53 protein-coding genes (2 of these 53 only partly in view) are annotated in these 57,671 nt (G+C 58.7%); 29 read left to right on the forward strand and 24 right to left on the reverse strand.

The window, feature by feature from the left end; all coding sequences use genetic code 11:
- From groES to DKW72_RS05030, 4 genes are all read left to right on the forward strand, one after another.
- Positions 1-96, forward strand: partial view of a co-chaperone GroES gene (gene groES / locus DKW72_RS05015; protein ID WP_111641226.1) — the final stretch only. It extends 195 nt beyond the left edge of the window; only the last 96 of its 291 coding nucleotides appear in the window; its start codon lies off the left edge, out of view; it ends in the stop codon at positions 94-96.
- 62 nt (positions 97-158) lie between these two features.
- Positions 159-1,808: a chaperonin GroEL gene (gene groL, locus DKW72_RS05020; RefSeq protein ID WP_111641227.1), complete on the forward strand. Its 1,650-nt coding sequence runs from the start codon at positions 159-161 to the stop codon at positions 1,806-1,808.
- A gap of 180 nt (positions 1,809-1,988) precedes the next feature.
- Positions 1,989-2,576: a superoxide dismutase [Fe] gene (sodB, locus tag DKW72_RS05025; protein ID WP_111641228.1), complete on the forward strand. Its 588-nt coding sequence runs from the start codon at positions 1,989-1,991 to the stop codon at positions 2,574-2,576.
- A 92-nt stretch (positions 2,577-2,668) separates the two neighbouring features.
- Positions 2,669-3,496: a hypothetical protein gene (locus DKW72_RS05030; protein WP_111641229.1), complete on the forward strand. Its 828-nt coding sequence runs from the start codon at positions 2,669-2,671 to the stop codon at positions 3,494-3,496.
- Positions 3,497-3,511: 15 nt separating this feature from the next.
- On the opposite strand, the gene DKW72_RS05035 is transcribed toward DKW72_RS05030, so the two are convergent.
- Positions 3,512-3,742 carry a Lar family restriction alleviation protein gene (locus tag DKW72_RS05035; protein ID WP_111641230.1) on the reverse strand — a complete coding sequence of 77 codons (231 nt, stop codon included), beginning with the start codon at positions 3,740-3,742 and terminating at the stop codon, positions 3,512-3,514.
- 319 nt (positions 3,743-4,061) lie between these two features.
- Between DKW72_RS05035 and DKW72_RS05040 the strand changes: the two genes are divergently transcribed.
- From DKW72_RS05040 to DKW72_RS05055, 4 genes are all read left to right on the forward strand, one after another.
- Positions 4,062-5,582: a fumarate hydratase gene (locus DKW72_RS05040; RefSeq protein ID WP_111641231.1), complete on the forward strand. Its 1,521-nt coding sequence runs from the start codon at positions 4,062-4,064 to the stop codon at positions 5,580-5,582.
- Positions 5,583-5,697: 115 nt separating this feature from the next.
- Positions 5,698-6,036 carry a 4a-hydroxytetrahydrobiopterin dehydratase gene (locus DKW72_RS05045; protein ID WP_111641232.1) on the forward strand — a complete coding sequence of 113 codons (339 nt, stop codon included), beginning with the start codon at positions 5,698-5,700 and terminating at the stop codon, positions 6,034-6,036.
- Positions 6,037-7,413 carry an alanine/glycine:cation symporter family protein gene (locus tag DKW72_RS05050; RefSeq protein ID WP_111641233.1) on the forward strand — a complete coding sequence of 459 codons (1,377 nt, stop codon included), beginning with the start codon at positions 6,037-6,039 and terminating at the stop codon, positions 7,411-7,413.
- 84 nt (positions 7,414-7,497) lie between these two features.
- Positions 7,498-10,197, forward strand: a complete 2,700-nt coding sequence (locus DKW72_RS05055) for a bifunctional diguanylate cyclase/phosphodiesterase (RefSeq protein ID WP_111641234.1) — start codon at positions 7,498-7,500, stop codon at positions 10,195-10,197.
- Here DKW72_RS05055 and can read toward each other — a convergent pair.
- The gene (gene can / locus DKW72_RS05060) at positions 10,154-10,783 is read right to left on the reverse strand and encodes a carbonate dehydratase (protein ID WP_111641235.1); all 630 of its coding nucleotides are present in this window, start codon (positions 10,781-10,783) and stop codon (positions 10,154-10,156) included. The two genes, DKW72_RS05055 and can, sit on opposite strands and share 44 nt — an antisense overlap.
- 96 nt (positions 10,784-10,879) lie before the next feature.
- On the opposite strand from can, the gene sbcB reads away from it, so the two are divergent.
- From sbcB to DKW72_RS05130, 14 genes are all read left to right on the forward strand, one after another.
- Positions 10,880-12,361, forward strand: a complete 1,482-nt coding sequence (sbcB, locus tag DKW72_RS05065; RefSeq protein ID WP_111641236.1) for an exodeoxyribonuclease I — start codon at positions 10,880-10,882, stop codon at positions 12,359-12,361.
- 134 nt (positions 12,362-12,495) lie between these two features.
- Positions 12,496-13,716 (forward strand): argininosuccinate synthase, encoded by a 1,221-nt coding sequence (locus DKW72_RS05070; RefSeq protein WP_111641237.1) that lies wholly within the window; start codon positions 12,496-12,498, stop codon positions 13,714-13,716.
- Positions 13,717-13,940: 224 nt separating this feature from the next.
- Entirely contained in the window at positions 13,941-15,389 is a 1,449-nt protein-coding gene (gene ccoN, locus DKW72_RS05075) for a cytochrome-c oxidase, cbb3-type subunit I (RefSeq protein WP_111641238.1), read from the forward strand.
- A 14-nt stretch (positions 15,390-15,403) separates the two neighbouring features.
- Positions 15,404-16,015, forward strand: coding sequence for a cytochrome-c oxidase, cbb3-type subunit II (gene ccoO / locus DKW72_RS05080; RefSeq protein WP_111641239.1), 612 nt, complete (start codon positions 15,404-15,406; stop codon positions 16,013-16,015).
- Position 16,016: 1 nt separating this feature from the next.
- A complete protein-coding gene (locus DKW72_RS05085) occupies positions 16,017-16,241 on the forward strand; it encodes a cbb3-type cytochrome oxidase subunit 3 (protein ID WP_111641240.1) in 225 nt (74 codons plus the stop codon).
- 2 nt (positions 16,242-16,243) lie between these two features.
- On the forward strand, positions 16,244-17,149 hold the full coding sequence (gene ccoP / locus DKW72_RS05090) for a cytochrome-c oxidase, cbb3-type subunit III (protein WP_198411222.1): 906 nt from the start codon (positions 16,244-16,246) through the stop codon (positions 17,147-17,149).
- 77 nt (positions 17,150-17,226) lie between these two features.
- Positions 17,227-18,642 carry a cytochrome c oxidase accessory protein CcoG gene (gene ccoG, locus DKW72_RS05095; protein ID WP_111641241.1) on the forward strand — a complete coding sequence of 472 codons (1,416 nt, stop codon included), beginning with the start codon at positions 17,227-17,229 and terminating at the stop codon, positions 18,640-18,642.
- A 36-nt stretch (positions 18,643-18,678) separates the two neighbouring features.
- A complete protein-coding gene (locus DKW72_RS05100) occupies positions 18,679-19,224 on the forward strand; it encodes a FixH family protein (RefSeq protein WP_111641242.1) in 546 nt (181 codons plus the stop codon).
- A 4-nt stretch (positions 19,225-19,228) separates the two neighbouring features.
- Positions 19,229-21,709, forward strand: a complete 2,481-nt coding sequence (locus tag DKW72_RS05105) for a heavy metal translocating P-type ATPase (protein WP_111641243.1) — start codon at positions 19,229-19,231, stop codon at positions 21,707-21,709.
- 1 nt (position 21,710) lies between these two features.
- Positions 21,711-21,962: a cbb3-type cytochrome oxidase assembly protein CcoS gene (ccoS, locus tag DKW72_RS05110; RefSeq protein ID WP_111641244.1), complete on the forward strand. Its 252-nt coding sequence runs from the start codon at positions 21,711-21,713 to the stop codon at positions 21,960-21,962.
- Entirely contained in the window at positions 21,959-22,705 is a 747-nt protein-coding gene (locus tag DKW72_RS05115) for a sulfite exporter TauE/SafE family protein (RefSeq protein WP_111641245.1), read from the forward strand. The genes ccoS and DKW72_RS05115 overlap by 4 nt, the downstream gene beginning before the upstream one ends.
- 90 nt (positions 22,706-22,795) lie before the next feature.
- Entirely contained in the window at positions 22,796-24,526 is a 1,731-nt protein-coding gene (locus DKW72_RS05120) for a BamA/TamA family outer membrane protein (protein ID WP_111641246.1), read from the forward strand.
- Between the two features lie 59 nt (positions 24,527-24,585).
- Complete coding sequence (locus DKW72_RS05125; protein ID WP_111641247.1) at positions 24,586-25,896, forward strand: DUF945 family protein; 1,311 nt, start codon at positions 24,586-24,588, stop codon at positions 25,894-25,896.
- A gap of 240 nt (positions 25,897-26,136) precedes the next feature.
- Positions 26,137-29,667 carry a ThuA domain-containing protein gene (locus tag DKW72_RS05130; protein WP_111641248.1) on the forward strand — a complete coding sequence of 1,177 codons (3,531 nt, stop codon included), beginning with the start codon at positions 26,137-26,139 and terminating at the stop codon, positions 29,665-29,667.
- An 84-nt stretch (positions 29,668-29,751) separates the two neighbouring features.
- On the opposite strand, the gene DKW72_RS05135 is transcribed toward DKW72_RS05130, so the two are convergent.
- The 8 genes from DKW72_RS05135 to metG form a co-directional block, all read right to left on the reverse strand.
- Entirely contained in the window at positions 29,752-30,570 is an 819-nt protein-coding gene (locus tag DKW72_RS05135) for a mechanosensitive ion channel family protein (protein WP_111641249.1), read from the reverse strand.
- A gap of 83 nt (positions 30,571-30,653) precedes the next feature.
- Entirely contained in the window at positions 30,654-31,370 is a 717-nt protein-coding gene (locus DKW72_RS05140; RefSeq protein WP_111641250.1) for an electron transport complex subunit E, read from the reverse strand.
- Positions 31,367-32,020, reverse strand: a complete 654-nt coding sequence (gene rsxG / locus DKW72_RS05145) for an electron transport complex subunit RsxG (protein ID WP_111641251.1) — start codon at positions 32,018-32,020, stop codon at positions 31,367-31,369. The genes DKW72_RS05140 and rsxG overlap by 4 nt, the downstream gene beginning before the upstream one ends.
- Positions 32,020-33,075, reverse strand: coding sequence for an electron transport complex subunit RsxD (gene rsxD, locus DKW72_RS05150; protein WP_111641252.1), 1,056 nt, complete (start codon positions 33,073-33,075; stop codon positions 32,020-32,022). The genes rsxG and rsxD overlap by 1 nt, the downstream gene beginning before the upstream one ends.
- Before the next feature lie 18 nt (positions 33,076-33,093).
- The gene (rsxC, locus tag DKW72_RS05155) at positions 33,094-35,406 is read right to left on the reverse strand and encodes an electron transport complex subunit RsxC (protein ID WP_111641253.1); all 2,313 of its coding nucleotides are present in this window, start codon (positions 35,404-35,406) and stop codon (positions 33,094-33,096) included.
- The gene (rsxB, locus tag DKW72_RS05160) at positions 35,406-36,035 is read right to left on the reverse strand and encodes an electron transport complex subunit RsxB (protein ID WP_111641254.1); all 630 of its coding nucleotides are present in this window, start codon (positions 36,033-36,035) and stop codon (positions 35,406-35,408) included. The genes rsxC and rsxB overlap by 1 nt, the downstream gene beginning before the upstream one ends.
- Positions 36,036-36,048: 13 nt before the next feature.
- A complete protein-coding gene (gene rsxA / locus DKW72_RS05165) occupies positions 36,049-36,624 on the reverse strand; it encodes an electron transport complex subunit RsxA (RefSeq protein ID WP_111641255.1) in 576 nt (191 codons plus the stop codon).
- A 564-nt stretch (positions 36,625-37,188) separates the two neighbouring features.
- Positions 37,189-39,198 (reverse strand): methionine--tRNA ligase, encoded by a 2,010-nt coding sequence (metG, locus tag DKW72_RS05170; RefSeq protein ID WP_111641256.1) that lies wholly within the window; start codon positions 39,196-39,198, stop codon positions 37,189-37,191.
- 355 nt (positions 39,199-39,553) lie between these two features.
- Between metG and apbC the strand changes: the two genes are divergently transcribed.
- The 3 genes from apbC (at position 39,554) to DKW72_RS05185 (ending at position 42,281) form a co-directional block, all read left to right on the forward strand.
- A complete protein-coding gene (gene apbC / locus DKW72_RS05175) occupies positions 39,554-40,651 on the forward strand; it encodes an iron-sulfur cluster carrier protein ApbC (protein WP_111641257.1) in 1,098 nt (365 codons plus the stop codon).
- 75 nt (positions 40,652-40,726) lie between these two features.
- On the forward strand, positions 40,727-41,296 hold the full coding sequence (gene dcd / locus DKW72_RS05180; RefSeq protein WP_111641258.1) for a dCTP deaminase: 570 nt from the start codon (positions 40,727-40,729) through the stop codon (positions 41,294-41,296).
- 7 nt (positions 41,297-41,303) lie between these two features.
- Positions 41,304-42,281 (forward strand): L,D-transpeptidase family protein, encoded by a 978-nt coding sequence (locus DKW72_RS05185; protein ID WP_198411223.1) that lies wholly within the window; start codon positions 41,304-41,306, stop codon positions 42,279-42,281.
- Positions 42,282-42,312: 31 nt separating this feature from the next.
- Here the strand turns inward: DKW72_RS05185 and DKW72_RS05190 are convergent, their stop codons facing one another.
- On the reverse strand, positions 42,313-42,585 hold the full coding sequence (locus DKW72_RS05190; protein ID WP_111641260.1) for an alanine-zipper protein: 273 nt from the start codon (positions 42,583-42,585) through the stop codon (positions 42,313-42,315).
- Between the two features lie 357 nt (positions 42,586-42,942).
- Here DKW72_RS05190 and DKW72_RS05195 point away from each other — a divergent pair, with 357 nt between their 5' ends.
- On the forward strand, positions 42,943-43,962 hold the full coding sequence (locus DKW72_RS05195) for a M15 family metallopeptidase (RefSeq protein WP_111641261.1): 1,020 nt from the start codon (positions 42,943-42,945) through the stop codon (positions 43,960-43,962).
- Between the two features lie 46 nt (positions 43,963-44,008).
- Here the strand turns inward: DKW72_RS05195 and DKW72_RS05200 are convergent, their stop codons facing one another.
- The 4 genes from DKW72_RS05200 to purM form a co-directional block, all read right to left on the reverse strand.
- The gene (locus DKW72_RS05200; protein WP_111641262.1) at positions 44,009-44,491 is read right to left on the reverse strand and encodes an FKBP-type peptidyl-prolyl cis-trans isomerase; all 483 of its coding nucleotides are present in this window, start codon (positions 44,489-44,491) and stop codon (positions 44,009-44,011) included.
- An 84-nt stretch (positions 44,492-44,575) separates the two neighbouring features.
- A complete protein-coding gene (locus tag DKW72_RS05205; protein WP_111641263.1) occupies positions 44,576-45,295 on the reverse strand; it encodes a DUF3108 domain-containing protein in 720 nt (239 codons plus the stop codon).
- A 10-nt stretch (positions 45,296-45,305) separates the two neighbouring features.
- On the reverse strand, positions 45,306-45,974 hold the full coding sequence (gene purN, locus DKW72_RS05210; RefSeq protein WP_111641264.1) for a phosphoribosylglycinamide formyltransferase: 669 nt from the start codon (positions 45,972-45,974) through the stop codon (positions 45,306-45,308).
- Positions 45,971-47,026, reverse strand: coding sequence for a phosphoribosylformylglycinamidine cyclo-ligase (gene purM / locus DKW72_RS05215; protein WP_111641265.1), 1,056 nt, complete (start codon positions 47,024-47,026; stop codon positions 45,971-45,973). The genes purN and purM overlap by 4 nt, the downstream gene beginning before the upstream one ends.
- 189 nt (positions 47,027-47,215) lie before the next feature.
- Here purM and DKW72_RS05220 point away from each other — a divergent pair, with 189 nt between their 5' ends.
- Both DKW72_RS05220 and hda read left to right on the forward strand, forming a co-directional pair.
- Positions 47,216-48,304, forward strand: a complete 1,089-nt coding sequence (locus DKW72_RS05220; RefSeq protein WP_157960397.1) for a DUF2066 domain-containing protein — start codon at positions 47,216-47,218, stop codon at positions 48,302-48,304.
- Positions 48,305-48,308: 4 nt separating this feature from the next.
- The gene (gene hda / locus DKW72_RS05225) at positions 48,309-49,037 is read left to right on the forward strand and encodes a DnaA regulatory inactivator Hda (protein ID WP_111641267.1); all 729 of its coding nucleotides are present in this window, start codon (positions 48,309-48,311) and stop codon (positions 49,035-49,037) included.
- On the opposite strand, the gene DKW72_RS05230 is transcribed toward hda, so the two are convergent.
- The 5 genes from DKW72_RS05230 to wrbA form a co-directional block, all read right to left on the reverse strand.
- Positions 49,027-50,001: a glycosyltransferase family 2 protein gene (locus tag DKW72_RS05230; protein ID WP_111641268.1), complete on the reverse strand. Its 975-nt coding sequence runs from the start codon at positions 49,999-50,001 to the stop codon at positions 49,027-49,029. The two genes, hda and DKW72_RS05230, sit on opposite strands and share 11 nt — an antisense overlap.
- Positions 50,002-50,067: 66 nt before the next feature.
- Positions 50,068-50,457, reverse strand: coding sequence for a GtrA family protein (locus DKW72_RS05235; protein WP_111641269.1), 390 nt, complete (start codon positions 50,455-50,457; stop codon positions 50,068-50,070).
- Between the two features lie 12 nt (positions 50,458-50,469).
- Positions 50,470-52,338 carry a signal peptide peptidase SppA gene (gene sppA, locus DKW72_RS05240; protein WP_111641270.1) on the reverse strand — a complete coding sequence of 623 codons (1,869 nt, stop codon included), beginning with the start codon at positions 52,336-52,338 and terminating at the stop codon, positions 50,470-50,472.
- Between the two features lie 16 nt (positions 52,339-52,354).
- Entirely contained in the window at positions 52,355-52,759 is a 405-nt protein-coding gene (locus tag DKW72_RS05245; RefSeq protein WP_111641271.1) for a DUF2069 domain-containing protein, read from the reverse strand.
- The gene (wrbA, locus tag DKW72_RS05250) at positions 52,756-53,367 is read right to left on the reverse strand and encodes an NAD(P)H:quinone oxidoreductase (protein ID WP_111641272.1); all 612 of its coding nucleotides are present in this window, start codon (positions 53,365-53,367) and stop codon (positions 52,756-52,758) included. The genes DKW72_RS05245 and wrbA overlap by 4 nt, the downstream gene beginning before the upstream one ends.
- Positions 53,368-53,463: 96 nt before the next feature.
- On the opposite strand from wrbA, the gene DKW72_RS05255 reads away from it, so the two are divergent.
- A complete protein-coding gene (locus tag DKW72_RS05255; protein ID WP_157960398.1) occupies positions 53,464-54,735 on the forward strand; it encodes a YihY family inner membrane protein in 1,272 nt (423 codons plus the stop codon).
- On the opposite strand, the gene DKW72_RS05260 is transcribed toward DKW72_RS05255, so the two are convergent.
- The 4 genes from DKW72_RS05260 to DKW72_RS05275 all read right to left on the reverse strand — a co-directional run.
- On the reverse strand, positions 54,732-55,076 hold the full coding sequence (locus DKW72_RS05260; RefSeq protein ID WP_111641274.1) for a hypothetical protein: 345 nt from the start codon (positions 55,074-55,076) through the stop codon (positions 54,732-54,734). The two genes, DKW72_RS05255 and DKW72_RS05260, sit on opposite strands and share 4 nt — an antisense overlap.
- Positions 55,077-55,140: 64 nt before the next feature.
- Positions 55,141-56,490, reverse strand: a complete 1,350-nt coding sequence (locus DKW72_RS05265) for a flavohemoglobin expression-modulating QEGLA motif protein (RefSeq protein ID WP_111641275.1) — start codon at positions 56,488-56,490, stop codon at positions 55,141-55,143.
- Positions 56,491-56,503: 13 nt separating this feature from the next.
- Positions 56,504-57,076: a CDP-alcohol phosphatidyltransferase family protein gene (locus DKW72_RS05270; RefSeq protein ID WP_111641276.1), complete on the reverse strand. Its 573-nt coding sequence runs from the start codon at positions 57,074-57,076 to the stop codon at positions 56,504-56,506.
- Between the two features lie 7 nt (positions 57,077-57,083).
- On the reverse strand, positions 57,084-57,671 hold the 3' portion of the coding sequence (locus DKW72_RS05275; protein ID WP_111641350.1) for an endonuclease/exonuclease/phosphatase family protein. 153 nt of this gene lie beyond the right edge of the window; the window shows 588 of its 741 coding nt (coding positions 154-741); its start codon lies off the right edge, out of view — the gene reads right to left on this strand; it ends in the stop codon at positions 57,084-57,086.

Raw genomic sequence — 57,671 nt, forward strand, 5'->3', positions numbered from 1 at the left:
GTTTTCGGCAAGTACGCCGGTAGCGACACCATCGAGGTAGACGGCGAAGAGCTGGTCATCCTCAGCGAGAGCGACATCAAGGCCGTGTTGTCCTGATTACGGACAGCGCGTAACCCTATCCCAGTTTGAATAAACGATTGATTGGAAGGAATTGAATTATGTCAGCGAAGCAAGTGAAATTTGGCGACAGTGCTCGTCAGCGTATGGTAGCCGGTGTCAACATCCTGGCCGACGCAGTAAAGGCCACTCTTGGCCCCAAGGGTCGTAATGTGGTCCTGGAGAAGTCTTTTGGCGCACCGACCGTCACCAAAGACGGCGTCTCTGTTGCTAAAGAGATCAGCCTGAAAGACAAGTTTGAAAACATGGGTGCGCAAATGGTCAAGGAAGTGGCCTCACGTGCCTCTGACGACGCCGGCGACGGCACCACAACCGCCACTGTATTGGCCCAGTCCATCGTCAATGAAGGCCTCAAGTCCGTTGCGGCAGGCATGAACCCGATGGATCTCAAGCGCGGTATCGACAAAGCCGTAATCGCCGCCGTTGAGCACATCCGCTCTATCTCTCAGCCCTGCACCGACAGCAAGGCGATTTCCCAAGTGGGTACCATCTCGGCCAACAGCGACAGCATCGTGGGCGAGCTGATCGCCAAGGCGATGGAAAAAGTGGGCAAAGAGGGTGTGATCACCGTTGAGGAAGGCACCAGCCTGGAGAACGAGCTGGACGTGGTTGAGGGTATGCAGTTTGATCGCGGCTACCTGTCGCCTTACTTCATCACCAATCAGGACAATATGGCGGTTGAGCAGGACGAGCCTTACATCCTGTTGGTCGACAAGAAAATCTCCAATATCCGCGAACTGCTGCCGGTACTCGAGGCTGTGGCCAAGTCGGGCAAACCGCTGGTTATCGTCGGTGAAGATGTTGAGGGCGAAGCCCTGGCGACCCTGGTGGTCAACAACATCCGCGGTATCGTGAAAGTGGCTGCCTGTAAGGCGCCGGGCTTCGGCGACCGTCGCAAGGCTATGCTGCAGGATATCGCTATCCTGACTGGCGGTACGGTGATTTCTGAAGAAGTCGGTCTGGATCTGGAAAGCGTCACTCTGGAGCATTTGGGTCGCGCCAAACGCGTCACCATGTCCAAAGAGAACACCGTGATCGTTGACGGTGCTGGCAACAACGCCGACATCCAGGCGCGTGTTAACCAGATTCGCACCCAGATGGAAGAAACCACGTCCGATTACGACCGTGAGAAGCTGCAAGAACGCGTGGCTAAGCTGGCCGGTGGTGTAGCGGTGATCAAAGTGGGCGCCGCTACCGAAATGGAAATGAAAGAGAAGAAAGCCCGCGTTGAAGATGCGCTGCACGCCACCCGCGCGGCAGTGGAAGAGGGCGTCGTACCTGGCGGCGGTACTGCACTGTTGCGCGCCGTCGCGGCCATTGTCGACCTGAAGGGCGACAACGAAGACCAGAACGCCGGTATCTCTATTGCCCGTCGTGCGATGGAAGCCCCGCTGCGCCAGATCGTAGCCAACGCCGGTGATGAGCCGTCTGTGGTCGCCGATCAGGTGAAGAAAGGCGACGGCAACTACGGTTACAACGCCGCAACCGGTGAGTATGGCGACATGCTCGAGTTCGGTATTCTGGACCCGGCCAAAGTGACTCGCACGGCGCTGCAAGCTGCCGGCTCCATCGCCGGTCTGATGATCACCACCGAGGCCATGGTCGCTGACCTGCCGGAAGATGACAAAGCGGCCGGTGGCGCGCCTGATATGGGCGGCATGGGTGGAATGGGCGGCATGGGCATGATGTAAGCCTGGCCTGCAGCTTTACCCAAAGTGGGTTATACTGGCGGCCCTTCGGGGCCGCTTCTATTATGAGTTGATATTCCTACAAGTCAGCGGGCTCCCCAAAGCTGACGTTCTAGACGCTGTGCGCCGGACTGCAACGGTGGATAGCGCAATTAATCGCTAACCGTGTTCAGGAGAACTCTTATGGCTTTCGAATTACCCGCACTTCCCTACGAGCAGAATGCTCTGGAACCACACATTTCAGCGGAAACCCTGGAATACCACTACGGCAAGCATCACAAAACCTACGTAGACAAGCTCAACGGTCTGGTACCGGGCAGCGAGTACGAAGGCAAAAGCCTGGAAGACATCATCAAATCAGCCCCGTCCGGCGGTGTGTTCAACAATGCTGCCCAGGTGTGGAATCACACCTTTTACTGGCACTGCCTGAGCCCCAACGGCGGCGGCGAAGCCAAAGGTGCAGTGGCTGACGCCATCAACGCGGCCTTCGGCTCCTTTGACAAGTTCAAAGAAGAGTTCACCACTACAGCGGTGAACAACTTCGGCTCAGGTTGGACTTGGTTGGTGAAAAAGTCGGACGGTACCGTAGGCCTGGTAAACACCAGCAACGCGGGCACGCCGTTGACTGACAGCAGTGTTACTCCGCTGCTGACTGTGGATGTTTGGGAACACGCCTACTACATCGATTACCGCAATGCCCGTCCCAAGTATATGGACGCCTTTTGGGCGTTGGTAAACTGGGATTTTGTGAACGAAAACTTCACTCAGTAAGTTTACCGTTCTAAAAAAATCAGGCCTCAGGGCCTGATTTTTTTTGGTATTTAGCGGTCATAAGAGCTCGCACCTTACTAATTGGCAGAGTTATGGAACGAAAAGAACCGACTTTCTCTGGTATCAAGCCGGAGCCCGATGAGATTTCCGAGCGCCAAAAGCGCGCTGTTCCCGGTGCCGACGCCAAGCCCGGTGGCGATGGGCGTCCCGAGCGCAATAAGGGCTCAGGGGGCGGTGACAAGCGCCGCCCGCCACCGCCCCCGAGGCCACCCTCGGGGTCAGCGCCCGGTGGGGGAGTGCCCATTGTGGCCGTTCTTGCGCTTCTGGTGGCTCTTGCCGGGGTGAGTGCAAGCGCCTACCTGGGGTTACAGTTGGTGGAAACTCAGGATGACTTGGCCTTGGCCAACCAGCGCATTCGCGATCTGCGCGAACGCCTCGATCTGACCTCGGATGAATCCAGCGAAACGGTCGATGAAATTAGGGACAAACTGCAGTGGGCGGATTCGGAAATTCGGAAGCTCTGGGGTGTATCCCACGACCGCAATCGTCGTGCGATTGCGGAAAACAAGGAGCAGCTCGAACAGCTGGGTCGCGACCTATCCGCCGCGCGCTCACAAACCTCGTCGGTTGATGAGAAGCTGGGCCGTCTGGAAAGTCAGGTCAATGAAAGTCGCACGGCGCTGGATGAGCGTCTGAGTGAGGTCAACGAGCGTATCGGTCAAGTGGTGGATCAGACTGGACGTTTACAGGCAATCAGTGACCGTCTGACCCGCACCGAAAACCAGGTGCGCAGTTTGCGAGAGCAGAGCGCCAAGGTAGAGGCCAACGTTGAGGCCATTGAGGCCATCGACAACTTCCGCCGCACCGTCAATCGCGACCTGCTGGAAATTCGCCAACAACTGGGTATGCCCGCGAACTAGGAGCGGGCCTCAGCCTTAGCCGTGTCCGGTCGCCCACAGGCCGGCCATAGGATGAAGGTCAGCGGGGTCCGGTGTCGATGTCGGCCGGCGGGCCTGATTCCAGTGGCCAATGGCGTTTTCGAGTGCGGGTGAGTGAGGGCCGCAGGTTTTACAGCTCTCGCACACGACGCAATGGCTGAGACCGTTGTGGTGAATATGCAGGTGTTCACTGCCGCAAAAGGGGCAGGGGGCAATGGTTAGTGCCATAAATATCTACCTCCGCACGCCCGGGTTATCGGCGCGAAAACAGCGGTGTTACGGTTGGCTATACAAATGTCTGGGGGAGGGAAGCTGGGGCCGGACGAAGAATCCAGCGCAACGGGGTCCTGCTCTAAGGGTGCACCGACGGGTCGATGCATGGATCTGGTCATATTGACTTCTCTAAACCATCTCACTCTTGATTCTAGGCCATTGGCGTATAAATGCAAGCCGCCAGTACCTCTTCGACCGGTTTGGGCCGGGAAAATTCACCGTCTTTGGTGTAAAATGCCCGCCTTCCAAGCCGTCAGAGAGCGAGAGCCCTATCATGACCACCGTGATTCGCCAGAATGATTTGATCGACAGCGTGGCCGACGCGCTGCAATTTATCTCCTATTACCATCCCGTTGACTTTATCCAGGCTGTGCATCAGGCCTACGAGCGTGAGGCCAACCCGGCCGCCAAAGACGCGATGGCCCAGATCCTGATTAACTCCCGTATGTGTGCCATGGGGCATCGCCCGATCTGTCAGGACACCGGTATCGTCACGGTATTTCTTACCGTAGGTATGAATGTTCAGTGGGACGCCGAGATGGGCCTGGAAGATATGGTGAACGAAGGGGTACGTCGCGCTTACAGCCATCCGGACAATGTTTTGCGCGCGTCGATTCTGGCGGACCCTGACGGCGCTCGAACAAATACTGGGGATAACACCCCGGCAGTGATTCACACCAAAATTGTGCCTGGCGATACCGTTGAAGTACACGTTGCGGCCAAGGGAGGTGGCAGTGAGGCCAAGACCAAATTCGCGATGCTCAATCCCTCGGACTCCGTAGTCGACTGGGTATTGGATATGGTGCCCAAAATGGGCGCCGGCTGGTGTCCGCCGGGTATGCTCGGCATCGGTATCGGCGGTACCGCCGAGAAGGCGATGCTATTGGCCAAGGAGGCGTTGCTGGACCCGGTGGATATTCAGGACCTCAAGGCCCGTGGTGCGGATGGGCGCAGCGAAGAGCTGCGCCTGGAGCTGTACGACAAGGTGAATCGCCTGGGCATTGGTGCACAGGGGCTGGGCGGATTGACCACGGTGCTGGACGTTAAGGTCAAGGATTACCCGACCCACGCCGCCAACAAGGCCGTAGCGATCATTCCCAACTGCGCCGCGACCCGGCACGCCCATTTCACCCTTACCGGTGCCGGGCCGGCTTTGCAGACTCCGCCCAGCCTTGAGGACTGGCCAGAGATCAGCTGGGAGGTAAGCGATACCGTGCGCCGGGTCAACCTCGATACTGTGACTCAAGCCGAGGTTAAAACCTGGCAGCCGGGCGATACCTTGCTGCTGTCGGGCAAGATGCTGACCGGGCGCGATGCCGCACACAAGAAAATGGTGGACCTGTTGGCACAGGGCGAATCGTTGCCAGTAGATCTTACCGGGCGCTTCATTTACTACGTGGGTCCGGTTGACCCGGTACGGGACGAGGTCGTTGGGCCCGCTGGGCCGACGACGGCTACCCGGATGGATAAATTTACCCGCACCATGCTTGAGCAGACCGGCCTGCTCGGAATGATCGGCAAGGCCGAGCGGGGTCCCGCAGCCATTGAGGCGATTCGAGATAATGAATCGGTCTACCTGATGGCCGTGGGCGGTGCAGCCTACCTGGTGGCGCAGGCGATCAAGTCAGCCAAAGTGCTCGGTTTTCCGGAGCTGGGTATGGAAGCGATTTACGAGTTCGACGTGCAGGATATGCCGGTAACGGTTGCGGTTGACAGCCAGGGCGAGTCAGTGCACCAAACGGGCCCACAAATCTGGAAAGCCAAAATCGAGGACGAGGCGATCACAATCGTTTGAGTTTGATACAGCACCCTGCCGCCGGCAGGGTGTGACCCTTCGTTACCCCCGCTACGCTTCCGCGCTATCGCTGCTACACTCTAGATTGACTATTCACGCAATCGGGAGCTTTTTCATGACTGACCTAGCCGACCAGACATGCGACGCCTGCAGCGGCGACGCACCCAAGCTGACCAAAGACGAGATCACGGCCTTGATCTTCGATCTGCCCGAGTGGCGCATCAAGGACTTTGACGGGGTCGCGGTGCTGTCTCGCCAGTACACGTTCAAAGATTTTGCCAAGGCCTTGGCATTCACCCAGAAAGTCGGTGATATCGCCGAAGCGGCGAATCACCACCCGGCGATCATTACCGAGTACGGTAAAGTGACCGTGGACTGGTGGACGCACAAAATCGGGGGTTTGCACCACAACGACTTCATTATGGCCGCCAAAACCGACCGCCTTTACGCATAAATGCTGGAGCAATGGCTCGACCGCTTCGCCGCCTTCATGTGGGGGCCACCGTTGGTGGCACTGTTGGTCGGCGGTGGTCTGTTTTTTCTGATTTTCTCCCGTGCGTTGCCTTATCGCCATTTTGGGCATGCCCTTGGGATTCTCAGCGGGCGGTATGATGATTCACGTGATCCGGGCACGCTCAGTCACTTCCAGGCTTTGTCAACGGCCCTCTCCGGTACCCTCGGGTTGGGCAATATTGCCGGCGTTGCAGTGGCTATTACTATGGGTGGCCCAGGCGCTATTTTCTGGATGTGGCTGACGGCGGTCGTCGGGGTGGCGACCAAGTTCTACACCGCCTCGCTGGCGATCATGTACCGGGGGCGTGACAGTCGCGGCGACCTTCAGGGTGGCCCCATGTATGTGATTCGCGAGGGGCTCGGGCGCCGCTGGTGGCCGTTGGCCGCTTTTTTTGCCGTCGCTGGCCTGTTTGGCACGTTACCGGTGTTTCAGGTTAACCAGTTGGTGCAAATGCTGCGAGACTCGGTGGCTTACCCTCTGGGATGGGCGACGCCGGATCAGCATTTGCACTTTGATCTTGTGGCGGGAGTGGCGGTCGCTGCGCTGGTGCTTGCGGTGATCTTGGGCAATGTCCAGCGTGTCGGCCAGGTGACCGCGCGCCTGGTGCCGGCCATGGTCGCTTTCTACTTGGTCATGACCGCAGGGGTTTTGGTTCAATATGCCGCTGAAGTGCCCGCCGCGTTGACACTGATCGTTACCGATGCCTTTACCGGCCAGGCCGCTGCCGGCGGCGCCGTGGGCACGGTTATCATGATGGGGATTCGACGAGGGGCATTTTCCAACGAGGCGGGCATTGGCACCGAGTCGATGGCTCACGGTGCCGCCCGCACCCGCGAACCGGTTCGAGAAGGCCTGGTGGCGATGATGGGGCCGGTGATTGATACTCTCATTGTGTGCACGTGTACGGCGCTGGCGATTTTGGTGACTGGTGCCTGGCATGCGCACGGGGATCTCGACGGCGTGTCGTTGACTGCGCAGGCCTTCGCCACGGCCTACCCAAGTATCGGCCAGTGGCTATTGACCGTGATGGTGATCTGCCTTAGTTTAAGCACAGTAATGACTTTTTGGTATTACGGCAGCAAGTGCCTGGGGTTTTTGATCGGTGCGGAGCGCCAGCACTGGTATATTTGGCTCTATACGCTATTGATTGTGCTCGGGAGTGTGGTTTCGTTGCGGGCCATTATTGGCTTTCTTGATGGAATGTATGCGGCCATGGCCATTCCGACCATGGTGTCAGCGCTGCTTCTGGCGCCGAAGGTTAACCGTGCGACGCGTCGCTACTTTGCGCAGCGAATAGCCACTGCACAGAGATCATAATAACTAACAGGCACCCGGTGGGTGTCGGCTTATTGGGGCGATAGTCATGGATGGATTGCGGTATCGGTGTTCGGGCGGGATCACATGAAACTATTAGTCAATGCTGAAGAGGCCTTCCAGAGACTGGCCAACAGTGTATCGAATAGCGGGGCTGAAGACTTTTTCAGCGCGCTGGTGCGGTGCTTGGGTGAGGTGTTGGCGGTTGACTATGTGGTGATTTCCGAGCTCGGTGCGGACCGCAGTGAAGCCCAAACGCTCAGCGTCTGGTCCACTGAGGGCATGCAGCCAAACTTCCATTATGCGCTTGCCGGCACCCCTTGCGCTTTGGCCAGTCGGGGTGAAGTCTGCGTTTTCAGCGAGGGTGTGCAAGCCCGATTTCCCAGCGATGAACTGCTTGCCGAAATGGGTATTGAAAGCTTTGTCGGGCTGGGTCTCAGCGGTCCAGAGGGGGAGATCGTGGGTATCATTAACCTGCTCTCCAGGCAGCCGTCAGCGCTGCCCGGTGTGAGCCGGGAAGTGATTCGCATTGCCGCGTCCCAGGCGGGCGCCGAATTGGCCCGCCGGCAGGCCTACGCGACCCTTAACCGCAATGAAGCCCGCCTCAATACCCTGCTCAACCATTTGCCCGGAACGGTGTACCGATGCCGCTCCGACAAGGACTGGTCAATTGAATTTGTCAGTGAGGGATGCCTGGCGTTGACGGGCTACGCGCCTGAAGACTTCACCAGCGGCGTGATTGCCGGCTTTGCGGCTCTGGTGCACCCGGATGATCTCGAACGGGTGGTCGACGAAGTTCAGAACGCGATGAATCGGCGCCAGCCCTATGAGCTCACTTACCGCCTGATCACCAAAGCTGGAGAGCAGCGCTGGGCCTGGGAGCAGGGGCAGGCAATGGTGGATGAAGAGACGCAAGAGGTGCTGCTTGAGGGCTTCCTGATGGATGTCACTGAGCGCCACGAGTCCGAGCAGATGCAGCGGGCGGTGGTGCGCACGGCAACTGCCATCACCTCGCGCGCCGGGCAGGACTTTTTTCGGCAGTTGTTGCAGCACCTGGTGCAGGCACTGGACGCCGATTGTGCCTACATAGCCACGCTTGAACCGAGTTCACGAGATCTTCTTGAGACGCGCGCCGTGGTGATTGATGGCCGGGTTGAGGATAATTTTGTGTACTCGCTCTCAGGTACACCCTGCGCCGAGATTCTGGCCAAGGGCGAGTGCCAGGGCGATGATAACGTGCCTATCCCGCTGCCGGCGGCGCCGGGCAAGGACAGTGACTGGGCGTGCAGCTATGTCGGGCGACGCCTGGATGATAACGATGGGCGGCCCATAGGCGTGTTGATGGTGATGTTCCGTCGGCCCATTCGTGACTACAGCTTTGCGACTTCGGTGATCCGGATTTTGGCCTCGGGGGCGGCCGGAGAGCTGGAGCGTGAGACCAGCCAGCAGCGCATTCAGCAGTTGGCCTATGTGGATCCTATTACCGGGCTGCCCAACCGCATTCAATTTATGGAGCAATTGAATGAGCTGGTCATTCCCCAGAGTGCCAACGGGAAGCCGCTGGCACTGGTTTTTATTGATATTCGTCGTTTTAAAGAAGTGAATGATTTGCAGGGGCATCACGTTGGCGACCAACTGTTGCGCCAGTTGGGGCAGCAGTTGCGCCATATCCTGCGCCCGGGAGAGTTTCTGGCGCGCCTGGCGGGTGATGAGTTTGCCTTATTGGTGCCGGGTTGCGGGGCTTCGGATGTGAGTGCCGTGGTGGTGCGTATCCAGTCGGCGTTGGCTTGGCCCATTCGCCTGGATGACCGGGAGTACACCCTCAGCGCCAATTTGGGAGTGGCACGGTATCCGGCCGATGCCCAGACGCCTGGCGCGTTGTTTCAATGCGCGAGTGTGGCGTTGCACCAGGCCAAACAGGAAGAGCACGGTGTCTGCGTATTCGCCAAGAGTATGACCGAGAACCTGAGTCGCCGTCAGCAACTGACCGAGCGTTTTGTGCAGGCGCTCAACCGCAACCAGCTCGAACTCTACTATCAGCCCCAGGTCGACCTGAAAACTGGCCGAATGACGGGTGCGGAGGCCTTGTGTCGCTGGCATGACCAGGAGTGGGGGTGGGTGAGTCCGGGGGAGTTCATTCCCTTGGCCGAAGAGCGCGGGCTGATGCCTCAGTTGGGCAACTGGGTCCTCAACGAGGCGTGCCGGCAATTGCAGGCCTGGGCAGATGATGGCTATGTCTTACCGGGTCGCTTGAGTGTCAACATTTCCGCACACCAGTTTGACGACGATCATTTGCTCGAGCGCATCCAGCGCATTACCCAGGCCCACGAAGTCGAGCCCAAAGCGCTGTCTCTGGAGCTGACGGAAAGCAGCCTGATGCGCAACCCGGAGCAGGCGGTTGCAACGACCGAGGCGCTCAGTGCGGCGGGCTATGGGCTGTCTATCGATGATTTCGGCACCGGGTATTCGTCACTGTCCTACCTCAAGCGTTTTGCCGCCGATACACTGAAAATTGACATGTCCTTTGTACGCGACATGTTGGAGGACAGCCACGACAATACCATTGTCACCACCATTATTGTCATGGCGCGCAGCCTGGGAATGAAAACCATTGCCGAGGGCGTTGAGACCCAGGCTCAGGCCGAGGCTCTGTACGCCCTGGGTTGCGAGCAGGCGCAGGGCTTTTTCTACGGCCGCCCGGTGAGCGAACGCGAATTTCGCAAGGTCGCAGGCCCTTTGCGGGCTAACGAATCCGGTAGTGCGGGTCAATCTGCTCGGCGCGGGTGATCGGTTCGATCAGCTTGCGCAGGATGCCGTCCTTGATGCTGTAAATCCAGCCGTGAATTGTCAGCTCCTGGCCCTGATCCCACGCATTCTGCACAATGTTGGTATGTGATACGTTGGCAACCTGCTGAATCACATTGAGCTCGCACAGTCGGTCCAGGCGCTCGGCTTCATCGTCGATCTCGTCGAGGGTATCGGCGTGGCGGAAGTAGACGTCGCGGATATTGCGGATCCAATAATCGATCAGCCCCAGCTGTTTGTGTTCCATCGCGGCTTTAACACCACCGCAGCCGTAGTGGCCGGTGACTATGATGTGTTTGACTTTCAGATACTCAACAGCAAATTGCATTACAGACATGCAATTGAGATCCGTTTGCACTACCAGGTTGGCGACGTTGCGATGCACGAACAGATCGCCGGGTAGCAGACCCACGATCTGGTTGGCGGGTACGCGGGAATCGGCGCAACCGATCCACAGGTACTCGGGTGTTTGCTGCTTGCTTAGCTTCTCAAAGAATGCCGGGTTCTCCGACTTGATCTGCTCGGCCCAGCGCGCATTATTTTCGAGCAGGTGCTCCAATCTGTGCATGATCTCCCCCTTATATGCTGGGCGAAGTATATTTCATCGCGTGGTACAAGTGATACAGTTGGCCCGATAAACTCGACCTGAACTCAGGAGTGACCTGTGAATCAACATCCAGACAAGGGCCGTACCCTCTACTGGCACGACTATGAAACCTGGGGCGAGAACCCGGCCAGCGATCGTCCGTCGCAGTTCGCCGGTGTGCGCACTGACGAGCAACTCAATGTTATCGACGAGCCCCTGATGCTCTACTGTCAGCCGCCTGAAGACGCGCTGCCTAAGCCTGAAGCCTGTCTGGTCACCGGCATCACACCTCAGCAGGCGCAGGCAGAGGGCGTGCCAGAGCGCGAGTTTATCGCCGCCATCCATGCCCAGCTGGCCCGTCCGGGCACCTGCGGGGTCGGCTACAACTCGATTCGTTTCGATGACGAGGTCACGCGCTACACGCTGTATCGCAACTTCTATGATCCCTATGAGCGTGAGTGGCGTAACGGTAATTCGAGGTGGGATATTATCGATATGCTGCGCATGACTCGGGCGCTGCGTCCCGAGGGCATTCAATGGCCGGACTATGAGGATGGTCGACCCTGTTTTCGCCTGGAGCGCCTGACGGCCGCCAATGGCCTGAGTCACGAGGCCGCTCACGATGCCCTGTCAGACGTCTACGCCACCATTGCGATGGCGCGTCTGGTCAGGGAACGCCAACCGCGCCTCTACGACTATGCGTATCGACTGCGCGACAAACGTTTTGCGCGCAAATTGATTGATCTGGACGGCCGTAAGCCCCTGCTGCACATCTCGTCCAAATTCGGTTGGGAGCAGGCCTATGCGGGCCTGGTTGTGCCGCTGGCGATGCACCCGAGTAACGCCAACAGTGTGATTGTGTTTAACCTGAGTCAGTCGCCCAAGGATTTGCTGGAACTGTCGGTCGAAGCGCTTCAGGAGCGCCTGTTTGTGACAGGCGACGAGTTGCCTGAAGGGGTTGAGCGTCTGGCGCTTAAAGAGGTGCACCTCAATAAAACCCCGATGCTGCTGCCACCGACCATGCTTGATGGTGCCGCTGCCGAGCGTCTGGGTATCGATCGTGACCGGTGTGAGCGCCACTGGCAGACGCTGGTCAATATGACCCTGGACGAGCAGAGCCGCTTGGCGGGCAAACTGCAGCAGCTTTACCAGCAGCGACGCTTTGAAACGCCTGAAGACCCTGAGCGACAGCTTTACAATGGATTTCTGGAGGATGCTGATCGGGCGCTGTTAGCCAAGGTGCGGGCTGCGCCCCCGGAAGAGCTCGCGGCCCTGGAAAGCCGTTTTCGGGACCCGAGGATGCCCGAGTTGCTGTTTCGCTATCGGGCGCGCAATTTCCCGGCCACCCTAAGCCCGCCTGAGCGGGAGCGCTGGGCGCAGTGGTGCCGGTTCCGACTGAGCGATCCGGGCACCGAAGTCAATGCTCAGGCCTTCCAGGTACGCCTGCAGGCGGCGCGTGACCGGGTCGCGGACCCCGCCGAGGCAGTCCTCCTGGAACAGCTCGCCGCTTACGGGGCCGAGCTTTTGGCCCGTCACGGGCTGGCTCACGGGCGGGGATAAACCCGGGCAAAAACCGGGTAGATAGGTAACATCAGGAGTGGGAATCTGGTGTTATAAAGGGTACAATCTGGCCCGTTTTTGTTCGCCTTGGCCGCCGGCCGGGCCGACATGTCTGAATCTGATTGGGAGCACCTATGTCATCCATCAAAAAAGTGGTTTTGGCCTATTCCGGCGGCCTGGACACTTCTGTGATTGTTAAATGGTTGCAAGAGACCTACAACTGTGAGGTGGTGACCTTTACCGCCGATATCGGTCAGGGTGAAGAGGTTGAGCCAGCGCGCACCAAAGCGCAGGCACTGGGTGTCAAGGAGATCTACATCGAAGATCTGCGCGAGGAGTTTGTCCGTGATTACGTGTTCCCGATGTTTCGCGCCAATACCATCTACGAGGGCGAGTACCTGCTCGGCACCTCCATTGCCCGGCCGCTGATCGCCAAACGGTTGATCGAGATTGCCAATGAGACCGGCGCTGACGCTATTTCGCACGGGGCCACCGGCAAGGGCAATGACCAGGTACGCTTTGAGTTGGGTGCCTACGCCCTCAAGCCTGGCGTTCAGGTGATTGCGCCCTGGCGCGAGTGGGACCTCAACTCACGGGACAAGCTGATGGCCTACTGTGAGGAGCACAACATTCCGGTCGACTTCTCCAAAGGCAAAAAGAAGTCACCCTATTCGATGGATGCGAACCTGTTGCACATCTCTTACGAGGGCGGTGTGCTGGAAGATCCCTGGACCGAGGCTGAAGAGGACATGTGGCGCTGGAGCGTCTCGCCCGAGGCCGCTCCGGATCAGCCCACCTACATTGACGTGACCTTTGAGAAAGGCGATATCGTCGCTATTGACGGTGAACGTCTGTCCCCGGCCACAGTGCTGGAGCGCCTGAACAAGCTCGGCGGTGAGAACGGTATTGGCCGTCTGGATATCGTGGAAAACCGCTACGTCGGCATGAAATCCCGGGGCTGCTATGAAACCCCCGGTGGCACCATCATTCTCAAGGCGCACCGCGCTATCGAGTCCATCACTCTGGATCGCGAAGTCGCGCACCTTAAGGATGAGATGATGCCCAAGTATGCCGAGCTGATCTACAATGGCTACTGGTGGAGTCCGGAGCGAAAAATGCTCCAGGTGGCCATCGACGAGTCCCAACATGTGGTTAATGGCGAAGTACGCCTGAAGTTGTACAAAGGTGCCGTGCACGTGGTAGGGCGTCGTTCCGAAGACAGCCTGTTCGATGAAAAAGTCGCCACTTTCGAAGACGATGCGGGCGCGTACAATCAAAAAGATGCCGAGGGCTTCATCAAGTTGAATGCCCTGCGTATGCGCATCGCCGCGAGCAAAGGCCGCGACCTGAGTTGATGTTGTAAGCCGGGACCAAGTCCCGGTTTTTTCACGCTTTTTTGACAAGAATCAATAACGACAATGCTTCCCTGGTAGACAATGCCGCCGGGCCGCCAGTGCGCGCGCGCCGGATGGAGTCGCCGCGGAAGCATCCGGCGTGGGGTTTTCCCGGCCGAATTTGAACCGTAGAGGGTGTTTTGTCACTGACAACAGCCGTTAACATTAGGTAACCAGGAACTCCTATGAGTAGTCACGAGGCAGCCGCCGGGGCCCCCCCGGTTTATCACTACAAGGTCGTACGCCAGTTTGCTATTGCCACGATTGTCTGGGGCATTGTGGGTATGGCCGTTGGGGTATTACTTGCCGCCCAGTTGTACTGGCCGGGCCTGAATGACATTTTTCAGCCGTTTTCACATTTTGGTCGACTGCGCCCGCTGCATACCAATGCCGTGATTTTTGCCTTTGGGGGCTCGGCGTTGATGGCCACCTCCCTCTATGTCGTGCAGCGCACCTCCCAGGCACGCCTGTTTGGTGGACCGCTGATTCCTTTTGTCTTCTGGGGCTGGCAGCTGGTCATTGTGCTCGCGGCCATTACCCTGCCGTTGGGCTACACCACGGCCAAGGAATATGCCGAGCTTGAGTGGCCCATTGGTATTCTCATCGCGATTGTCTGGGTTTCCTATGCGGTGGTGTTTTTCGGCACCATCATGAAACGCCGGGTGGCGCACATCTATGTGGCGAACTGGTTCTTTGGCGCCTTTATTCTGACCATTGCGCTGCTGCACATCGTCAACAATCTGGCGGTGCCGGTTTCGGCGTTCAAGTCCTACTCCATATACTCCGGCGCGACCGATGCCATGATCCAGTGGTGGTACGGGCACAACGCCGTGGGCTTTTTCCTGACAGCGGGCTTCCTGGGCATCATGTACTATTTTGTTCCCAAGCAGGCTGAGCGCCCGATTTATTCCTATCAGCTGTCGATCGTGCACTTCTGGGCGCTGATCTCCATTTACATCTGGGCGGGTCCGCACCACCTGCATTACTCGGCTCTGCCGGACTGGACCCAGAGCCTCGGGATGGTGATGTCGCTGATTCTGTTGGCGCCCAGCTGGGGCGGTATGATCAACGGTATCATGACCCTTTCCGGTGCCTGGCATAAATTGCGCACCGACCCGACTCTGCGCTTTTTGGTGGTGTCTCTCTCCTTCTACGGTATGTCCACGTTCGAAGGCCCGATGATGTCGATCAAAACGGTGAATGCCCTGTCACACAACACCGACTGGACCATCGGTCACGTACACTCGGGCGCGCTGGGCTGGGTTGCCATGATCAGTATTGGCGCCATCTATCATTTATTGCCGATTCTTTATGGGCGCAAAGAGATGTACAGCGTCAAGTGGATCAATATTCATTTCTGGTTGGCCACGATCGGTACCGTTCTGTATATCGCCTCCATGTGGGTCAACGGCATTATGCAGGGCCTGATGTGGCGCGCCTTCAATGAAGACGGCACACTCACCTACAGCTTTATCGAGTCTGTCATTGCCAGCTACCCGGGTTACTTTGTGCGCTTCGTTGGCGGCGCCATATTCCTGGCGGGCATGTTCCTGATGGCGTACAACGCCTATCGCACGGCCAAGGCTCCGGGTGCCAAAGCCATCGACGAAAGTCCGGCACCGAAAGCGGCGTAAGGGGAAGGTAACAGATGAAGAATCACGATATCGTCGAAAAAAACCTGGGTCTGATGACCATTCTGGTCATCGTAGCGATCAGTTTTGGCGGCCTGGTACAGATTGTTCCCCAGTTCTTTCTGGAGGAAACCACCGTGCCGGTCGAGGGGCTGCGTCCGCTCGGGGCGGTTGAGTTGGAAGGGCGGGACGTATACATCCGCGAAGGTTGCCACGTGTGTCATACGCAGATGGTGCGCCCGCTGCGAGCCGAGGTCGAGCGCTATGGGCACTATTCAGTCGCGGGTGAGTTTACTTACGACCACCCGTTTCTCTGGGGCTCAAAGCGCACCGGGCCGGACCTGGCACGGGTAGGCGGCCGCTACACGGATGACTGGCACAAAGTTCACTTGTACAACCCGCGCCTGGTGGTTCCCGAGTCCAATATGCCGGCGTTTCCGTGGCTCTACGACAATGTACTTGACGGTCGTCATACGGCTCGAAAAATGCGCGCCCTGCGCGCGGTCGGTGTGCCTTACACGGACGAAGATATCGAAACCGCCCAGGAGCAGGTACAGGGTGTGACTGAAATGGACGCGGTTGTCGCCTACTTGCAGCAACTGGGCACCTTGATCCAAGAGAAGCGCTGATATGTTTGACTCAAGCACGTTGGGCATCATCTCGACCTTATTGATGGTGCCCGCCATTATCGGGATCGCCTGGTGGGCCTTTGCCCCCCGGCGCAAGAAGCGTTTCGATGACGCGGCGCAGTTGCCGTTTGCCGATGAAGCGCCACGCGCAGAGGATGATCCAGACGCGCAGAACACCAATGGCCAGAGCACCGCTAGCGGTGACGGCGAAGACGAGCGGAATTGACTATGAGTACGTTTTGGAGCCTTTGGATTATCATTCTCACCGTGATCAACGTGGCGTTGATCCTTTGGGTACTGCTGGCGAACCGCAAAGTGGCGGTGCGTGATGACGAAGATCCGGAGAACCGGAAAACCGGACACGTTTACGATGGCATTGAGGAGTACGATAACCCGCTGCCCCGCTGGTGGTTCAATCTGTTCATCGCGACGCTGATTTTCTCGGCGGTCTACCTGCTGCTGTACCCGGGTTTGGGCGCCTTTCAGGGGCTGCTCAACTGGAGCTCGACCAAGGAATTGCGCGGCCATCAGCAGCAGGCTGAGGCGCGCTTCTCCGAGCGCTTTGGCGTCTATGCCGAGACGCCGATTGCGGAGCTGGCCGAAGACCCACAGGCCATGCGTATCGGTATGCGCTTGTTTGCCAACAACTGTGCGGTGTGTCATGGCTCGGATGGTGGTGGCAACTGGGGTTACCCCAACCTGACTAACAACGACTGGATTTGGGGTGGAGAGCCCGAACAGATCCTGGTCAGTATTCGTGATGGTCGCCAGGCGAACATGCCGGGTTGGAGTAATGTTCTGGGGGAATCGGGTATTGCCGATGTGACCGAACACGTGCTTCGTATCGCCGGGCGGGAGCATAATACTGAGCGCGCCGAGCGCGGTGCTCAGGCGTTCGCTCGCAATTGCGCGGCTTGCCACGGTGCCGAAGGCAAGGGCAATCCGGTGCTCGGTGCCCCCGACCTGACCAATGATATTTGGCTGTACGGCGGCGAGCCCCAGGAGATTCGTCAAACCTTGCGCGAAGGGCGCTTTGGTGTCATGCCGGCGCAGAAGGACATGCTGCGAGAAGATCGTATCCACCTGCTGGCGGCCTACGTTTACAGTCTGTCGCTCGATTACGACGAAGAGTAATTCTCGCCTCTCTCAAGCCCCCACGTCGCGGGGGCTTGCTTCACCTGCCCGCTGTTGTCTGCTGATCGAGGTGCGCTTTGACCGAGCAAAAAGATACCGACCCAAGCACCAAGGAAGGCATTCGCTACGTCAATCTCTATGAGGCGGAAGACAAGGTCTACGTCCGTCGTATTACCGGTTTCTATCAGCGCTTGCGCCGCTACACGGGCATCCCGCTGCTGCTTGGGTTTTTGCTCATGCCCTGGCTTGTCATCGATGGGCGACCGGCCATGCTGTTTGATCTGCCCACGCGACAGTTCCATATCCTGTGGACGACCTTTCGCCCCCAGGACGGGATGTATCTCGCCTGGCTTTTGATTATTGCGGCTTTCTTGTTGTTTACCGTGACGGTGCTGGTAGGCCGTGTCTGGTGTGGGTTTACCTGCCCGCAAACGGTGTGGACGCACATGTTTCTGTGGGCCGAACACGTTTGTGAAGGCGACCGCAATAAGCGTATTAAACTCGACCGCCAACCCTGGCACAAAGAGAAAGTCATTCGAAAGAGCGCCAAGCACGGCATCTGGCTGATGATTGCGTTGATAACGGCGCTGACGTTTGTCGGATACTTTATGCCGATACGTGAACTGATTGTCGGCCTGATCACACTGGATGTACACCTCGCGGCGGCCTTTTGGGTGGCCTTTTTTACCGGCGCGACGTATATGAACGCGGGTTTTTTACGCGAGCAGGTCTGCAAGTACATGTGCCCTTACGCGCGTTTTCAGTCGGTGATGTATGACAAGGATACGCTGACGGTCGCCTATAACTATCAGCGCGGTGAGCCGCGCGGGCCACGCAAACCCAAAGATGATTATCGGGCGCAGGGGTTGGGTGACTGCATTGATTGTTCCTGGTGCGTGCAGGTCTGTCCCGTAGACATTGATATCCGCGATGGCCTGCAGGCGGAGTGCATTGACTGTGGTCTGTGTGTGGATGCCTGTGATCAGGTGATGGAGCGAATGGGTTACCCTCGGGGTCTGATCGACTTTACCACCGAAGAGCGTATCGAGACCGGGCGCAGTCGGGGGGTGTTGCGACCGCGGTTTTTGGCGTACCTGGCCGTTTTGTTGGTGATGATGGCGGTCTTCGTCAATGCGCTCAGCAGCCGGTTGCCCGTGGGTCTTGACGTGACCCGTGACCGGGGCGTACGTATGTACCGGATCAGTGGCGATACGGTACAGAATGTTTATACCCTCAAAATTGACAATCTTGACCGGAGTACGCACGTCTACGACTTGAGCGTGAGTGGTGATTATCCCTTCGAGATTCAGGGTTATCGTGCTTATCCGGTGGATGAGGGGGATCATCTGACCATAGCGATTCGGGTGGCGGTACCTCGTTCCGAGCTGACTGAGGTCAAAACCACGATTACGTTCGAAGTAGAGGCGCGCGACAACCCTGATATTCGGGCGCGCCATTCGACCACATTTATCGGACCACAACCCCGGGGCTGAACGCCGGGTTCGTACTCACAATGACAGGTAAAACGCATGCAGACGCGCGATAAAAGGCCTGGTGGCCCCTACTACAGAGAGCCGGGTTTTTGGCTGGTCATGGCACCGTTGATTGCGGTGTTTTTTGTCGTGGCAGCATTGTTGACCGCCGCCTATAGCGGTCGTGACCACGAAGTGATTGACAACTACTACAAGCAGGGTCGGTTGATCAATCAAACCTTCGAGCAGGACGCGCGCGCCAAGGCTCTGGGGTTGAAGGCCGACGTCAGCTTTGACGCCGAGGCGCAACGGGTGCAGGTCACCATTACCCGTGCTGACGGGGAGAGCCTGCCCGGACAGTTGTTGCTGGTCATGGATCACCCGGTGAACGAGAATCTGGATCAACATCTGGTGTTGCGTCGTGTGGGCGCAGAACGCTACGAAGCGTCGCTCGATGCTGAACTTGTTCACCACTGGTATCTCACCCTCTATCCCGAGCTGGATTTGGCGCAGCGCCGTTCGGCGCCTTGGCGACTGCGCGGTGCAATTGCGTTTAGCGAATCCTACAATACTGAGCTGGCCGTCCGCCGGACGGCCGATTGACGCTATGACCGAGACTTCATCGACCCCCTTGGACTGTTATCACTGCGGCTTGCCGGTACCGAGCGATGTGTACTATCCGGTGACTGTGGATGGCCGTGAGCAGCGAATGTGCTGCCCGGGCTGCCAGGCCGTGGCGACAGCCATTGTCGATGGGGGGCTGGAGAGCTTTTATCGCTTTCGCACGGAAGCCAATAACCGCCCGGAGAACGGCGAGGGCATTGAGCAGCAACAGTGGGCCGTCTATGACTTGCCCGACATTCAGGGTGAGTTTGTCACCGAGTTGGCGGACGACCGTCATCAAGCCAGTCTGTTGCTTGAGGGCATTACCTGTGCGGCCTGCAGCTGGCTGGTGGAAAAGCACCTGCAAAAATCGCCCGGGCTGGAATCGGTACGTCTGGATGTCACCACGCACCGCTGTGTTTTGGTGTGGAACCCACAGGTTCAGCCACTAAGCGAGCTGTTGGCGGCGCTGGCGGAGATCGGCTACACCCCGCGCCCGGCCACCGACGAAGGCCAGCAGGCCATGATGGCCAAGGAGAATCGCACGGCGCTGTTGCGCTTGGGCGTCGCCGGTTTTGGCATGATGCAGGTGGGTATGGTCGCGGTCGGCATTTACACCGGCGCTACCGGTGAGTGGCTCGAGGTGTTGCGCTGGTTGAACCTGTTGATGGCCGCGCCGGTGATCACCTACAGTTGCTGGCCTTTCTACATTGGGGCCTGGCGGGCCCTCAAAGCCGGTGGTCTGACCATGGATGTGCCGGTTTCTCTGGCCATCATTCTGGCCTTTATCGCCAGTACCTGGGCGACGGTGTTCGGGGGCGGTGAGGTCTACTTCGAGGCGATCACCACTTTCGCTTTTTTTCTGTTGGCAGGTCGTTATCTGGAGATGCGCACCCGTCACCGCAATCGTCAGGGTTACGGCAATCTGGCGCAGTTGATGCCTTTGACCGCTCGCCGACTGACGCCCGATGGGGCAGAGGACGCGTTGGTGCCGATCAAGTCCCTGATTGCGGGGGATCGGGTTCTGATCAAAAGTGGCGAGACCTTTCCGGCCGACGGGCGTGTACTCGGGGGCGAAAGTGCGGTGGTCGAGGCATTGCTGACCGGCGAGTCGCGGCCGGTGGTCAAGCGTGTAGGCGACACCGTCATCGGCGGTACCCTCAATAGCGACAGTGCCCTGGAGGTCGAAGTGACGGCGACGGGCCAGCATACCCAGCTGTCTGCCATTGAACGCCTGGTGACCCAGGCCGCCGACGAGAAACCCTATCAAGTGGCGGTGGCTGATCGGGTTGCCCGCTACTTTGTCGCGGCGGTGCTGATTGTGTGCAGCGCCGTGTTTGCCTTTTGGTGGTGGTATGAAGCCGGGCGCGCGGTTTGGGTGGCACTTTCGGTGCTGGTGGTCACCTGCCCCTGTGCCCTGGGGCTGGCGATGCCAACGGCGCTCACCGCCGCGACCGCGAATCTGCGTCAACAGGGTTTTCTGGTGGCCCGGGGCCACGTTATTGAAACCCTCACCAAAGTCAATCGGGTCATCTTTGACAAAACCGGCACGCTCACCAAGGGCGAATTCGCCCTGGTAGCCACCCGGGTACTGGGTACGCGCTCTGAGGCAGAAGTTCGGTCGTTGGCGGCGGCGTTGGAAAGTCGTTCGAACCATCCTCTGGCGGCTGCCTTTGCCCCTTATCTGGGCAATCATGTCGCCAGCGATACCCGTCAAGTGACGGCGCAGGGTGTCGAAGGCCTGATTGACGGAGAGCGCTACCGGTTGGGCGCCGCCGCCTTCGCCAGCGCGCTCTCTACCGATGATGAGACGCCTGAGCTGCCGGACCAAACCCGGTTGTGGGTGCTGTTGGCGAGCGAGCAGGGGCCGCTGGCCTGGTTCGCGCTTGAAGATGAGGTGCGTCCGGGTGCCCGGGCGCTGGTGTCGGCACTGGTGGAGCAGGGCGTTGCCGTGGAGCTGCTCAGTGGAGACCACTCCGGGGCGGTAGCGGATCTGGCTCAGACACTGGGGATCCCGACGTATACGGCGGGCGCCAAGCCAGACGATAAACTGGCGCGGCTCAAGGCCTGTCAGGCCGCTGGGGATACCGTGCTGATGTTGGGTGACGGCATCAACGACGTGCCTGTGCTGTCGGGGGCCGATGTCTCGGTCGCCATGGCGGCGGCTTCGGATCTGGCTCAGACACGGGCGGACGCGGTGCTGCTCAACGAGCGTATGACCACTATCGCCGATACGCTGGTTCTGGCTCGGCGCACTAAAAAAATCATCAAACAAAACCTCGGGTTGTCGCTCCTGTACAATTTATGCTCCCTGCCCCTGGCATCGGCCGGACTGGTGAGCCCTTGGGCGGCGGCAATCGGCATGACGGCCAGTTCTTTTGTGGTCATTTTCAATGCCTTGCGCTTGAGTCGGCGCTCCGTCGACGCCCCGGTTGCGGCGGTCGCCCGGGTCGAGGACGACGCCAAACTGACGTCGGAGGCGTGAGATGGAGAGCTTGTTCATCCTGATTCCCATTGGCATCGTCTTTATCGTGATCGCGGTAAAGATCCTGTTTTGGGCGATCAACAGCGGGCAGTACGATAACCTCGATACCGAAGCCCATCGCATTCTGTTTGACGAGGAAACGCACCTGAACCCCGACAGAGCGGATCGGGAAAGTGAACCCTCCGAGGAGGATGAGCCGGGGGCGGAGCCAGCCCCCGAACGGAACCAGGATGGGGAGCGCAAGTCTCCATGACGGACGCTTTTCTCGTTGTTGTCGCCGCGTTCAGCTTGGGCTTTTTAAGCAGCGCCCACTGTGTCGGTATGTGCGGCGGGATCATGGGGGCGCTGACCATGGCTATTCCACCCGAAGCGCGTGGTCGGCGCCTGCGCCTGGTGTTGTGTTACAACGTCGGGCGGATTGCCAGTTACACTCTGATGGGGGCGGGTTTGGGCGCCTTGGCTGGCCTTCTGCAGATGTCGGGCTTTGGCGCTGTGTTGCGCTTGCTCGCGGGCTTGTTACTCATCGCCATGGGCCTTTATCTCGCGGATTGGTGGCGTGGACTGACGTGGCTGGAGCGAGGGGGGCGTTATCTGTGGGCGTACCTGCAGCCCTTCGGAAAAGCCCTGATGCCGGTGACCACCGCGCCCAAAGCGATGGCTCTGGGCGCCCTGTGGGGGTGGTTACCCTGTGGTCTGGTTTACACCGCATTGGCCTACAGCGCCGCTCAGGGCAGTGCCTGGTGGTCTGGCGCCGTTATGTTGGCCTTCGGTCTGGGCACCTTGCCCGCTGTGCTGGCCACGGGGCTCGCGGCCCGTCAATTCGCTGTCCTGCTTCAGCGCCGGGGCGTGCGTCGTGGGTCTGCGCTGCTGATCATCGGGTTCGGTCTCTGGACTCTCATTGGCGGCAGTCATTCAGTGGGCCACGATCACCCGCACGATCACCACCGTACTCCCGCCGTCGAGCAGACACCGACACCCCGCCACCACGCTCACTAAGTTTTAACAAAATGGGGATTCTCTCTCTCCCCCAAGAGTGGTAATCTGAATGACCGTTTTTTGTTAGAACACAATAACAATCAGGTGGTTATGCAGTATTTTGGCGCAGTGGCAGGTGCGATACACCGGAAGTCTCGGCACCTGACAGGTGCCTTGGTGCTGTTGGCCGCGCTGCCCACCTGGGCCGAAAGCCTGGAAATCTTCGATATCCCGCTCGACCCCTCCTGTGAATGGACCGAGTACCCCCACCTGGATTTGAGCCGGGAGTCCAACTACAACCGCGTCCGTTCGGCGCTGGATGAGCTGGAAGGGCACCGGATCAGGCATATCCGTATTGTCAGTGGCGATATCTTTGATGAAAACGATCCGGATGAAAATAACGCCCTGTTTCGGGGCCTTAACCGGGTTCATATCAATACCACAGTCACCACCATTCGCGCCCAACTATTGATGACCGAAGGCGAGGATTTGCGCTCGCGCTACGTCAACGAGTCCGAGCGGATCCTGCGCACTCGCAGTTATTTGTCCGATGCCTATATCGTCCCGGAAGTGGTGTGTGATGGCGGGGTGGATTTGTTAGTGCTCACTCGCGACGCCTGGGTAACCGAGCCGGAAGTGTATTTCGGTTACGAAGGGGGCGAAACGCGCTCCGGTTTTGGTTTGAAAGATGGCAACTTTCTGGGCAGTGGCGACAACCTGTCAGTCGGCTACGTTCAGGATGAATTGCGCAGCAGCGTTACCTACGATTATCGCAGCCCGCACCTGTTTAATACGCAATTGCGCGCGCGGGTATCCTATGCGGACAAAAGCGATGGCACCGACAAGGTGTTCAGCCTCGAACAACCTTTCTATTCGCTGGACTCTCCTTGGGCGGCAGGTTATATCAGTGAAAACATCTCGGAAGTGAATGTGGTACGCAATCGGGGTGAAGATATCAACGAGTACCGCCAACGGATGATCAAAAACGAGGTCTACTACGGCCGGGCTCTGACGGTTGGCAGCGATGATATTCGCCGACTCCTGATCGGGTTGACCAGTGAGGAGGATCGTTTCTCCGAGACCGATGCATCCGTAACCGAAGTGCCTACAGACCGGCGCGCCAACTATCCTTGGTTGGCCTATGAATACATTGAGAACGACTACGGTACCTATCGCAATGTGTACCAGATACAGCGCACCGAGGATATCGCTCAGGGACTGAATATATACCTGCGCGCCGGCTACGGCGGCGCTTCACTGGGCAACGACCGGGATGTAGTGCGCTTCAAGGGGCGGGTGAGCAATTACCTGGATATTGGTCCCGGGCAGTTGCTGCGCGTGGAAGGCCAGCTTGACGGCCGGTACTACCCCAATTTTGAGGGTAGCGACTCGACCGTGGCACAAACCCGGATTGATCACCATTACTTTATCGACCGCAACAACCGCTGGTTTACCAGCTTTCGCTATGCCCAGGGCTATGACCTGGCTCAGCATGAAGAGCTGACGCTCGGCGGCATTTCCGGGTTGCGCGGTTATCCCACTGATTTTCAACGCGGCGCGCAACGTTATCTGCTGACGGTTGAACGGCGTTACTTTTCGGATATTCACCTGCTCAATATTGTCCGCATGGGCGGCGTGGCCTTCATCGATGCCGGGCGGGCCTGGGGCGGGGAGGGGAATCGCGACAACAGTCATCTGTCCAACTTGGGCCTGGGTTTGCGCTTTACCTCAAGTAAGGCACGCATTGGCAACCTTCTGCATATCGACGTTGCGGTTCCTACCGGGACGCGCGAAAATACCCGCAGTGTGCAGTGGTTAATCAAGGGCTCCACGGTGTTTTAGGCGCCAATGCCGATCGCCACGCCAATAGTGCAACGTGGAATGAATTAAAGGGAGTGAGAATGAAAAAATTTATTGGAACACTGGTGGTGTTGGTCCTGGTTTATGTGACCGCTGCCTATGCTACTGGCTATCTCGGCGAGCGTGAAGTTCGGCAACAATTGCTCAGCGAAGCTGAGTTTTTGGCGGGGCAGCAAGTCGCTATCAGCCTGGAGGACTATCGCCGCGGCATCACGTCAAGTGAAGTGACGACCGTTATTCGTTACCGGGATGTGTTGCCTGAGGGCGAGCTGGTGCTGACTGTCGATGCGCGCGTGAGTCATGGCCCCCTGTTTTGGCAAGGCGGTGCACCCAGGCTCGGGCTTTCGAGCATTGAGGGCGAGTTCCGCTTGCATGCACCGGATCAACCTGAACTCAACGCCGTGCTAGAACGCCTGTGGGGTGAAAGCCTGGGAACCTTTACCGGCTACACCGGGTTTACGGGGCGCTACACGCTCGACTGGCAGATTCCGGGCTTTGATCAATCGCTGGATACCGATGATGCCCGGTTCAGTTTTGCCGGGGCTCAAGGCCGTCTTTCTGGTGTTGCCAACGAGCATCAGTATTCGGGCGATGTCAGCGTTGGTGCAGTCACCATTGAAGATCAGCAGGGCAGTGGTGAACGTATCGAGATCAGCGGTTTGCAGTCGACTTTCGATCTGCACTACCTCAATGCCTACATCAGCGTCGGCGAGGTGGAGGTCGATATTTCGCGTATTGCCTGGCAGCAGCTTGAAGGTAGCACCGGTGAACTAACCGACGTGAGGCTGCGCGCGGAGAGCGAAGCCGTGGGCGATAAGCTCAACTCTCAGCTATCGATTGATGCGTCTCGCCTGGAGGGTGTGATGTTGCCGGTTCGGGACATTTACTACCGCTTCGCTTTGAACAACGTTAGTCAGGCGGCCCTGACTCAGTGGCAAGCGAGTGCCAGCCAGTGGGGCAACGATGTCACGGAAGCCGAAATCATCGAGGTCATGGATGCACTTTTGCAGCCGGGCTTGCAGTTCAGCGCCGATATGGGGGCAGGGCTGATGGACGGACAGTCGCGTCTGACGTTGAATGCGGATTATATCGGTTTGGGGGCCGGCCGCAGTCTGTCTCAGCTCGACAGTTACGGCGATTTGTTGGCCGCGGTTAACGCCGAGCTAGTATTTCGTGCCGATGACGCCATCGTTATGAATACCCCGTTGATTCTTGTGACTGCCGACTATATCGGGACCTACCTGATTGATGAGGGTGGGGAATACGTCATGCGCGCCAAACTGCAGGATGGCCGTTTGACGATTGCGGATATTCCCTTTCCCATCGAGTTCTTGTTGATGGGATTGATGTAGGGGTGCAGCGGAATTTGAGCGTACGTCACAGGGCGGCGCTCGCCACTGGTTGATTGCCGGTACTGTGGCAGTTCTGGCGGTAAACATAACTTTAAACTTCTTTATCAATGCTGCTTCTCCTCTTTTTGCCTCCCCAGTAGTAGTCTGTTAAGTTAGCGCGTCCGGTTTGACGCTGCTGAGATGGCGTGTGCGCGCCGGTGAATTAAAAGACAATTCTAAATACAGAATGGGACACAAGAGATGAGACCTTTTACCCTGCAGCCCGTCAGGCGGCTGTTGTACGCCCCCCTATTGCTGTTTGTCACGTGCGCGTTGCTGCTGAGTGTAGGCTGCACGACAGAGCGGCAAAGCCAATCGAGTACCTCGCCAGGGACGACCGAACAGGTGGATACGGTTCGGATTCTGGTATTTTCCGTCACGGCCGGTTATCGCCACCGGGTGATCCCCTATGGCAACGAGCAGATTGCGCAGATGTCGGAGCGCATTAAAGAGCTGACCGGGGCCAGGCACGTCGAAGTCGATATTATTGACGACGAAGACGGTGATGCCTCTGCCTTCCCCAGTGACTTCGAAACACTGAGCCGTTACCACACCATTGTCTGGAACAGCACCACCGGCAGCCCGCTCAATGAAGCGCAACAGGCGGCGTTCAAGGCCTATATCCAGGCCGGTGGCGGTTATGCCGGGATTCATGCGGCTTCCGATACCCACTACGACTGGCCCTGGTACGGTGATCTGGTCGGGGCTTACTTTGACGGTCACCCCGACCGCCAGGAGGGTGAGCTCAATGTTACCGACCGCAGCCACCCGTCAACCCGGCACATGCCTGCCCGCTATCGGCTCTACGACGAGTTCTATGATTTTCACCGCAACCCCCGCGGTCATGTTCATGTGTTGATGACTATCAATGAAGACTCCTACGAGGGCGCGGGCATGGAGGGTGGCCGAGTCGACCATCCCATGGCCTGGAGTCACTACTATGATGGCGGACGGGCCTGGTTCACAGCGCTGGGCCATACCCAGCAGGCCTGGGAAGATGAGTATTTTCTGGAGCATGTCCTGCAGGGCATACTTTGGGCAGGCGGTCTGGTCGAGGGCGATTCCGAGGCGACGGTGTGGGACTCGTACGAGCAGGTCACTGTCACCCAGGATATATCGGAGCCCATGTCCATGAGCGTGGCACCGGATGGTCGGATTTTTCTGATCCAGCGCACCGGTGAGATTCTGGTGACCAATACCGAGCAAACCGACATCGCCCTCGCGCTCAAGCTGGACGTTCACTACGCCCGGGAAGACGGCGGTTTGGGGATCGTGGTCGACCCCAACTTTGCCGAGAACGGCTGGGTCTACGTTTACTACTCGCCGGAGTTGGAGGCTGCTCCCCACGCTCAACAGGGCCACGGCCATCACGGCAGTGCCCAGGCCGAAGACATCAAAGATGAAATGCCTTACAACCGTCTGTCGCGCTTTGTGGTTACGGGCGATACGCTGGATCCAGCGTCCGAAGTGGAAATTCTGCGGGTACACCATACTCGCGAGGGTGGGCGTCATTCCGGAGGCGACCTTCAGTTTGGTCCCGATGGTGCTCTGTGGTTGTCCACCGGCGATGACATCGGTGGCCCGGGTATCGACGGCTATACCCCGACCTACGATCAGGACTTTGAGACAAAAACGGCCACCGATGCCCGGGGTACAGCGGCCAATACCGCCGATCTGCGCGGCAAAATGATCCGTATTTTCCCCCACGAAGACGGTAGCTACTCTATCCCCGAAGACAACCTGTTTACCGTTGAGCGCGGTTACGGGGACGAAATTGAGGCCGGTCTGGTGCGTCCGGAAATCTTCCTGATGGGCGCCCGCAATCCTTTCCGGTTCGGTGTTGACAGTGAAACCGGCTGGCTCTACTACGCTGATTACGGTCCGGATGCTACCGAGTGGTCGCCCGAGCGTGGGCCCATTGGTATTCGTGAATACAATCAGGTGCGTGAGGCAGGCAACGCCGGCTGGCCTATGGTTCGTGGTCCCCAGCTTGCTTATCCGGACTACGATTGGGCGCAGCGTAAACCCATTGCTTTGTTTGATCCGGATAACCCCATCAATGACTCGCCGTTTAACACGGGACTGAGGGAGTTGCCCCCGGTGCAGCCCGCCACCCTGTACGTGCCGCGTCACGGGCTGTGGGATGTGTTTGTCAATCCGCCCAAGGACCACCCTTGGGGTGACGCCTGGGATGTGCCCGAAAAGCCGCCTTTCCCCCAGTTGACCAACTCGGCCCCCAATGGCGGCCCCATGTATCGCCACAAAGCGACCCATGCGCCTACGGCCTTGCCTGAAGCCTTTGACGGCAAATGGTTTATCGGCGAGTGGAGCGGAGGTCGGTTGCTGATGGTGTCGTTTGATGAGCAAGGGGATTTCCTCGAAATTGAGCCATTTTTCCCACCGCTGGACATTCATCGTCCTCACGATATTGAAATTGGTCCCGACGGTCATCTGTACGTCCTCGACTACGGCGCGTCCTGGTCGGGCCGGGATAACCCCGGTATCTACCGCATTGACTACCTGCCCCGTGGGCAGGGTGTGCTGGCGCTGGATTGGGAGCTTGACAACAGCGTCATGGCACCTGGCTCAAGTACCCGCTTGCGCGCTCGACTGGATACCCGGTTTGAGCAAACGGTCCGGGACATCGAAGTTTCGGTATTGGGTCAGCGCGACGGTTTGCGTGTGGAAGCCCAGGGTGAATTGGCGCGTGCGCGCCTGGGTGCGGGTGAGTCCTACGACATTGTCTGGGACATCGCGGTAGACGCTGACGCCTTTGGTGGCGAGCAGACGCTGATTCTGCGGGTAAAATACCTCGATCGCTCGGGACAGATCCGTTGGCTTTCCCAGCAGTTGACGTTGACCGTGGACGGGCCGGTCGAAGTGCCTTTCGGTTTTAACCTGGGTGGCAATGAAGCCGTTGAAATTCAGGGTTTGACCTTCCAGCCCTGGCCGCATATCGCTGTCCAATCGCTTTCCGATGAACCTGAAAGCGAGCGTTACAGCGGTGATATTGAAGGCGCTGGCCGACCTTTGAGAGATCTTTATCAAACGGCCCATGTGGGGCGTGATTTGGGTTATCGCGTTGCACTGGCGAACGGCACCTACGACCTGCGGTTACACTTTTCTGAGGTGTCCGAAGACGCGCAGGGGGCCAATGCGCGGATTTTTGATGTACGGGTGCAGGGTGAGCGTGTGTTGACGGATTTCGAAATCGCCGCCGAGCGTGATTTCGCACAGATGCTTACAGTCACCCTGAACGGTGTGGAGGTGGTTGACGGTTACTTGCGCCTGGAAACCGAGTCCAAAGGAAACCGTACGCTGCTAAGCGGTTTTGAAGTGCGCGAATCCATTGAACGGCTGCCTTCGGATCTGTCTTTGGCGGCAGACGAAGCCTTCGATCCGGCACAGACCATTCGCATCAAAGGCGATATGGGAGGCTGGACGGGAATTGCGCCGGAGTCGATCAAGGGGGTGCGCAATCCTACCCTGGTACTGACGGAGGGTGAAACCTACACCCTGGAATGGTTGAATGCCGACGGCGTGTACCATAACTTCGCCGTGGCCAGCGATGGACTTCAGTCTTTCTTCTTCGTTTCCAGTGGTACCACCGGTGTTGAGGCGGCAGAAACTGTCGAATTTACCGCCGAGTCAGGCATGGGCGTTTATCTGTGCACACCTCACCCGGAAGACATGCTGGGTCAGATTCGGGTTGTGGAAGCGGAGGGTGACTAAAGCTGAGCGCTAAGAAACTCCCTTTGTAGACAAAAAAACCCCGGCTTGCCGGGGTTTTTTTGTTTCAGGCAGTGCCCGTGATTGTTACTGCGCTTTATCCAAATGAATATCCATTTGCGGGAAGGGAATGCTGATGTCATTCTCGTCAAAAGCAATTTTAATCTCTTCGGTCATGTGCCACTTGAGAGGCCAATAGTCGTCGGTTTTGACCCAGGGGCGCGCGAGAATATCGACACTGCTGTCCCCCAGCTCGCCCACCACGATGGTGGGTTCAGGCTCGGGCAAAATCCGTTCGTCCTTGGCAAAGACCTCGGAAATGATTTTCTTGGCTTTGCGGATATCGTCGTCGTAGCTGATACTGAATACCATATCCACGCGCCGGGTTTCCCGCGCGGACCAGTTGATGATGTTGCCGCCGTAGATGGCACCGTTGGGAATAATGACTTCCTTGTTGTCCGGGGTGCGCATAGTGGTGGTGAAGATGCTGATACGCTCTACTACGCCCATGGTGCCGCCACCCTCGACAAAATCACCGGCTTTGAACGGGCGGAATACCAGCAGCATAAAGCCGGACGCAAAATTCTGCAGTGAACCTTGCAGCGCCAGGCCGACGGCCAGGCCAATGGCACCGAGAACAGCGATCAGTGAGGTGGTGTTGACCCCCAGTTGATCGAGAGATGCGACAATCACAAAGATCAGCAGTATGGTGTTCACTACTGACTGGACAAACTCCACCAGAATTTTGTCGAGCTTGGTACGGCCCAGGATGCGGCCCAAAACACTGACAATAATACTGACAATGAACTTACCAACCACAAAAACCAGAATCGCCAGAAGGATATTTATCCCCCAGGGAACAGCGTAGGCGTGGGTCAGTTCCGCAATGACTTCTTGATCGGGCATGGAGGGCTCCTCAGATGACGTAAAAATAGCAAGACTATCTGGTTTAAAAGTGTAGACCAGATAGTGACAAAATAAAGTTGAGGTTAATTGACGGCGCCCGTGGTGCGTACGCGCTTGCTTCCTTTGATGGGCTTGGTCTTGAGAATCGCCCGGCGCTTTTCAATGCGGGCATCGATCAGATTCTTCAAGGCGATCAGAAAACCGGTCACGATAAACGCGCCCGGAGGCAGCACCGCGACCAGGAAACCGGGGTAGTTTTCAAAGGGCGTAATAACCCAGCCGCGGGCCATATCGCCGAACAGCAGGTGCATATTGGCGAACAGCGTGCCGCTGCCGAGCAGTTCCCGCACCGCCCCGATCGCGAGCAGTACCGCCATAAAGCCCAGGCCCATCATCAGTCCGTCGACAAATGAAGGGAATACCTTGTTCTTGCTGGCAAAGGCGTCTGCCCGCCCCAAAATGGCACAGTTGGTTACGATCAATGGGATAAAAATCCCGAGAATGGTGTACAGCTCAAACGTATAGGCGCGCATCAGCAGCTCGATGCAGGTGGTGAGCGTGGCGATGATCATCACGAAGGCAGGCAAACGTACCGCATCGCTCACGGTTTTACGGATCAGGGAGACGGTGATATTTGAGCAGGTCAGCACCATCAGCGTCGCCAATCCGAGCCCGAGCGCATTGACCACCGAGCCGGTGACCGCCAGCAGCGGACAAAGCCCCAGCAATTGTACCAGCGCCGGGTTGTTGGTCCACAGACCATTGCCGCTGATCTTCTGGTAATCGACCGCTTCGCTCATTGTTCGGTCTCCTCTGTCTCGCTTATCTGCGTGTCGGGGAACAGCAGGGCTTGATGCGTGGTGGCAAATGCCAGGGTGCGGCGTACTTGGCGTACGACAGCACGGGGGGTAATGGTCGCCCCGGTGAATTGATCAAAATCGCCCCCGTCTTTCCGAACCTCCCAGCGGCTTGGCGCTGGCTCCGTCAGCGAGGTGCCGTCGAAGTCGAGAATCCAGTCGCTGCGGCTCAGGTCAACTTTGTCGCCCAGCCCCGGGGTTTCCCGGTGGTTGAGTACGCGTACGCCTGCGATACTCAGGTCCTTGTTAACGCCGACAATCATACGAATGTCACCGCTGTAGCCATCCGGAGCCACGCTGGGAATAATTGCACCGATAACCTCACCGCCCTGGCGCGCCAGATGAATGTGGTGTGCGTCGCGCAACCCGAGCTGTGCCCAGGCGTCCAGAGGAACCGGGATGACGTCTTCGAGCAGGTCATTGTCGTGGCGCTGCTCGGGAATGATTTCGAACAGTGCACGCTGCTGTGCGCGGCGCTCGGACTCGGATATCTGTTCCCGGGTCATCAGGAAAGTGCTGGCGAGTACGGTGGCGGTGATCAGCGCAAACAGGGTCAGCAGGATGCCATTCTTACTGATAGACGCTCCCAGCATCAGTGCCCCTCCTTTTCGGTGGCCTTGCGTGGTTTCTTGTGGCCATAAGTGCGCGGCAAGGTGTAATGATCGATAAAGGGCGCGGCAAAGTTCATTAGTAGCACCGCAAAAGCGACCCCGTCGGGGTAGTTGCTCCAGGTGCGAATGACGTAAATAAGTACACCAATAGCGGCACCGTAAATGATGCGCCCACGGACACTCACCGCCGAGCTGACCGGGTCGGTGATAATGAAGAAGGCCCCGAGCATGGTCGCCCCGGAGAGCAGGTGAAACAGTGGCGAGCCACCGCTGTTGGAGCTGCCGCCATCATAAAAAACGGCAGCCATCAGAGCCAGAGCAATCAGCATGCTTACGGGCGCGTGCCAGGTGTATACCCGCTTGTAAAGCAGGACTAACCCGCCGAGCAGGAATGCCAGGTTAACCCACTCCCAACCGGCGCCGGCCCAGATACCTGAGACCAAGGTGGGATCCTGGCTGTATAGATCCTCCAGCAATAAGCCCGGGTTTTGCTTCAGCGTATCGAGGGGTGTGGCCGCGGTGTAGGCATCGATGGGTGCCCCCGCCCAAATCATACGCAGACCTTCGATAATCCCAACGGCGCTCTGGTCATCCACCAGGGCGTTGCGCGGTGCCGTCCACTGGGTCATTTCCACCGGGAAGGAGATCAGCAGGATCACGTAGGCAACCATTGCCGGGTTAAAGGGGTTGAAGCCCATGCCGCCGTAGAGTTGCTTGGCAAGCAGTATTGCCGACACACTGCCGACCACCGCAATCCACCAAGGGGCGTAGGGCGGTAGCGCCAGCCCCAGAAGGACGGCAGTGACCAGGGCGCTGTAGTCGCCCAGGTAAAAGCTCACGGGGCGGCCCCGCAGCCTGACGGCCAGCGCTTCACAGGCGAGCGCGGTAACACTGGCCAGTGCAACGTTGAGCAGGCTGCCCCAACCGAAGAACAGCGTCAGAGCCGCCAGTCCCGGAAGGGTCGCGTAGATCACCAGGCGCATCAGCTGGCCGGTGCTCAGGGCGCTATGTGTGTGGGGCGAAGTTACCTTCAGCATGGTTTCAGTGCATCCGTCCTAGTCCGCCGAGGCGTTGGCTTGTTGTTCCAGAGTTTCGAGTTTGGAGCTCAGTTTTTCAACGCCGGTGCGAAAGGCTTCGACATTGTCGTCGGCCTCCGCCTCAGCTTTGGCCAAACGCTCCCGGGCTTTTTCCAGGCGCGCCTTGACCGAGTCAATCTGGTTGCGGAGCTTGTCGTCGGCGCTCATGGTGGCCATAGCAGCCGCCTTGGCCTTGGCTTTTTCGATGGCCAGGCCGGCAACATCTGCTTCGTGCCGGCCACTGGGGCTGGGTTCTGCGACGGTACTGGGCGACAGCTCAGCGAGCTCAGTCTGGGTATCCTTGATTTTTTGCTGCAGTTTTTGCACCCCTTGCGCCAACGCGTCGGCCTTCTCATCGCCGGCGGCACGCGCGGCTTCGGCTTTTTCTTCAGCTTTGGCCAATCGTTGCTGCAAAGAGTCGAGGTTCGCGCGGAGTTTCTCCGCGGGATCCATATCCATCTTGGCCTTGGCCTTGGCAATCGCTGCAGCGACCGGGTCGCTATCCGCGGGCGCCGGTGTTTCGGCGCTTTTCCCCTGCTCGGCGCGGAAGTCGCTCAGCTTTTGTTCGGCGTCATGCACTTTCAATTCCGCTTGCTTGATCCGCGCCTGTTGTTTTTCCCGTTGCTCGTCGGTGACCGACTGGCCGGGCTCGTTAGCTTCCAGCGGTTGCTGGGCTTTCTTCAGGCTTTCTTGTGCTGAAGCCAACAGGCGCTCCAGACGCGCCTGTTGCTCGGCCGGTGTTTTCTGTTTGGCCCCGGCTTTGGTCTGGGCGTCGCTGACGGGCGCGGGGACCGGGCCTGCTTCGACGCCTGCCTGCTTTTCGTTGGCAAGTTTTTTCTTGGCGGCCTCGGCGGCTTGCTTGCGGGCCAGGCGCTTGGCTTCCTTCTCGGCTTCGACTTTGGCGATACGCTCCTGCCGGAATTCGAAGCGCCGACGTGAACGGTCGGATTTCTCCCGCTCCTTCTCGTGCAGGCGAATACTGCCTTTGGCCGCACGGTAGTACTGTACCAGCGGAATATGGCTGGGGCAGACAAAAGAGCAGGCGCCGCACTCAATACAGTCGAACAGGCTGTGCGCTTCGAGCTTCTCGTAGTCCTCGGCCTGAGCATACCAGTACAGCTGCTGTGGTAGCAGACTGGCGGGGCAGGCTTCGGCGCACAGGCCACAGCGAATGCAGGCCTGGGCGGGCAGGGGCGGCGGCAACTCTTTTTTACTGGGGGCGAGTATGCAGTTGGTGGTCTTGATCAATGGCACCTGCGGATCGGGCAGGGTAAAGCCCATCATGGGGCCGCCCATCACCAGGCGCGAGGCTTTCTTGGCATCAAAGCCGTGTTCTTTGAGGATGAAGTCAATAGGGGTTCCCAAAAGCACGTCGATATTGCGCTGGCGCGTCAGCGCCTCGCCCACCACCGTGGTCACTCTCGAAACCAGCGGCTCGCCATAGCGCACGGCGCGCCAGCTCGCGACAGCAGTACCGACGTTCTGGCACACCACGCCGATGCTCGCAGGAATCTGTCCACTGGGCACTTCGCGTCCGGTCAAAATCTGGATCAGTTGCTTTTCGCCCCCGGAGGGGTACTTGGTGGGGAATGAAACCACCTGAATTTCAGTGTCAGCCGCCGCACGTTGCAGGGCCTCAACGGCCCTGGGCTTGTTATCCTCGACACCGATGACCACCCGGCCGGGGTTATTGAGCAGGTAGGCGAGTAATTGCGTACCCGCGACAACTTCGTCGGCGCGGGTCTGCATCAGCATGTCATCAGCGGTGATGTAGGGCTCGCACTCGGTGCCATTGAGAATCAGGGTGTCGATAATGTGATTGGCACGGGGGTTGAGCTTGACCGACGTGGGGAAGCCCGCGCCCCCGAGACCGGCTACACCGGCATCGCGAATTTTAGCCAGCAGTGTGGTGCGCTCGAGTTTGTGGTAGTCGTCGGTCGCAGTCAGCGTCACCCAGTCGTCTTTGCCGTCGGTGTCGATGGTGATACAGGGCGCACTCAAGCCTGAAGGGTGGGGAATGAGGTGATCGTCGATCGCGCTGATGGTACCGGATGTGGGCGCGTGCACGTGCGCACTGAAAATGCCATCGGCTTCGGCGATCCGCTGGCCGCCGCGCACATGATCGCCTATGGCGACCACCGGTTTGGCCGGATTGCCGATGTGTTGATTGAGCGGCAAGATCAACTGCGGCGCAATAGGCAGCTTGGCCAGAGGCTCCTGCAGCGACTGGCTCTTGTTCTCGGGCGGATGAACACCGCCGGGGATTTCCCAGACTTTGATCAAACTGGTCATCAGGCTGCTTGTTCGCCTCCTGGAGGGTTATCGCGGTCGGTGGCAATGAGTTCCACGGCTTGTTTCTCACTGGGTGGGGGCATCTGCCACTTCCACTCCTGAAGCGTCGATTCCACAGGAATCATGTCGATGCAGTCCACCGGGCAGGGCTCAACGCAGAGATCACAGCCGGTACATTCTTCGGCGATCACTGTGTGCATTTGCTTGGCGGCACCGAGAATGGCATCCACCGGACAGGCCTGGATGCACTTGGTGCAGCCAATGCACTCATCTTCACGAATATACGCGACGGTTTTCACCGCAGACTCTTCGCCATGCTCTTCGTCAAGCGTAGGGGCTTCGACGTCCAGCAGGTCGGCGAGGGCATTGATGGTCGACTGGCCGCCCGGCGGGCACTTGTTGATGGCGTCGCCGTTGGCAATGGCCTGGGCATAGGGGCGGCAACCGGGGTAGCCGCATTGACCACACTGTGTTTGTGGCAGCAGTTCGTCGATTTGCTCGACCACAGGGTCGCCTTCGATGCGGAACCGTACGGCCGCAAAGCCCAAAATGCCGCCAAACACCAACGCCAGACCGCCGAGGGCGATCAGGGAGGCGATTAACGGGTTTTGTACAATCAATTCGAGCATAGGTTAATCCGTGTTACACCAGCCCGCCGAAGCCCATAAAGGCCAGTGACATCAAGCCGGCGGTGATCATGCCGATGGCGGCACCTTTGAAGGGTGTCGGTACATCGGCAATGGCCAGGCGTTCGCGCATGGCGGCAAAGAGTATCAGCACCAGGGCAAAGCCGAGGGCAGCACCAAAGCCGAAGATCAGTGCTTCAAAAAAGTTGTGTTGGCCCTGCACGTTGAGCATGGCCACACCCAGTACGGCGCAGTTGGTGGTAATCAGGGGCAAGAAGATGCCGAGCACCCGGTACAGCAGCGGGCTGGTCTTCTCGATAAACATTTTGGAAAACTGCACGACCACGGCGATCACCAGAATAAAGGCGATGGTACGCATAAATTCGATGCCCAGGGGCGTGAGTATCCAGGTGTTGATCAGGTAGCTGCTGACCGAGGCCAGAGTGAGTACAAAGGTGGTGGCGCCAGCCATACCAATGGCGGTCTCCAGTTTGTTGGATACGCCCATAAAGGGGCACAGGCCAAGAAACTGGACCAGCACGAAGTTGTTCACCAGTATGGTGCTCAACAGAATGATGAAAAATTCGGTCATTGCTACCTGGTTCTCACGTTAAGCGCCGTAGAGGCGCACATTATCGGCCATGGGGTCAGTACCCTTCAATCTAAAACCCTATAATCCTTAGGCCGATTGTCTATATGGTTATGCCCGCTGTTTCTCTGTGGTGCTCCGTCATTCGGCGGCGCCGGGCAAGGGTTGGGCGACACGCTGTGAATACATCCCTGTACGCTTGAAGTCGGCATCCATGCCTCCTACAGTCGCCCAACCCTCACCCGGCGCCGCCTCGGGTTGGGTGCCGCGTCGAGAAAAACATCGGGCGGGTGGGGTGCCGCGATGCTCAAGTAGGTCGGATTAGCCAAAGGCGTAATCCGACAATCTACGCCGCACCCCACCGTTTGGCGTTCCTCCCCGCGGAAGCACTGCGATCGTTCAGCGCAAAGGCCCGGAAGGGGAAGGGGGTGAGCGACCGTCACCCGCGGGACAGCGGGTGCCGAGCCCCCAGGGATGGGTTCACGGCGTGTCGCTCACCCCCTTCCCCTTCCGGGCCGCTCCCAAGCCGCGACAACGCGCCGACCAAAGAACGCCAAACAACCCCGATCACATCACCCGCTGCCCAGCCTTCGCCCCCTCGTGAGGCTCCAGAATATGAATATCCTTACCCCCGGGCCCCGCCGCCAGGACCATGCCCTCGCTCATGCCGAACTTCATCTTGCGCGGCTTGAGGTTGGCCACCATGATCGTCAGCTTGCCTTCCAGGTCCTCAGGGTTATACGCACTCTTGATACCCGCGAACACATTGCGGGTCTCGCCGCCCAGATCCAGGGTCAGGCGCAGCAGCTTGTCCGCACCCTCCACATGCTCGGCCTTGGCGATCAGGGCTACGCGCAGGTCCACCTTGGCGAAATCCCCAAATTCGATTTCCTCGGCGATCGGCTCATCCGCGAGCGGGCCTGTGGCCTTGGGCGCGGCGTCTTCCTTACTGGCGTCAATCATGGCATCCACCTTGTCTTTCTCTACCCGCACCATCAGGGGCTTGAATTCGTTGATCGTGTCGCTGGCGCGAAAGCGCAGCGGCTCGGCCCAGTTCAGGCTTTCACCCAGAAAGGCTTCGGCTTTTTCGGCCAGGTGCGGCAACACCGGCTTGAGCCAGGTGATCAAGGCCCGGAACATATTCAGGCCCTGGGTGCAGATGGCCTGTACCTCCGCTTCACTGCCTTCCTGTTTGGCCAGTTTCCAGGGCGCTTGGGCCGCGATATATTCATTGGCGGCGTCGGCCAGGGCCATGATTTCACGCATGGCTTTGCTGAACTCGCGCTGCTCGTAGTGCTCGGCGATGCGCTCGCTGGCATCGACGAACTGTTGCCACAGCGCCGGTTCGGCCACCTCGGCCGCCAGGGTGCCGCCCGCCTTGTTGATGAATTTGGCGGTACGGCTGGCGATATTGACGACTTTGCCCACCAGGTCACTGTTGACCCGCTGGATAAAATCATCGAGATTCAAATCCAGGTCGTCCACAGCGCTGGTGAGCTTGGCGGCGAAGTAATAGCGCAAGTATTCGGGGTCCAGATGTTCCAGATAGGTCTTGCCATTGATAAAGGTGCCCCGGGACTTGGACATCTTTTTGCCGTTGACCGTCACAAAGCCGTGTACACAGACTTTGGTGGGCGTGCGCAGCTCGGCCGAGTGCAGCATGGCCGGCCAGAACAGGGCGTGGAAGTTGACGATGTCCTTGCCGATAAAGTGATAAACCTCGGCGTCGGAGTCCGGCTTCCAGTAGTCGAGCCAGTCTTCGCCTTTGGGGTCGAGCAGGTTCTTCAGGCTGGCAATATAGCCGATCGGCGCATCCAGCCAGACGTAGAAATACTTGCCCGGTTGCCCGGGAATTTCAAAACCGAAGTAGGGGGCATCTCGTGAGATGTCCCACTCCTGCAGATCGCTTTCCAGCCACTCCGCCACCTTGTTGGCGACTTCGTCCTGCAGGTGCCCGGCGCGGGTCCACTGTTTGAGGAAGTCGCTGAATTCGGGCAGCTTGAAGAAAAAGTGCTCGGACTCTTTGGGCACAGGGATCGCTCCCGAAAGTGCCGACACCGGGTCGATCAGCTCCATGGGCGAGTAGGTGGCACCACAGGCTTCGCAGTTGTCGCCGTACTGGTCCGGGGTTTTACATTTGGGGCAGGTGCCTTTGATGTAGCGGTCCGCCAGAAACAGGTTTTTTTCCGGGTCGAAGGCCTGGGTGATGCTGCGCCGGGCGATATGGCCGTTGGCGTCCAGGCGGTTGTAGATCATCTCGGCCAACTCGCGGTTTTCGGACGAGTGGGTGGTGTGATAGTTGTCGTGGGCCACCAGGAAGCCTTTGGAGACCGCTTGGTGAGCCGCTTTCATCTGCTCAATGTGGGCTTCCGGGGTGATGCCCAGCTCTTCCGCCTTGAGGGTGATGGCGGTGCCGTGGGCGTCATCGGCGCAGACGTAGAGGCAGTCATGCCCCCGCAGTTTCTGGAAGCGGACCCAGATGTCGGTCTGGATCTGTTCCATGATGTGGCCCAGGTGGAGATCGCCATTGGCGTAGGGCAGGGCGCTGGTGACCAGTATTTTGCGGGGTGTGTTCATGGTGTGTGTGATTTGGTTGCCTGTGGGGTGGAAAATGAGGCGCACTATAGCAAATTTTGGTTGGGACTTCAGGGGGTTAGGGGTAAAAGTTGACTGTTTTGCTTGGTTTTTCGGCGGTGCCGGGTGTTAGTATTGTGTTTTCAAGGCGCCTGTCCCTCTGGAGGGGCAGTGGCGCGGCCAGATTAACGCTGAGGACGGGTATCGCTTTTCAGGACACGCCGTAAACCCTTCCCTGGGGGCTCGACTGCCGCCGTCCGGGCGGCAGACGGTCCCGAAAAGCGATCCCCGTCCTCAGCTCGTGCCAAACCGGCGACCCTTTTTCCGTTTACCCCGTTCTGCAGGAGTGTCGAGTCTCATGTCCCTGTCCGTTGAGCAAGTCCGTCAAGCCCTGGTCGATCTGCCCGAGCCAACCTTGGGTGTTCCTCTATCTGAGCTCGGGGTCACCCCCGAAGTGAGTGTCGAGGGGGGCAAGGTGAGTGTACGCCTGGTGCTGGGCTATGCCGCCGATGGCGTGGCAGAGGCCTTGGCGGGGGCGGTGAATGAGACGCTGGCCGGGATTGCGGGGGTGGCGGATGTAGCGGTAGAGATCGCCTGGGAGATTGCCGCCGGGGGCGCCGCCAATCAGGCCGGGCGGGTGCCGGGGGTGAAGAATATTATTGCGGTGGCGTCGGGTAAAGGCGGGGTGGGCAAGTCCACTACGGCGGTGAATCTGGCCCTGGCTTTATCGGCCGAAGGCGCGCGGGTGGGAATTCTGGACGCGGATATTTACGGGCCCAGTATTCCCCAGATGCTGGGTATTGGCCATCAGCGGCCCCAGGTGGTGGGCGAGCAGGGCAGTCAGCAGATGATTCCGATTGAGGCACACGGCATCCAGTCGATTTCTATGGGCTATCTGGCGAGTGAGAAGACCCCGATGGTGTGGCGCGGTCCAATGGCGAGTGGGGCGCTGCAGCAGCTGTTGACCCAGACCCGCTGGGACGAGGTGGATTATCTGGTGATCGACATGCCGCCGGGTACCGGGGATATTCAGTTGACCCTGTCCCAGAAGGTGCCGGTGACCGGGGCGGTGATCGTAACCACGCCTCAGGATATTGCGCTGCTGGATGCCCAAAAAGGGATTGAGATGTTTCGCAAGGTGTCGGTCCCGGTGCTGGGGGTGGTAGAAAATATGGCGGTGCATATCTGCTCAAACTGCGGTCACGAGGAGCACATCTTCGGGGCCGGCGGGGGCGAGCGCATCGCCCGGGACTACGCTACCCGGCTACTGGGCTCGCTGCCGCTGGATTTGTCGATCCGTGTCACCACCGATGCCGGCAAGCCTTCGGTGGTGGCCGAGCCGGACGGTGCCATTGCCCTTCGCTATCGCGCCATCGCCCGTGAGCTGGGCGCTTCGTTGTGGCAACAGGGGCACAACGCAGCTGCGGCACCGGAGATCGTGATCAGCGATGATTGAGGGGTATTTCGGTAGGTTTTTGCCCCAAAAAACGCTATTATGCCGCCCAAAGATGCCACAACCCGGGGAGATTCAATGAGTATCAAGTCTGACAAATGGATGCGCCGGATGGCCGAAGAGCAGGGTATGATCGAGCCCTTCGAGCCCGGCCAGGTGCGTTACGATCAGAACCAGCAGCGCCTGATTTCTTACGGTACGTCCAGCTATGGTTACGACGTGCGCTGTGCGGATGAATTCAAAATTTTCACCAACGTCCATTCGTCCATTGTTGATCCCAAAAACTTCGATGAAAACAGTTTCGTTGATGTCAAAGGTGACGTGTGTGTGATTCCACCCAACTCGTTTGCGTTGGCGCGCACCGTAGAGTACTTCCGGATTCCCCGCTCAGTGCTCACCATTTGCCTGGGGAAATCCACCTATGCGCGTTGTGGGATTATTGTGAATGTCACACCGCTCGAACCTGAGTGGGAGGGTCATGTGACCCTGGAATTTTCCAACACCACCCCGTTGCCGGCCAAGATTTATGCTCACGAGGGGGTGGCCCAGATGTTATTTTTCGAGTCGGATGAAGTTTGTGAAACCTCTTATCGTGACCGCGGTGGCAAGTATCAGGGCCAGCGTGGTGTCACCTTGCCCCGGACCTGATCGTCGCTTGATCGCTAAACTGCGCCTTGCATTTCGTCGTCCCCTGCGCACTTTTAGTGTTGCGCTGGCGGGGGCGCTGTTGGCGGCGGGCGCCAGTGCGGCCACTTACACGCTCAACGATGGCTATGATGTGATCGGCGAGGTGCGCATTACTCAGGCGCGCTTCGAGGACACCCTTATGGACATCGCGCGGGCCTACAATATGGGCTATCGCGAGATGCGGCTCGCCAACCCCGGGGTTGATATCTGGTTGCCTGGCGAGGGGGAGCGGGTGCGCATCCCCTCGCAGTTTGTGCTGCCCGATGCGCCGCGTGATGGCATTATCATCAATCGGGCTGAAAAGCGCCTGTACTATTTTTACCGCGATCCAGGCACCGGTGAGCACAAGGTCGATACCCATCCGATGGGGATTGGCCGGGTCGATCGTCAGACGCCGTTGGGCCAGAGCCGGGTTCGGGTCAAGCTCGAAGATCCCGCCTGGTACCCGACGGAGAATGTGCGCGCCGACTATGCCAGCCGGGGCATTGATTTGCCGCATATGGTGCCGCCGGGCCCGGAGAACCCGCTTGGGCGTTTTGCTCTGGTGTTGGATATTCCAGGCTATCTGATTCATGGTACTAACCGTCCGGATGGCGTCGGCATGCAGGTGAGTCAAGGCTGTATCCGCCTGTTTCCGGAGGATATTGAGTCGCTCGTGCGCAGGGTGCCGGTCAATACGCCCGTGTACCTGATTGATCAGCCGCTCAAGGTGGGCATTGCCGATGGTCAATTATTGATTGAGGTGCACCCGCAGGCTTACCCGGATGACAGCGTCGATCGGGTTGAGCTCAGTGAGCAACAAATGATCAATAAGATTTTTGCAGTGATTCGCGAGCGCGGTGATGAACTTGAGGGTGAGGTGGATTGGGACAGGGTGACTGAGGTGTTCCGTAAGGCGGATGGTATGCCCGCTGTGGTGAGCAGGCCCCTGGTTGCCGAATCCTGAGAGTCGGCAACCAGGCTGCAACAGGTAAGACTTACTTCTGTTGCATGCGCTCCAGAGCGCGATCCAGCTTCTCGGTGTTGGCATCACAGCAGCGCTGAGCGGCATCGGCAGAGCGTTGAGCGGCGCGGGCTGCTTCTGCGGCTTGCTGAGCAGTGCGCTGCGCTTCCTCGGCAACTTCCAGTGCGCGTTGAGCGTCGCTTTGAGCTTCCTCAATGGCGGCGTTTGAGGCACAGCCAGTTGCCAGAGCAAAGCCCATAATCAGTGCTACAGCCTTGAGGCTCGCAAAGGTCTTTTGAATAGCCATATTGACTCCTTGTTACACGGTATGTAGATAAAAGAGTTCGAGCTGTTGCCACAGCCCGCTCGACGATAATAGTACGCTAATTTAAGTTGGTGTGTGCAACTTCTTAGCGACTTACCTCACAGTTATAGCATAAATTTAGATTAAATTTGCATAAACTGTGCCTTCGTTTGAGTTATAAGGGCACGAATGCTAAATTCCGTGAAAGACTTCTCAATAATGAAAAGAAGTTGCCGCTAACAACATACAGGCGATAGTGGCCGATTCTACGTCGGTCGGGAGCCGTTGCCGGGGCCGGTGAAAAAGCTGGATTTCGGGCAAAAATGGGAATTATTTCAGAGAGTTGGGTGAGAGTAACGCGTGAAACGTAGAGACGTACTGGCCGGTTTTGCCGCGGGGGTGGGGTTTACTCTGGGGAACGGCTACCTGTGGCAGCTGGCCGAGAATACCTACAACCGCGAACCGTTGAAGGTACAGCTGGATGCTGACGAGCCGATTGAGGACCTGTTTCTCGATGAGGAGATCATTGCGTCTTTCGAAGAAGGTATTTACGCTCCCAAAAGCGACCCTGTGGTGCTCGGTGAAAAGCTCCAGTCGGCTATCGATGCGGTAGTCAATGAGGTAAGCGATCCTGAGCCGGGCACATTGAAGGTGCTTAGCAGTGCCGATGATCTGCTCGATCGGGTACGCTATTTCGAGCGCGAGTTTGAGGATGATCTTTACCTACCCGAGAGTGAGCGACCGCTGTTTCACTCGGTGTTTGAGCGTTTACGTCAAACGGAAAAGACCGTGGGTCACGGCAATTTCAATTTACTGAGTTTTGATGAGCTGTTTCTTTACGCTCGTAACTACGGCAATGTCGGCCAGTTCAGTCGGGCCGAGTTGGATCTGGTGGACAAGCTTTTCTTCACTGATGCGCGGGATTACGGTTTTTTTGGCCAAAAAGTAACCACCGAATTGACCGCCAAGATCAACCCAAACGATACCTATAAAGTGCCTTACTCGGGCCACTTCCTGCTCAAGGGCGGTTCGCTTGATCATTATCGGCAGTTGGAAAGTGATATCGGCGATAGCCTTATCCTGACGTCGGGGGTGCGCGGCAACGTCAAGCAGATGCATCTGTTTATGGCCAAATGCCTGGAGTCGAACTACAACCTGTCTATGGCCTCGCGCTCATTGGCGCCACCGGGCTACTCGTACCATGGAATTGGGGACTTTGACGTGGGCCGAACGGGTCTGGGATACGCGAATTTTACCGAGGAGTTCGCCCACACGGATGAGTTTAAGCGTATGCAGGATTTGGGCTATATCCGGATCCGCTACACCGAGGACAATCGCTTTGGTGTGCGCTTTGAGCCCTGGCATATCAAGGTAGTTTAGCCGAGGCACCCTGGAAGGGGTGCCCGGCCTAACCGCCAGAGCGAGATCAGTGTTCTTCGCCGCCGGCGCCGTGAGCATGGCCGTGAGCCTGCTCGTCTTCACTGGCTTCACGCACTTCAGTGACTTCCACATCGAAAGTCAGATCAATGCCTGCCAGCGGGTGGTTGGCATCGATGGTGACGTTCTCGCCCTCAACGCTGACCACGGTCACAACCTGCATGCCCTGCTCGGTTTGAGCGTGGAACTGCATACCCGCTTCTACGTTGTCGACGCCGGAGAACATGGTGGCAGGCAGTTCCTGGATCAGCTGATCGTTGCGCTCGCCGTAGGCTTCGGCCGCCGGGATAGTCGCCTTGAACTTGTCGCCCGCGGTCTTGCCGGACATTTCCTTTTCCAGGCCGGGGATGATGTTGCTGGCGCCGTGCAGATAAGCCAGCGGCTCGCGGCCTTCGGAGCTGTCCAGAACCTTGCCTTCGCCGTCAGTCAGCGTGTAGTGGAAGCTGGCGACGCAATTGTTGCTGATGTTCATAACAAAATAACCTTTTGGGTTTTAGGTGAGTGAAAGCGGTCGTTTAGACTTCTTGTGGTTAGAGTCGGTGGTTGGGCATTGTCACTAAAAGCGCCTGATCGCCTGGCCGTTCACATTGGCCTTGCTGATATTCAGGGTGTAGGACGTACCGCCCTCGTCCTGCTCCAGGCGGACCAGAAGCAGGTTGTGGTCTTTGGCCAACCAAAGGTTGGTGGTGCGGTCACTGCCCTCACGGCTGCGGCGCACCTTGATGGTGTCAACCTCGCCCAGGGTAGTGTCCAAGCGCTCTTCTCCAACGATGTCGAACTGATATTCGCGCAGATCGCCGCCGTCGGTAATCTGGTAAAAGAGCGTATCTTTTCCTTGCAGCAGGTCTTTCTGCAGTTGTACCTGAAAACTCAGTCGATCTTGCAGGCGCTGCTCGGTGTCAATCGGCCAGCTCTCGCCATTGCCGTCGCTGACCTCTGCCTCATCCCAGTCAAAGCTGAGCTGGTGGTCGCGGCCGCGCCCCAGGCCCCGGCGCCGATAGCTGTAATTCAGTGGTTGTACTTCGCCCTCATCGCTCCAGGCAAAGTGCGTTTTTTCGTCGAGACTGGCGAGCCAGGTACTGGCGGAAAAATGCAGTTCCTGGGTGCCGTCGCTGTTGCTTTTGAGTTCATGGACGGCGGTAATGGAGAAGCCCATGATCCGGGTACGGTATTCGTTTTTGAAGGTCTCTGGCATTTCAGCCGCGGTAGTTGTGCTCCAGCACAGCGCGGCCAACAGGCTTATCAGAGGTAAAAAGATCCGTTGCGGTGTCGTCATAAAGACTCTCTCAGTCGGCTTCGGTCTCGATTAGATACCCGGATGCGGGTAAAGGTTCGCCATCCAGTAGCGATTGACCATTGTGCATCCTCAGCCGGCCTTGCGCAAACCACTGTATCGCCAGTGGATAAATACGATGCTCCTGGCGTTGAACGCGGCTTGCCAGGGCGGCGGCATCATCGCCCGGGCGCACGGCCAGCCTGGCCTGCACTGCCGGTGGTCCGCCGTCGAGTTCGGCTGTGACAAAGTGCACGGTAACCCCGTGCTCGCGGTCGCCGGCGTCCAGCACACGCTGGTGGGTATTGAGCCCCTGATACTTGGGCAGCAGCGAGGGATGAATATTGAGCATGCGCCCCGCATAGTGATTGGCGAAGGTTGGCGTCAAAATCCTCATAAAGCCCGCCAGCACCACCAGGTCCGGCGAAAACTCATCGATCTGGGCCATGAGCGCCCGATCGAAGGCCTCGCGTCCGTCAAACTCTGTATGATCGAGCACCCGTGCCGGAATACCCGCCTGTTTCGCTCGCTCCAGGCCTTTGACCCCGGGCCGATTGCTCACGACTGCCGCAATCTGTGCCGGAATCTGGCCGGAGCGGGTGGCGTCGATAATGGCTTGCAGGTTGCTGCCGCTACCGGAGATCAGTACGACCAGCCGTACCGGCTGGGAGTCATCACTCATTGGCTCAAGCCCTTGAGTTCAACCCGCTCGTCGCCGTCCTGGCAGGATTCGATGGTGCCGACGACGAAGGCGTTTTCGCCGGCCTCGCGCAGCAGTGCCAATGCGGCGTCAACCCGTCCAGCGGGAACTGCGATCACCATGCCCACGCCGCAGTTGAAGGTGCGGTACATTTCTCGTGCCTGGACATTGCCGCTGCGCTGCAGCCACTGGAACACCGGAGGCAGTGTCCAGGTAGTCGTGTCAATCACCGCTTTGCAGTGCTCGGGGAGCACCCGGGGAATATTCTCGAGCAGGCCGCCACCCGTGATGTGCGAGAGTGCGTGAACCGGCTCTTGTGCAATCAGCTTGAGCAGTGCTTTGACATAGATACGGGTGGGCGCCATCAGGGCTTCTGCCAACGTCGTGTCGCCGCAGCCCTGGTTCAGATCGGCATTACTTACCTCAATGATCTTGCGGATCAGGGAGTAGCCGTTGGAGTGGGGGCCGCTGGCGGCCAGCCCGATCAGGGCGTCGCCCGCCTGGACTTTGCTGCCGTCGATAATGCCGGACTTTTCCACCACGCCGACGCAGAACCCGGCCAGGTCATAGTCGTCGCCCTCGTACATACCGGGCATTTCGGCGGTTTCGCCGCCGACCAGGGCGCAGCCGGCCTGTTCGCAGCCGGTACCAATGCCAGTGACGACATCCGCCGCCACATCCACGTTGAGCTTGCCGGTGGCGTAGTAATCGAGGAAAAACAGCGGCTCAGCACCGGCGACCACCAGATCATTGACACACATGGCCACCAGGTCGATACCGATGGTGTCGTGCTTGCCCAAGGTCATCGCCAGGCGCAGTTTGGTGCCCACGCCGTCGGTGCCAGACACCAGCACCGGCTCCTTGTAGCCTTTGGGCAGCTCACACAGGGCGCCAAATCCACCCAGGCCGCCCATGACCTCGGGGCGCTGGGTGCGCTTGGCAACGCCCTTGATACGCTGCACCAGGGCTTCGCCTGCGTCGATGTCGACACCGGCATCTTTATAGCTCAAAGAAGTGGGCTGTTGTTCGCTCATAAGGGCTCACTCGTGGGTCGCCAGCGTCAGGCTGGACGAGGGTTGGCAGAAAAAGCGCGTATTCTACCAGCTTCTGTTGCCAAGTTGCAGGAGCGCGCTGACAAAAGAGTGAACGGCGACGGGTTTCAGCCGGTCTATTGCCTGCTACAATGCGCCTCTGGCAGGGCCTGTCACCGATTGGAGAGACGATTGAAACGCTTATTAACCTTGATATTGTTCATGTGTGCCCCTCTGGTTGCGTCCGGACAACCGCTGGATCTGTACCAGGCCGATGTGTTGGTGCTGGATCAGAGTGAGGCGGAGCGGGTGCGGGGCGCGCGCGCGAGCCTGGCGGACGTCATGTTGCGTCTCTCCGGCCATCCCCGGGTGCTCGAGCACGAGGATGTGCGCGCTGCTATTGCCCGGGCCGAAAGTTATATGCACGAATTCAGCTACAGCGGCACCGACGAGCGTTTGGAGCGCGACGGGGAAGAGCATCCCGCCCGCAGGCTCTCTATACGCTTCGCGCCGAGCGCCCTGGAGGAGATCCTGCGCACCGCCGGACTGCCCTTATGGCCGGCAAACCGACCGGTCGTGCTGGTCTGGATGGTCGAGGCCGAAGCCGGTGAGCGCCAGTTCGTCAATGATACCGAGTACTGGCGGACTCTGCGCTCGCAGGCCCGGGTGCGGGGCTTGCCGCTGGTGTCGCCGTTGCTGGATCTGGAAGACCGGTTGGCGCTGTCTGCCGACGAGCTTTGGCGTCTCGACCAGGCGGCGATTCGCAATGCCGCACGCCGCTATCAGGCCGATGCGGTACTGGTGGGGCGCTATACCCGCAGCAGCGCCGGCGTTGTGCGCTCGGAGTGGGATCTCTTTCACGGTCTGAGTCGTCACGGCTACGATATTCGGGCTGAAGCGGTTGTTGACGTGCTCAGCGACAGTGTCGATCAGGTGGCTAATTACTTTGCGGAACAGTACGCCATTATTCCTCAAGAGGAAGGCCCCGACGCGCTGATTGTCCAAGTGTCGGCGGTCGGCAGCTTTGCTGCCTATAAAAGTTTGCAGCGCTACGTTGAGAGTTTACCCGTGGTGCGCCGCGCGGAGTTGGTGAGCCTGCGCGATGATGCCCTGACGCTGCGTCTGTATACCGAGGGTGGTGTCGACCGCTTGATTAGCCAGTTTGCCCGGGATGACCGGCTCCGGGAGCCGCGCGTGTCCGGTACCTTGCGTCTGCCCGAGAACCGTTACCTGCCGCAGGGCAGCCAGGCCAACCCGTTGAGCTATATCTGGTCGGAGTAATGCCATGACCCAAACCGGTAAGCCCTGTGCGCCGCGCCAGTTGTCATTAGGGGTCAGCCTCAACGACGATGCCACCTTCGACAATTTCTATGCCCCGGACGACTCGGCCAATGCCCAGGTGCTGGCGTTGTTGCGCGAGCAGGTCAACGGGGGCGCGGAATGGTTTGTTTACCTGTGGGGGGCCTCCGGTGTTGGGCTCACGCATTTGCTTCAGGCCGGTTGCCATCGCGCACAGGCGGCGGGCCTGAGTGTTCAGTACTTACCGCTGGCAGAATTGGTGGGCTTTGCGCCGAGCGATTTACTCGACGGCCTGGAGCAGGTCGACTATGTGTGTATCGATGCCTTGCAGGCCGTTGCTGGGCGGCCGGACTGGGATGAAGCGCTGTTCCACTTTTACAACCGGATGCGCGATGCCGGTGGCCGACTCCTGGTGGCCGCTGTGCAGGGGCCACAGGAACTGCCGGTGGGGTTAGCGGATTTGCGCTCACGCCTCCAGTGGGGGGTCACCTGTCAGGTGCAGCCATTGACCGATGAGCAGAAGTGCGCGGCGTTGATGCGCCGAGCGCATGCGCGCGGACTGGAGTTGAGTGAAGAGGTGGCGCACTACATTATCCAGCGGGTGCCCCGGGACATGAACGAGTTGTTCTGTTATTTACAGCGCCTCGACCACGCCTCGCTCGCCGAGCAGCGCCGGCTTACCATTCCTTTCGTCAAAAAAGCCCTCAACCTTTAACCCCGGTTTGGGGAGGCTCCTCGTCGACACTGGCGCTGCCTCGGTGGTGTTTCTCCACCAGGTACAGGGGGCGACGCTTGGTCTCTGAAAACATTCGCCCCAGGTATTCACCCAGCACACCGAGAAACAGCAGCTGCATCCCTCCGAGAAACAGGACCACGGTCATCAGTGATGGATAACCCGGGACCGGATCGCCGTAGATCAGGGTTTTGGCAACGATAAAGCTGCCCGTAATGATGGCAGAAAAGGCGATAAGCAATCCCAGGTAAGAAGCGATCTTCAACGGCAGGGTGGTAAATGAGGTGATGCCATCCAGGGCGAAATTCCACAGATTCCAATAATTGAAAGTGGACGTGCCCTCAAAGCGCGCATCGCGCTGATAGGGCAGGGCAATCTGGCGGTAGCCGACCCAGGCGAACAGTCCCTTCATAAACCGGTTGCTCTCTGGCAGCTGGCGCAACGCTGTGACCGCCCGGCGACTGAGTAATCGAAAGTCCCCCGTGTCGCGCGGAATATTGACCCGGCTGACGCGTTTGATCACCTTATAGAAATATTTCGCGGTGAGTTTTTTCACCGCGCTTTCACCGCGTCGCTCGGTGCGCTGTCCGTAGATATTGTCGTAGCCTTCGCGCCAGAGTTCGATCATTTTGGGAATCAGTTCCGGCGGGTCCTGCAGGTCGGCATCAATAATCACCACCGCATCGGCGTCCACCAGATCCAGTCCGGCGGACATGGCCGCTTCCTTGCCAAAATTCCGGCTCAGGTTGATGTAGGACACCTGGGGATCCTGTTGTGCCAGAGCCCGGATAATGCTCAGAGAGTTGTCCGAGCTGCCATCGTTAACAAACAACATCTCACAGCGGACATCCAGGGTTTTAAACAGCTCGGACAGGCGTCGGTGGGTTTCGCCCAGACAACCTTCTTCGTTATATACCGGTACCAATACCGTGATTTTGTCGGTCATGATCGTCAGTCCGTTTGTCTCTGTTCGAAACGTTTTATTGTGGCCAGGCAGGTGTTCCAGGCTGAGCTATACCTTGCGATAAATCCAGTGCTTGTGCAACAGGTAGTTGACCACCAGGGTGATCATGGTTGCCCCGACCTGAGCCAGCAAGTACCAGGGCAGGACCAGCAATAACAACCAGAAACTCAGGGTATTGAGGCCGAGGCCGAGGGCGACCACCAGCACGAACTTGCTCAGGGTATCCCGATGGCGCTGGCGTGAGGCAAAGGTGAAGTAGTAGTTGAGCAGGTAGTTGACCGCCGCGCCGATGGCATAGGCGCTGGCCGAGGCAGCTACGGCGGGCAACAACCGGCTCTCAACAAACAGGATAAGGCTGACGTACTGAGCGCCGGTAGCAACGCCACCCACCAGTACAAAACGCACCCACTGAGGGGCCAGGCGGTGTTGAATACCCATTTCCGGCACCGGTCAGGGCGCCGTGCAGTTCAGGCAGCGGGCGTAGGTTGCGCGCGGATCATTGAATTCGCGCAGCATTAACAGCGGCTCGAGGCCGGCGTCCAGTCCGCTGCGCCACTCCGGTGGCGCCAGGTTCAGGAGCCATCGCTCGGGTAGCAGCGCGCCGACGCTGGAGCCGCTGAGGCGGCTGAGCAGCATTTCGCGCGCCGACATCGGACGGCTTACCGGCTCAACGCTGTAGTGCTCCAGCCCGGCGTGTTCAGCGGCTGCAGCAATCACCTCGTTGAGGTCACCGAGCCGATCTACAAGACCCAGCTCCAGCGCGCTGGCGCCAGTCCACACTTGCCCCTGCGCGACTTCATGGACCGCCTCAGGCGTGGTGCCCCGAGCCTCGGCAACCAGAACCAAAAAGCGCTGATAGATATCATCGACGCCGAGCTGAATGATGTCACGCATTTGCGGCGACAGGGGGCGATCCAGACGTGTCGCACCGGCGAGTGCCGTGCTGCCTACACCGTCGGTGTAGATGCCCAGGTGTTCGAGACTGTCCTCAAAGGTGGGGATGGCACCAAAGACGCCGATGGACCCGGTCAGGGTTGTGGGTGTGGCCCAGATCTCATCGGCACCGGCGGCAATCCAGTAGCCGCCGGACGCAGCCATACTGCCCATGGAGACCAATACCGGAATGCCGCTGGCGCGTAAAGTTTCTACCTCTGCCCGGATGACTTCCGAGGCAAAGGCGCTGCCCCCGGGGCTGTCAACGCGGATGACCAGGGCCTTGATGTTCGGATTTTCGGCGACTGATCGCAGTTGCTCGGCCATAGTGGCGCTGCCGATCTGGCCGTCGCCCTGGTAACCGTCCATGATCCGGCCCGAGGCCACCAGCACCCCGATCTGATCGCTGTGGCGTGGGATAAAGGGTTGGATGTCAGCCAGGTAACGGCGGTGATTGATGCCGCGGTAACGATGCGCATCGCCGGACGTGGCGCCAAAGAGCGGAATCAACTGGTCGTGGATATCCCGGTGGTCGCTCAGGCCATCCACCAGACCGCTTTCAAGCGCAAGCCGCGCCGAGCTACCACCGCTGGCGCGGAGCTTCTGATCCAGGTTGTTGATGTAGTCATCGATGGCACCGGTGGGCAGGTTACGAAGGCTTTCAACCCGGGAGGTATAGACGCCCCAGAGCTCGTTCAGCCACTGACTGGTGTTGGCCCGGGCCTCGTCAGACATGTCGTCGCGACTGAAAGGCTCGATCGCACTCTTATAGGCGCCGGACTGAAAGGTGTGGAAGTTGATGTGCAGCTTATCCAGCGCCGACTTGAAGTAGCTGCTGTAGGCCCCGTACCCGGTCAGCAATACCATGCCCATATCGTGCAAGTAAATTTCATCGGCGTAGCTCGCCAGATAATACTGTTGTTGCGAGAAGTTGGTGCCCACGGCCACCACCGGCTTGCCCGATTCGCGAAACGCCACCAGAGCCCGGCCGACTTCCTCGAGTTTGCTGATGCCGCCGCCCGCGAGGCCGTCCAGTTCCATCACCAGACCCGTGACGCGCTCGTCTTCGGCGGCGTAGTGCAAGGTATCGACCAGGTCGCTGACCTGGGTTTCCGGCGGTGGACTGCCGTCGTCAAACAGGAGTTCCATCGGGGTTGGCTGGCGCCGCTGGTCTACCAGCATGCCGCTTGGGGCTAGCGTCAGGGCGAAGCTATCCGGCAGCGGTTCTGGGGCTCGAGGCATAAGCACCAGAACGACAAACAGGATAAGTGCAATAAACAGCAGGTTTGCCAGGGCGATACGGAGCCAGGTGATGGTCCGTCCAATGGCACCAAATAAACGGCGTATCGGGCCGCGCTGGCGTTGCTTGGGGGTGTGGTCGTACACGGCAGTGTTCCTTCAATTATTCCCGGGTCGTCGGTGCGTTTGCAGGTTGCTCCGAGTGAAGCATTTGATCGAGCATCTCGCGCTGCTTCCAGCGGCTGGTCATCATGGCACCGACAAACACTATCACGGACAGTACCAGGACAATATAGCCGTAGACGTGCACCACCGGCGACATGACGTTGGTGACCGCCCAGATGAAATACACCAGAATAATGAAACAGAGCCAGCTATACACGCGGTAGTGGTCTCTGATCAGACCGGGAAGAATCACGGCCAGAGGCAGGGTTTGCACGACCCAAAGCTTGAAGCTACCACCGGGAAAGGTCAGATTCCAGATCACAAAGCTGAACAATAGCAGGCCATAGCAGGCGGTGGTTATGGCCTGAGCAATGCGACGTTTGCGCGATACGGTAGGGGTCATGAGGGTTCTCCAATAAGTCGTTTGGCCAGGCGGCCGACGCGCTCGCCGAGCGCCTGGCAAAGCACTGTTTCGTCTTCGCTCAAGGTTGCTGGGGTATCCCCGGCAGCCAAGTGGGAGGGGCCGTAGGGTGTCCCGCCGGTACGGGTGCGCGCCAGCGCCGGATGATCGTAGGGCTGGCCGACCAACACCATACCGTGGTGCAACAAGGGCACCAGCATGGTCAGTAGCGTCGACTCCTGTCCACCGTGGAGCGTAGAGGTGGAGGTAAACACGGCGGCGGGTTTGTCGATCAGGTTGCCGTTCACCCACAGGCTGCTGGTGCTGTCGATAAAGTATTTTAGCGGTGCAGCCATATTGCCAAAGCGCGTTGGGCTGCCCACAATCAGGCCCGCGCACTGCTTGAGGTCGTCCAGGGTGACGTAGGGAGGCCCCTGGTCGGGTATCGGAGGCTCACTGGCTTCGGTCGTTGGCGACACGGCCGGTACCGTGCGCACCCGGGCCTCAAGTCCACTGCGGGTTACGCCGCGGGCCACCTGGGCGGCCATTTCACGGGTTGAGCCCGAGCGGCTATAGTAGAGTACAAGAACGTAGGAATCGGAATCGCTCATAGAGTCGGCTCGACGAGAGTGTTTGCAAATTCTACCGCAAACCCGCCGACTTTGCCGGGCAGGTATGTGGCCAATAGTAGGGTTATGGGGGTAGTGGTGCACAAAATAGTGGTGGAAAAGATGGCGCAGTTGCGTTTTTTTGGATGGCGCGCCAAACAGTTCGTGGTGCTTTTGGGACAGATTTTTGTCGAAAAGTCCTGCCAGAAAAGTGCCGCCTCGCTCACTTACGTGACGCTGTTTGCTCTGGTGCCACTGATGACCGTGACCTACTCGATGTTCACCGTCATCCCGGCCTTCCACGATCTGGCTGATGACCTCCAGCAGATGTTGTTCGCCCACGTGGTACCGGAAACCGGACAGGAACTGGTCAACTATTTACAGGATTTTTCGGAACAGGCCCGTCGCCTGACGGTGGTCGGGGTGGCCTTTTTGGTGGGCGCAGCCTACCTGATGCTCAAGAATATCGAGAAGAACTTTAATGCCATCTGGGGTGTGGAGCAGGGTCGTCGCGGTTTGATGAGCTTCCTGTTGTATTGGGCGGTGCTCAGTCTCGGGCCGCTGCTGCTCGGTATCGGTTTGGGGATGAGCACTTATTTGGTGTCCGTGCGCATGATGGTGGATGAGTACGACCCGCTCGGATTGATTACCTGGGTGTTTGAGCTGGTGCCCTGGTTGCTGTCGGCGGCCACTTTTACGCTGTTGTTTGCGGCGGTGCCCAACACCCGCGTACCTTTTGGGCACGCGGTGCTGGGCGGGATCGTGACGTCTATTGGATTCGAGGTGCTCAAGCGGGTCTTTGGCCTGATTGTCACGCATTCGTCGCTGACCTTCATCTACGGGGCCTTCGCGATGGTGCCGTTGTTTCTTTTGTGGATTAATTTTACCTGGATGCTGGTGTTGGCCGGGGCGGTGTTCGTGCGCACCATCGGCTCCTATCAGGTGATGATCAAAGATAAGGGTTACCCGGATCTGTTGGCCGGATTGCTGGTGCTGTGGCACTTCTATCAAAAGGCGGCACTAACCGGGGAGGGGATTTCCGACCGGCAATTGCAAAATATCGGTCTGTCCGGCGACCAATGGCAACGGATCCGCTCGGCGCTGTTGCGTCACCACGTGGTCACGATCACGGATAACAGTGATTTGGTCTTGTCCCGGGATCTACACCAGCTTTCCTTGCGCGAGCTGGCCAATATACTGTCGATGACAGTGCAAATGCCCGATTCGGCCAAACGCCTTGATCACCTGCCTTGGTACGAGAGCGCGGCTGCGCGCCTGGGGGCGATCGACGCGTTTACCGTTGGCCAACTGGATGCTTCGGTGGCCGATTTATTCGAAAGCGGAGAGCAGGACGATACCGAGGCGAATTAGCGCCAGAACGCCCACCAGGGGCGTTTTTGCAGATAGTGCGCCAAGTGCGCTTCGCGGTCTTCATTTGAGGTGAAAAACAGGTAGTCCTGCTTGGGTCTTGGGCCCGAGCGTTTGCCTGGGGTGACCGCCTCGATGCTGAGCTTGGGTAGGCCGAGCTTGCGGTCGGCGTTAAAGCTCTGGTTCCAGTGCATCAGTATGTCGCGCTTGGCGAGGGCCACGGCCATGGCCTCGTTTTCGGCTTTGATAATACGACAGGCGATAAAGCCGGTCACTGGCTCGGGGCTGCCGTAGTTGTCAAAGAAAAAGCCCTCGCCCGCTATCACGATTCGGTAGTATGTCATGGGTAAACTGTCAGTCTCTCACCGCTGTGCGCCGTCGCCCGGGTTGGGCGGCGGCGCTATTGTATCAGTCTAATTCGGTGTCGGCTTGCCCTGTATAGAGAGGGTCGGTGTGGGGCAGCTGCTGGAACAGCTTGTTAAAGTGCTGCTGAATGCGTGCCTGGTTCATAAAGCCCATGCCGCTGGAGAAGCCAAACCAGACGTAGAGGCCGTTCAGGTCCCGGAACATGCTGGGAATATAGCGCGGTGCAGCGATGACGCCCTCCAGGTAGCGCTCGTACAGTACCGGGAGGTCGTCCAGTGTCACCTTGCCCACAAACAGCATCGGAATAATCTCCGGCACCCCTGATTGGATGGCGCTGCGGATGAAGTTGACGTTCTCCACAAAGCCTTTGACGTAGGAAATATCCTTGGTGAACACCGATCCGGGGCCTGTCCCATTGGCCAGCATGCCGCCCCGAAAGACCCGCTGCGTGACCCGATAACTGTCGTGCTCAGTCACACCTTTGTCGAGAAAGTGGCGATAGACCTCGCAAAAATCCGCTCCCTGTTCCGCCAGATCCACCGCAACCACCCGGTCGCTCACGCGTCGGGCACGCTGGGGGAAACTGCTGAAGGTCAGGGTTTCCATCAGCACCGCCATGCCTTCCTGAATGGCGGTGATGCGCGGCGACCCGACGCTCAGCCAGGTCGCCCAAGGCTGCTGGCGACCGTTGAGCGTGGTGCCGATATGCACCCAGCCCTCGTGCACTTCCAGCACCTGCAGGTCCAGCTCAGAGAAGTGCGCCCGTCGGTTGATCTTGAAGCAATCGCCGCCGGCGGCGGCATCGGAGACAATATCGTCGCTGATTTCTACCCGCACTGCGCCCGGGGTGAAGTACTTGTCCATGCGTTCGCGCAGGAGTTCTACCGCTCGCGGGGCGTCAATATCGCTGGCGTAGGGCCGGTTCAGATGCTCGACCGCCGGCAGGGAGAAGACGTCGCACAGGCGCTCACCCAACTGGCGCAGGGTCTTGCGATCGCCGCGAATATGATCGCTGGCAGAGCCGTAGAGCTCACGGCTATAGCGTCCAAATTCGGGACCGCCCCGGTGCCGCAGCAGCTCGATGACCACCTGGTACTGCTCAGTGGTGGATTGCAGGATACGCCCGAGGGCATCACCCCGGCCCAGTTGCCGGGGAATATCCCGTTTCAGCTCAGCCAAGTCGCGCGCCAGGGCGTCCGGATCAAACCCCAGCTTCTGTTGCTGATAATAGTCTTTGGGCAGGGCCGGCAGGGCCTTGCCGCCCTTGGCCCTGAACTCTGATTCCAGCCCCGACGGCCATTTGATGGCATCGAGAATCCGGATCGGTCGTTGCAGGTTCACCAACCGGGAGGAGAGGGTTTTGAGTGTTTCGAGAGGGTTGGTTGAAGGCATGGGGTCTCCTGAATCAGGGGGACTGGCGGCGCAGCAGCAGGTGCCAGACCGATTTGATATCGGCTCGGCGCTCGCGCAGGTACAAGGTAATGCAGGATTGCTCCAGGGCCGCCAGGATAATCAGTACACAGGCCAATCGGAAGGGCCAGTGAGGTCCGCCGGAGAACATGATTATACACCCCAGCGCCAATGCCACCGCCGCCACCTTGGTCATCCAGGTGTGATAACTGGCCAGCCCTCCAAACTTGAATAACCCCAAAATCATCGCTGCGCTCATGCTGCCGAAGGCTGTCATTACATAGACGCGTTCCTCGGCCATTTCCCGGGGCCAGAGTAGGTGGGCGGCGATCGCCAGAGCGAGATAAAGTGCGATATCGCCCCAGCTGTCCAGCTGCGCGCCGAATTCGCTGCAGACGTTGAAACGGCGCGCCAGCGCGCCGTCGAGCGCATCGGTAATAAAGGCCACGAGCAGCAGAGACAGGAAAGCGGCCTGCCAGCCGTACCAGGCCAGCCACACTAAAACCGGGGTCATGGCCAGACGCAGCAGACTCAGGGCGTTGGGTAAATAAGAGGCTATAGGGCTCATCGCGGGGTCATTTCATCCTGAAAACCGCCAGCAGTGGCGTGTGGTCCGAGAGGTTGCGCCAGGGTTTGTGTGTCAAACACTCGCACTCCACTGGCTCCAGACCCCGATAATAGACCCGGTCTACCGGTAACAGCGGGAATAGGGCCGGAAAGGTGCGGGCATAGCGGCCGCAGGTTTCCTGAAAAACTTCAGTCAGCTTCAGATCATTGGATAAATGGCGTTCGGCGTCGCCGGTCCAGTCATTAAAGTCCCCGGCCACGATCAAAGGCTCGTCCATGGGCACATGGTCGGCGATATGGCGGCTGAGAATGCCCATCTGGCGTTGGCGGTGGTGGGTAAAGAGGTCCAGATGGATGCACACCAGATGGAGGCGTTGCCCCTCAATGGTGACCACACCGTGGAGCAGGCTGCGGCTGGCCTTGCGCATATGAGAGACGTTGATATTGTCCCAACGGGCAAAGGGGTATTTGCTCAGGATGGCGTTGCCGTGGTGGCCGTGGTCGTAGATGGCGTTCTTGCCATAGGCGTAGTGGGGCCAGAGCTCATCGGCCAGGAACTCGAACTGGCTCTCCAGGGGCCAGCCCTTGATACGCTG

Source organism: Marinimicrobium alkaliphilum, from assembly GCF_003259155.1.
Classification (GTDB): domain Bacteria; phylum Pseudomonadota; class Gammaproteobacteria; order Pseudomonadales; family Cellvibrionaceae; genus Marinimicrobium_A; species Marinimicrobium_A alkaliphilum.

Coding starts and splice junctions, on each gene's coding strand:
- groL (WP_111641227.1), top strand. CDS start 159: ATGTCAGCGAAGCAAGTGAAATTTGGCGACAGTGCTCGTCAGCGTATG.
- sodB (WP_111641228.1), top strand. CDS start 1,989: ATGGCTTTCGAATTACCCGCACTTCCCTACGAGCAGAATGCTCTGGAA.
- DKW72_RS05030 (WP_111641229.1), top strand. CDS start 2,669: ATGGAACGAAAAGAACCGACTTTCTCTGGTATCAAGCCGGAGCCCGAT.
- DKW72_RS05035 (WP_111641230.1), bottom strand. CDS start 3,742: ATGGCACTAACCATTGCCCCCTGCCCCTTTTGCGGCAGTGAACACCTG.
- DKW72_RS05040 (WP_111641231.1), top strand. CDS start 4,062: ATGACCACCGTGATTCGCCAGAATGATTTGATCGACAGCGTGGCCGAC.
- DKW72_RS05045 (WP_111641232.1), top strand. CDS start 5,698: ATGACTGACCTAGCCGACCAGACATGCGACGCCTGCAGCGGCGACGCA.
- DKW72_RS05050 (WP_111641233.1), top strand. CDS start 6,037: ATGCTGGAGCAATGGCTCGACCGCTTCGCCGCCTTCATGTGGGGGCCA.
- DKW72_RS05055 (WP_111641234.1), top strand. CDS start 7,498: ATGAAACTATTAGTCAATGCTGAAGAGGCCTTCCAGAGACTGGCCAAC.
- can (WP_111641235.1), bottom strand. CDS start 10,783: ATGCACAGATTGGAGCACCTGCTCGAAAATAATGCGCGCTGGGCCGAG.
- DKW72_RS05070 (WP_111641237.1), top strand. CDS start 12,496: ATGTCATCCATCAAAAAAGTGGTTTTGGCCTATTCCGGCGGCCTGGAC.
- ccoN (WP_111641238.1), top strand. CDS start 13,941: ATGAGTAGTCACGAGGCAGCCGCCGGGGCCCCCCCGGTTTATCACTAC.
- ccoO (WP_111641239.1), top strand. CDS start 15,404: ATGAAGAATCACGATATCGTCGAAAAAAACCTGGGTCTGATGACCATT.
- DKW72_RS05085 (WP_111641240.1), top strand. CDS start 16,017: ATGTTTGACTCAAGCACGTTGGGCATCATCTCGACCTTATTGATGGTG.
- ccoP (WP_198411222.1), top strand. CDS start 16,244: ATGAGTACGTTTTGGAGCCTTTGGATTATCATTCTCACCGTGATCAAC.
- DKW72_RS05100 (WP_111641242.1), top strand. CDS start 18,679: ATGCAGACGCGCGATAAAAGGCCTGGTGGCCCCTACTACAGAGAGCCG.
- DKW72_RS05105 (WP_111641243.1), top strand. CDS start 19,229: ATGACCGAGACTTCATCGACCCCCTTGGACTGTTATCACTGCGGCTTG.
- ccoS (WP_111641244.1), top strand. CDS start 21,711: ATGGAGAGCTTGTTCATCCTGATTCCCATTGGCATCGTCTTTATCGTG.
- DKW72_RS05115 (WP_111641245.1), top strand. CDS start 21,959: ATGACGGACGCTTTTCTCGTTGTTGTCGCCGCGTTCAGCTTGGGCTTT.
- DKW72_RS05120 (WP_111641246.1), top strand. CDS start 22,796: ATGCAGTATTTTGGCGCAGTGGCAGGTGCGATACACCGGAAGTCTCGG.
- DKW72_RS05125 (WP_111641247.1), top strand. CDS start 24,586: ATGAAAAAATTTATTGGAACACTGGTGGTGTTGGTCCTGGTTTATGTG.
- DKW72_RS05130 (WP_111641248.1), top strand. CDS start 26,137: ATGAGACCTTTTACCCTGCAGCCCGTCAGGCGGCTGTTGTACGCCCCC.
- DKW72_RS05135 (WP_111641249.1), bottom strand. CDS start 30,570: ATGCCCGATCAAGAAGTCATTGCGGAACTGACCCACGCCTACGCTGTT.
- DKW72_RS05140 (WP_111641250.1), bottom strand. CDS start 31,370: ATGAGCGAAGCGGTCGATTACCAGAAGATCAGCGGCAATGGTCTGTGG.
- rsxG (WP_111641251.1), bottom strand. CDS start 32,020: ATGCTGGGAGCGTCTATCAGTAAGAATGGCATCCTGCTGACCCTGTTT.
- rsxD (WP_111641252.1), bottom strand. CDS start 33,075: ATGCTGAAGGTAACTTCGCCCCACACACATAGCGCCCTGAGCACCGGC.
- rsxC (WP_111641253.1), bottom strand. CDS start 35,406: ATGACCAGTTTGATCAAAGTCTGGGAAATCCCCGGCGGTGTTCATCCG.
- rsxB (WP_111641254.1), bottom strand. CDS start 36,035: ATGCTCGAATTGATTGTACAAAACCCGTTAATCGCCTCCCTGATCGCC.
- rsxA (WP_111641255.1), bottom strand. CDS start 36,624: ATGACCGAATTTTTCATCATTCTGTTGAGCACCATACTGGTGAACAAC.
- metG (WP_111641256.1), bottom strand. CDS start 39,198: ATGAACACACCCCGCAAAATACTGGTCACCAGCGCCCTGCCCTACGCC.
- apbC (WP_111641257.1), top strand. CDS start 39,554: ATGTCCCTGTCCGTTGAGCAAGTCCGTCAAGCCCTGGTCGATCTGCCC.
- dcd (WP_111641258.1), top strand. CDS start 40,727: ATGAGTATCAAGTCTGACAAATGGATGCGCCGGATGGCCGAAGAGCAG.
- DKW72_RS05190 (WP_111641260.1), bottom strand. CDS start 42,585: ATGGCTATTCAAAAGACCTTTGCGAGCCTCAAGGCTGTAGCACTGATT.
- DKW72_RS05200 (WP_111641262.1), bottom strand. CDS start 44,491: ATGAACATCAGCAACAATTGCGTCGCCAGCTTCCACTACACGCTGACT.
- DKW72_RS05205 (WP_111641263.1), bottom strand. CDS start 45,295: ATGACGACACCGCAACGGATCTTTTTACCTCTGATAAGCCTGTTGGCC.
- purN (WP_111641264.1), bottom strand. CDS start 45,974: ATGAGTGATGACTCCCAGCCGGTACGGCTGGTCGTACTGATCTCCGGT.
- purM (WP_111641265.1), bottom strand. CDS start 47,026: ATGAGCGAACAACAGCCCACTTCTTTGAGCTATAAAGATGCCGGTGTC.
- hda (WP_111641267.1), top strand. CDS start 48,309: ATGACCCAAACCGGTAAGCCCTGTGCGCCGCGCCAGTTGTCATTAGGG.
- DKW72_RS05230 (WP_111641268.1), bottom strand. CDS start 50,001: ATGACCGACAAAATCACGGTATTGGTACCGGTATATAACGAAGAAGGT.
- DKW72_RS05235 (WP_111641269.1), bottom strand. CDS start 50,457: ATGGGTATTCAACACCGCCTGGCCCCTCAGTGGGTGCGTTTTGTACTG.
- DKW72_RS05245 (WP_111641271.1), bottom strand. CDS start 52,759: ATGACCCCTACCGTATCGCGCAAACGTCGCATTGCTCAGGCCATAACC.
- wrbA (WP_111641272.1), bottom strand. CDS start 53,367: ATGAGCGATTCCGATTCCTACGTTCTTGTACTCTACTATAGCCGCTCG.
- DKW72_RS05260 (WP_111641274.1), bottom strand. CDS start 55,076: ATGACATACTACCGAATCGTGATAGCGGGCGAGGGCTTTTTCTTTGAC.
- DKW72_RS05265 (WP_111641275.1), bottom strand. CDS start 56,490: ATGCCTTCAACCAACCCTCTCGAAACACTCAAAACCCTCTCCTCCCGG.
- DKW72_RS05270 (WP_111641276.1), bottom strand. CDS start 57,076: ATGAGCCCTATAGCCTCTTATTTACCCAACGCCCTGAGTCTGCTGCGT.